The sequence below is a fragment of the Lacticaseibacillus styriensis genome (assembly GCF_030770295.1).
GTDB lineage: Bacteria > Bacillota > Bacilli > Lactobacillales > Lactobacillaceae > Lacticaseibacillus > Lacticaseibacillus casei.
This window is the reverse complement of sequence record NZ_CP132483.1, coordinates 1,841,934-1,899,604: the sequence shown is the minus strand read 5'-3', so window position 1 is coordinate 1,899,604 and position 57,671 is coordinate 1,841,934. Positions and strand designations below refer to the sequence as shown.

Annotated in this window: 40 protein-coding genes, 6 tRNA genes, 3 rRNA genes, 1 pseudogene and 1 riboswitch (1 of these 51 only partly in view); of the genes and pseudogenes, 38 read left to right on the top strand and 12 right to left on the bottom strand. The window is 48.2% G+C overall.

Annotated features, from left to right (window positions below; translation table 11 throughout):
* The 5 genes from citF to citG all read left to right on the top strand — a co-directional run.
* On the top strand, positions 1-489 hold the 3' end of the coding sequence (gene citF / locus LACSTY_RS09080) for a citrate lyase subunit alpha (RefSeq protein ID WP_087912397.1). The gene continues 1,044 nt to the left of window position 1, outside the view; 489 of the gene's 1,533 nt are visible here — the last part of the coding sequence; the start codon falls outside the window, past its left edge; the stop codon is at positions 487-489.
* Positions 482-1,030: a citrate lyase holo-[acyl-carrier protein] synthase gene (gene citX / locus LACSTY_RS09075; RefSeq protein ID WP_087912396.1), complete on the top strand. Its 549-nt coding sequence runs from the start codon at positions 482-484 to the stop codon at positions 1,028-1,030. Before citF ends, citX begins: the two co-directional genes overlap by 8 nt.
* A complete protein-coding gene (locus LACSTY_RS09070; protein ID WP_087912395.1) occupies positions 1,023-2,426 on the top strand; it encodes an oxaloacetate decarboxylase subunit alpha in 1,404 nt (467 codons plus the stop codon). The genes citX and LACSTY_RS09070 overlap by 8 nt, the downstream gene beginning before the upstream one ends.
* A gap of 127 nt (positions 2,427-2,553) precedes the next feature.
* A complete protein-coding gene (locus LACSTY_RS09065; RefSeq protein ID WP_010491343.1) occupies positions 2,554-3,249 on the top strand; it encodes a GntR family transcriptional regulator in 696 nt (231 codons plus the stop codon).
* Entirely contained in the window at positions 3,242-4,093 is an 852-nt protein-coding gene (gene citG / locus LACSTY_RS09060; RefSeq protein ID WP_087912394.1) for a triphosphoribosyl-dephospho-CoA synthase CitG, read from the top strand. The genes LACSTY_RS09065 and citG overlap by 8 nt, the downstream gene beginning before the upstream one ends.
* 72 nt (positions 4,094-4,165) lie before the next feature.
* Here the strand turns inward: citG and LACSTY_RS09055 are convergent, their stop codons facing one another.
* Positions 4,166-4,564: a phage infection protein gene (locus tag LACSTY_RS09055; RefSeq protein ID WP_087912393.1), complete on the bottom strand. Its 399-nt coding sequence runs from the start codon at positions 4,562-4,564 to the stop codon at positions 4,166-4,168.
* 219 nt (positions 4,565-4,783) lie between these two features.
* On the opposite strand from LACSTY_RS09055, the gene LACSTY_RS09050 reads away from it, so the two are divergent.
* On the top strand, positions 4,784-5,347 hold the full coding sequence (locus LACSTY_RS09050; RefSeq protein WP_087912392.1) for a hypothetical protein: 564 nt from the start codon (positions 4,784-4,786) through the stop codon (positions 5,345-5,347).
* A gap of 99 nt (positions 5,348-5,446) precedes the next feature.
* Here LACSTY_RS09050 and LACSTY_RS09045 read toward each other — a convergent pair whose 3' ends face one another.
* Complete coding sequence (locus LACSTY_RS09045) at positions 5,447-6,256, bottom strand: alpha/beta hydrolase (RefSeq protein ID WP_025013108.1); 810 nt, start codon at positions 6,254-6,256, stop codon at positions 5,447-5,449.
* Positions 6,257-6,392: 136 nt separating this feature from the next.
* Between LACSTY_RS09045 and LACSTY_RS09040 the strand changes: the two genes are divergently transcribed.
* Positions 6,393-7,253, top strand: coding sequence for an RluA family pseudouridine synthase (locus tag LACSTY_RS09040; RefSeq protein ID WP_087912391.1), 861 nt, complete (start codon positions 6,393-6,395; stop codon positions 7,251-7,253).
* Between the two features lie 91 nt (positions 7,254-7,344).
* Here the strand turns inward: LACSTY_RS09040 and rpmG are convergent, their stop codons facing one another.
* The 3 genes from rpmG to LACSTY_RS09025 form a co-directional block, all read right to left on the bottom strand.
* The gene (gene rpmG / locus LACSTY_RS09035) at positions 7,345-7,494 is read right to left on the bottom strand and encodes a 50S ribosomal protein L33 (RefSeq protein WP_003566154.1); all 150 of its coding nucleotides are present in this window, start codon (positions 7,492-7,494) and stop codon (positions 7,345-7,347) included.
* A gap of 62 nt (positions 7,495-7,556) precedes the next feature.
* Positions 7,557-8,132, bottom strand: coding sequence for a hypothetical protein (locus LACSTY_RS09030; protein ID WP_087912390.1), 576 nt, complete (start codon positions 8,130-8,132; stop codon positions 7,557-7,559).
* A gap of 442 nt (positions 8,133-8,574) precedes the next feature.
* On the bottom strand, positions 8,575-9,597 hold the full coding sequence (locus LACSTY_RS09025) for a DUF916 domain-containing protein (RefSeq protein WP_087912389.1): 1,023 nt from the start codon (positions 9,595-9,597) through the stop codon (positions 8,575-8,577).
* Between the two features lie 390 nt (positions 9,598-9,987).
* Here LACSTY_RS09025 and LACSTY_RS09020 point away from each other — a divergent pair, with 390 nt between their 5' ends.
* From LACSTY_RS09020 to LACSTY_RS09000, 5 genes are all read left to right on the top strand, one after another.
* Complete coding sequence (locus LACSTY_RS09020; RefSeq protein WP_087912388.1) at positions 9,988-10,512, top strand: GNAT family N-acetyltransferase; 525 nt, start codon at positions 9,988-9,990, stop codon at positions 10,510-10,512.
* A gap of 120 nt (positions 10,513-10,632) precedes the next feature.
* Entirely contained in the window at positions 10,633-11,187 is a 555-nt protein-coding gene (locus LACSTY_RS09015) for a hypothetical protein (RefSeq protein WP_010491332.1), read from the top strand.
* Positions 11,188-11,693: 506 nt separating this feature from the next.
* Positions 11,694-13,370: an acetolactate synthase AlsS gene (alsS, locus tag LACSTY_RS09010; RefSeq protein WP_049172611.1), complete on the top strand. Its 1,677-nt coding sequence runs from the start codon at positions 11,694-11,696 to the stop codon at positions 13,368-13,370.
* 66 nt (positions 13,371-13,436) lie between these two features.
* Entirely contained in the window at positions 13,437-14,147 is a 711-nt protein-coding gene (gene budA, locus LACSTY_RS09005; RefSeq protein WP_087912387.1) for an acetolactate decarboxylase, read from the top strand.
* A gap of 59 nt (positions 14,148-14,206) precedes the next feature.
* A riboswitch (Lysine riboswitch) is annotated at positions 14,207-14,381 on the top strand.
* A 145-nt stretch (positions 14,382-14,526) separates the two neighbouring features.
* Entirely contained in the window at positions 14,527-15,987 is a 1,461-nt protein-coding gene (locus tag LACSTY_RS09000) for an amino acid permease (protein ID WP_087912386.1), read from the top strand.
* A gap of 159 nt (positions 15,988-16,146) precedes the next feature.
* On the opposite strand, the gene LACSTY_RS08995 is transcribed toward LACSTY_RS09000, so the two are convergent.
* The gene (locus LACSTY_RS08995; RefSeq protein WP_087912385.1) at positions 16,147-17,676 is read right to left on the bottom strand and encodes a helix-turn-helix domain-containing protein; all 1,530 of its coding nucleotides are present in this window, start codon (positions 17,674-17,676) and stop codon (positions 16,147-16,149) included.
* Between the two features lie 245 nt (positions 17,677-17,921).
* Between LACSTY_RS08995 and LACSTY_RS08990 the strand changes: the two genes are divergently transcribed.
* The 9 genes from LACSTY_RS08990 (at position 17,922) to LACSTY_RS08950 (ending at position 27,763) form a co-directional block, all read left to right on the top strand.
* Positions 17,922-19,499 carry a helix-turn-helix domain-containing protein gene (locus tag LACSTY_RS08990; RefSeq protein ID WP_010491314.1) on the top strand — a complete coding sequence of 526 codons (1,578 nt, stop codon included), beginning with the start codon at positions 17,922-17,924 and terminating at the stop codon, positions 19,497-19,499.
* A 488-nt stretch (positions 19,500-19,987) separates the two neighbouring features.
* Complete coding sequence (gene serS / locus LACSTY_RS08985; protein ID WP_087912384.1) at positions 19,988-21,271, top strand: serine--tRNA ligase; 1,284 nt, start codon at positions 19,988-19,990, stop codon at positions 21,269-21,271.
* Between the two features lie 382 nt (positions 21,272-21,653).
* Positions 21,654-23,223: ribosomal RNA gene (locus LACSTY_RS08980) — 16S ribosomal RNA — on the top strand.
* A 90-nt stretch (positions 23,224-23,313) separates the two neighbouring features.
* Positions 23,314-23,387: transfer RNA gene (locus LACSTY_RS08975), tRNA-Ile, on the top strand.
* Positions 23,388-23,421: 34 nt separating this feature from the next.
* A tRNA-Ala gene (locus LACSTY_RS08970) sits at positions 23,422-23,494 on the top strand.
* A gap of 161 nt (positions 23,495-23,655) precedes the next feature.
* Positions 23,656-26,573: ribosomal RNA gene (locus LACSTY_RS08965) — 23S ribosomal RNA — on the top strand.
* Between the two features lie 199 nt (positions 26,574-26,772).
* Positions 26,773-26,889, top strand: a 5S ribosomal RNA gene (rrf, locus tag LACSTY_RS08960).
* Together the 16S, 23S and 5S rRNA genes with 3 tRNA genes alongside form the textbook arrangement of a ribosomal RNA operon.
* A 7-nt stretch (positions 26,890-26,896) precedes the next feature.
* Positions 26,897-26,969: transfer RNA gene (locus LACSTY_RS08955), tRNA-Asn, on the top strand.
* 272 nt (positions 26,970-27,241) lie between these two features.
* The gene (locus LACSTY_RS08950) at positions 27,242-27,763 is read left to right on the top strand and encodes a hypothetical protein (RefSeq protein WP_087912383.1); all 522 of its coding nucleotides are present in this window, start codon (positions 27,242-27,244) and stop codon (positions 27,761-27,763) included.
* Between the two features lie 65 nt (positions 27,764-27,828).
* Here the strand turns inward: LACSTY_RS08950 and LACSTY_RS08945 are convergent, their stop codons facing one another.
* Complete coding sequence (locus LACSTY_RS08945; protein WP_087912382.1) at positions 27,829-28,317, bottom strand: MucBP domain-containing protein; 489 nt, start codon at positions 28,315-28,317, stop codon at positions 27,829-27,831.
* A 37-nt stretch (positions 28,318-28,354) separates the two neighbouring features.
* Positions 28,355-28,993 (bottom strand): NAD(P)-dependent oxidoreductase, encoded by a 639-nt coding sequence (locus tag LACSTY_RS08940; protein WP_087912381.1) that lies wholly within the window; start codon positions 28,991-28,993, stop codon positions 28,355-28,357.
* A 197-nt stretch (positions 28,994-29,190) separates the two neighbouring features.
* Here LACSTY_RS08940 and LACSTY_RS08935 point away from each other — a divergent pair.
* Positions 29,191-29,262 (top strand) — tRNA-Glu (locus LACSTY_RS08935).
* 4 nt (positions 29,263-29,266) lie between these two features.
* Positions 29,267-29,339, top strand: a tRNA-Thr gene (locus LACSTY_RS08930).
* A 348-nt stretch (positions 29,340-29,687) separates the two neighbouring features.
* Here the strand turns inward: LACSTY_RS08930 and LACSTY_RS08925 are convergent.
* Positions 29,688-30,461 carry an ion channel gene (locus LACSTY_RS08925; RefSeq protein WP_087912380.1) on the bottom strand — a complete coding sequence of 258 codons (774 nt, stop codon included), beginning with the start codon at positions 30,459-30,461 and terminating at the stop codon, positions 29,688-29,690.
* A 251-nt stretch (positions 30,462-30,712) separates the two neighbouring features.
* On the opposite strand from LACSTY_RS08925, the gene LACSTY_RS08920 reads away from it, so the two are divergent.
* From LACSTY_RS08920 to LACSTY_RS08895, 6 genes are all read left to right on the top strand, one after another.
* Positions 30,713-31,471, top strand: coding sequence for an SGNH/GDSL hydrolase family protein (locus tag LACSTY_RS08920; protein WP_087912379.1), 759 nt, complete (start codon positions 30,713-30,715; stop codon positions 31,469-31,471).
* A 156-nt stretch (positions 31,472-31,627) separates the two neighbouring features.
* Positions 31,628-32,119, top strand: coding sequence for a FeoA family protein (locus tag LACSTY_RS08915; protein ID WP_087912378.1), 492 nt, complete (start codon positions 31,628-31,630; stop codon positions 32,117-32,119).
* Positions 32,106-34,223: a ferrous iron transport protein B gene (feoB, locus tag LACSTY_RS08910; protein ID WP_087912377.1), complete on the top strand. Its 2,118-nt coding sequence runs from the start codon at positions 32,106-32,108 to the stop codon at positions 34,221-34,223. Before LACSTY_RS08915 ends, feoB begins: the two co-directional genes overlap by 14 nt.
* Positions 34,224-34,241: 18 nt before the next feature.
* Complete coding sequence (locus LACSTY_RS08905; RefSeq protein ID WP_080978126.1) at positions 34,242-34,412, top strand: FeoB-associated Cys-rich membrane protein; 171 nt, start codon at positions 34,242-34,244, stop codon at positions 34,410-34,412.
* 248 nt (positions 34,413-34,660) lie between these two features.
* The gene (locus tag LACSTY_RS08900; RefSeq protein WP_087912376.1) at positions 34,661-36,319 is read left to right on the top strand and encodes a phosphoenolpyruvate carboxykinase (ATP); all 1,659 of its coding nucleotides are present in this window, start codon (positions 34,661-34,663) and stop codon (positions 36,317-36,319) included.
* Positions 36,320-36,463: 144 nt separating this feature from the next.
* Positions 36,464-36,781: a thioredoxin domain-containing protein gene (locus tag LACSTY_RS08895; protein ID WP_087912375.1), complete on the top strand. Its 318-nt coding sequence runs from the start codon at positions 36,464-36,466 to the stop codon at positions 36,779-36,781.
* Positions 36,782-36,930: 149 nt separating this feature from the next.
* Here LACSTY_RS08895 and LACSTY_RS08890 read toward each other — a convergent pair whose 3' ends face one another.
* Positions 36,931-38,361: an MFS transporter gene (locus LACSTY_RS08890; RefSeq protein WP_087912374.1), complete on the bottom strand. Its 1,431-nt coding sequence runs from the start codon at positions 38,359-38,361 to the stop codon at positions 36,931-36,933.
* 577 nt (positions 38,362-38,938) lie between these two features.
* Between LACSTY_RS08890 and LACSTY_RS08885 the strand changes: the two genes are divergently transcribed.
* From LACSTY_RS08885 to LACSTY_RS08865, 5 genes are all read left to right on the top strand, one after another.
* Entirely contained in the window at positions 38,939-39,361 is a 423-nt protein-coding gene (locus LACSTY_RS08885) for a hypothetical protein (protein ID WP_087912373.1), read from the top strand.
* 50 nt (positions 39,362-39,411) lie between these two features.
* A complete protein-coding gene (locus LACSTY_RS08880) occupies positions 39,412-39,786 on the top strand; it encodes a hypothetical protein (protein WP_151466864.1) in 375 nt (124 codons plus the stop codon).
* Between the two features lie 212 nt (positions 39,787-39,998).
* On the top strand, positions 39,999-42,317 hold the full coding sequence (locus LACSTY_RS08875) for an ABC transporter ATP-binding protein/permease (protein ID WP_070650549.1): 2,319 nt from the start codon (positions 39,999-40,001) through the stop codon (positions 42,315-42,317).
* Between the two features lie 236 nt (positions 42,318-42,553).
* The gene (locus tag LACSTY_RS08870; protein WP_087912372.1) at positions 42,554-44,020 is read left to right on the top strand and encodes a peptide MFS transporter; all 1,467 of its coding nucleotides are present in this window, start codon (positions 42,554-42,556) and stop codon (positions 44,018-44,020) included.
* Positions 44,021-44,067: 47 nt separating this feature from the next.
* On the top strand, positions 44,068-44,901 hold the full coding sequence (locus LACSTY_RS08865; protein ID WP_087912371.1) for a metallophosphoesterase: 834 nt from the start codon (positions 44,068-44,070) through the stop codon (positions 44,899-44,901).
* A 122-nt stretch (positions 44,902-45,023) separates the two neighbouring features.
* Here LACSTY_RS08865 and LACSTY_RS08860 read toward each other — a convergent pair whose 3' ends face one another.
* Positions 45,024-46,481, bottom strand: coding sequence for an ISNCY family transposase (locus tag LACSTY_RS08860; protein WP_087912370.1), 1,458 nt, complete (start codon positions 46,479-46,481; stop codon positions 45,024-45,026).
* Positions 46,482-46,658: 177 nt separating this feature from the next.
* Here LACSTY_RS08860 and LACSTY_RS08855 point away from each other — a divergent pair.
* Positions 46,659-46,739, top strand: a tRNA-Tyr gene (locus tag LACSTY_RS08855).
* A gap of 191 nt (positions 46,740-46,930) precedes the next feature.
* On the opposite strand, the gene LACSTY_RS08850 is transcribed toward LACSTY_RS08855, so the two are convergent.
* Positions 46,931-48,421: an AcpB/EbpR/MafR family transcriptional regulator gene (locus LACSTY_RS08850; RefSeq protein ID WP_087912369.1), complete on the bottom strand. Its 1,491-nt coding sequence runs from the start codon at positions 48,419-48,421 to the stop codon at positions 46,931-46,933.
* 275 nt (positions 48,422-48,696) lie between these two features.
* On the opposite strand from LACSTY_RS08850, the gene LACSTY_RS08845 reads away from it, so the two are divergent.
* The 3 genes and pseudogenes from LACSTY_RS08845 (at position 48,697) to proC (ending at position 57,642) form a co-directional block, all read left to right on the top strand.
* Positions 48,697-54,684, top strand: coding sequence for a DUF1542 domain-containing protein (locus LACSTY_RS08845; RefSeq protein WP_191981855.1), 5,988 nt, complete (start codon positions 48,697-48,699; stop codon positions 54,682-54,684).
* 175 nt (positions 54,685-54,859) lie between these two features.
* A pseudogene (locus LACSTY_RS08840) lies at positions 54,860-56,842 on the top strand (S9 family peptidase).
* Positions 56,843-56,844: 2 nt separating this feature from the next.
* Entirely contained in the window at positions 56,845-57,642 is a 798-nt protein-coding gene (proC, locus tag LACSTY_RS08835) for a pyrroline-5-carboxylate reductase (RefSeq protein ID WP_087912367.1), read from the top strand.
* Positions 57,643-57,671 lie beyond the last annotated feature (29 nt).

The following is a 57,671-nucleotide window of genomic DNA, read 5'->3' as shown; positions in this document are numbered from 1 at the left end:
GATGCCAATATGTATGCTTCGCCACTGAGCAAAGGTGCGGTGATTAATCAGCTTGATATCGCGATTTTATCAGCGCTGGAAATCGACACTGATTTTAATGTCAACGTCATTACCGGCTCTGACGGGATTATTCGCGGAGCATCAGGCGGTCATAGTGATACAAGTGCTGCCTGCAAAATGAGTATGGTCATTGCGCCATTGGTTCGGGGCCGGATTCCAACGATCGTCGAAAGTGTCAATACGGTGGTGACACCAGGCGCCAGCGTTGATGTCGTGGTCACCGAAGTCGGGGTGGCGATCAACCCAGATCGGCCAGACTTGATTGAAATGTTCAAGCAATTGAAAGTGCCACAATTTTCGATTGAAGCGCTTAAAGAAATGGCATACAAGATTACCGGAACGCCGGAACCGATTCAATATGGTGACAAGGTCGTTGCGTTGATCGAATATCGGGATGGTACCTTGATCGATGTGGTCCACAATGTTTAAGTTGTCAGTTTTAGACGGTCCACAAGTTGATCTCGGACAAATGCTCGCAGCTAAAGATGCCAGGATCGTCAAGGAACGTGAATGGTTGACCGCTCATCCCGAAACCGTTTTGTTGCATGTGACTTTGCGAATTCCAGGTCCGGTTAAGACTGGCCAGCGAGTGGTCGCAGTCTTTTCGGCAGCGATGCAAGCGCTAGAGGATCAACTGGGTGAAGCAGTGCAGGAAAGCCAAATCGAAACCTTGGCAACTGGCCCCGAAGCTTATTTAGCAGTTCAGCTGTCACCGATTACCTTGAAGCGACTGATGGTCGGTTTTGAGCAGCAACAGCGTTTTTGCGATCTGCTAGATTTGGACGTGGTGACGTTAAAAGACGGGCAACTGCATCAGATTTCGCGCGCTGATCTTGACGTGCCACCGCGCACCTGCTTGGTTTGCGGCGGGGATGCCAAGGTCTGTGCTCGATCACGGCGGCACGGCCTGCCGGAAGTTCAAAAAGTGGTCGAAACAATCATAAAGGAGGGTTGGACCACACATGGCTAAACAAAAAGTCCAATTTATGGAAACCGTCTTGCGTGACGGTCAGCAGAGTCTGATTGCCACGCGGATGCCGTTAAGCGACATTCTGCCAATTTTAGGCAAAATGGATGCTGCCGGCTATCATTCGTTAGAAATGTGGGGTGGGGCCACTTTTGATGCCTGCCTCCGTTACTTGAACGAAGACCCGTGGGAGCGTCTACGCAAGATTCGTCAAGCCGTGAAGCACACTAAGCTGCAGATGCTGTTGCGCGGTCAAAATTTACTTGGTTATAAAAATTACGCCGATGATGTTGTCACCGATTTTGTCACAAAATCGGTTGAAAACGGCATTGATATTATTCGGATCTTTGATGCCTTAAATGACACGCGTAACTTAAAGACCGCGCTTGAAGCCACCAAAAATGCGGGTGGCCACGCACAGCTGGCAATTAGTTATACCACCAGCGAGTTCCACACGGTTGATTACTTCATCAAATTAGCCAAGGAAATGGCAGATATGGGTGCCGATTCGATTGCGATCAAAGATATGGCAGGCATTTTGACGCCACAGAAAGCTTTTGATCTCGTGACCGGCATTAAGCAGGAGATCACCGTGCCGCTTGAGGTGCATACGCATGCAACCGCGGGCATGGCTGAAATGACGTATCTCGAATCCGTGCGCGCAGGAGCCGACATCATTGATACCGCCGTTTCCCCATTTGCCGGCGGTACCAGTCAGCCAGCGACTGAATCAATGCTGGTTGCTTTGCAGGATCTCGGTTATCCGACCGACGTCAAGCTGGATACAGTGAGTGACATTGCCAATTATTTTGCCCCGATTCGTGATCGATTCCGCGATTCCGGACAGCTAAATCCGCGGGTCAAGGATGTTGAACCGAAGTCATTGATTTATCAAGTGCCAGGCGGGATGTTGTCTAACTTGCTGGCTCAACTCAAGGATCAAGGGCAGGAATCCTTATACGGGGATGTTTTAAAAGAAGTGCCTCGCGTCCGCGCCGACTTAGGGTACCCACCGCTGGTAACGCCATTATCACAAATGGTCGGCACCCAGAGCTTGATGAATGTCATGAGCGGTGAGCGTTATAAGTTGATTCCAAAAGAAATCAAAGACTATGTACGCGGTTTATATGGCCGCCCGCCTGTACCGATTTCTCCGGAAATGACCAAGAAAATCATTGGTGATGCGTCGATCGTGACGACACGTCCGGCTGATTTAATCGAGCCGCAGATGCCGGGATTCCGTAAAGCGATCGCCAAATACGCTCATTCAGAAGAAGACGTTTTGAGCTATGCTTTGTTCCCTGATCAGGCGAAAGACTTTTTAGGTCGGCGTGAAGATCCATTCTACGATGTTCCGGTTCAAACAGTTGATTTGACGTTTGATCCTACCCATAACTGAGTTTCATGACCTGTGCCTTTTTGCGGATAAATCGATTTTCGCTGGAAGAAACATGGGTCAAGCCGTTAACCGACTAGTTAACGGCTTTTTTTGGTATAATGGCCCTCAGGACGAGGGGGAACGAACGATGAATGAAGTGGTGCCAGCCGTTAAGAAAAATTTGGATCTTTCACAGAACCGGCCGATTAAAGAAGCGGTTTACGAAGCGTTGCGCAAAACCATCTTGCTGGGTGAAATACCCAGCGGTGAACGGATTAACGAGAAGAATCTATCCGAAAATCTCAATATCAGTCGTACACCTATTCGTTATGCGCTCGAGCGTCTGGATGAAGAGGACCTGGTCGAACGCAAGACCGGTATTGGCGTTGTTGTGAAGGGTATTTCGATTAATGATGCTTACGAGATTTTTGACATTCGCAAGGAATTGGATGTTTTAGCGATTCGTAAGGCGATGCGGCTGATGACGCCTGATCAATTTAAGCAGATGCGGGCGCTTTTGGAGGAGACGGATCGTTTAAACGATGCGGGACGAGTGTCGGAAGTCATGGCGAAATTTACGGAATTTAACAACTTTATTTATGATGCGAGTCACATGTTGCGGTTGAAAATGATTGTCAATCAGCTGCAAAATTATTTGATTTATTTTCGCGATATTAGTATTAATGGTGATGATCGGCGTAATTTAGCGATTCAGGAGCATTGGCTGCTTTATCGCGGCATGTTAAATCGTGATGATGATCAGATCAAGCTCATCACTCGGGAACATCTCGAACACTCATTGCAATATATTCTAAAAGTCATGAAGGCCAAACACATTGAATGAACAACTTATCGCTCAAGCAGCGGTGAACAGTTTACATGCGGAAGTGCTGCTTGCGCCCAAGCCAGGTTTAGTCGATCCCGAGTCTAACGGGGCCCACCGGGATATGGATGTTACGACATTTGAGGCCAGTATTGATGCATTGGAGCCTTACTTCACACAATACTTGCGTGCTGGTCTGGCAGCTAAAACAGTGCCACAACTTTATCAGGAGTTGCGTACGATTGGCATGGACGCAGAAAGTGCCATGCTGACGGCAACGCACGGTGTCAATACGCATCGTGGTGCCAACTTTTCTTTTGGCTTTTTATTAGGGGCACTTGGCTGGTTGTTGCAGCAGAATTCCTTGCATGATTTGGTGGCGGCGGAATTTGCGCCGCTTTTTCCGGCAGTTGCGCAAATTGCACAAGGTGTCGCCGGCGATTTTCGCCATTTAGGTGACAAAGCGCAGCTAAGCCACGGCGAAGCTTTATATGTGAAACACGGCGTCACAGGAGTCCGTGGTGAGGCTTTGGCCGGTTATCCAACCATTCGTGAGCACATGTTGCCATATCTGCGACAGACGACGACACAGGGCGATTTGCGTTATCTGCGCTTAATGGTGCATTTGATGGCGCAAGTTGAAGATGCCAATCTTTTGCATCGCGGCGGTCCGGCCGGTTTGCGATTTGTTCAGGATGCGGCGAAGACGTTGTTGCATGTTTCCGATACGCAGTTACCCAATGCCTTGCGCACCTTGAACGCCGAAATGATCACCCTGAATCTGAGCCCGGGCGGTACGGCCGATTATCTGAGTCTGGCATACTTTTTTGACGCATTGACGCTCCTGGGAAGCCAGCCAGCGTGACCAGATTATTCAGTTTCCAAAATAAGAAGCTAAAGCATGGCACTCGTGGTAATTGCGGGCGCCGTTTTTGATTCAAACCGGAAAAGGAATCAAATCGATATGCCGAATCATGTCGATACTGATGTTTTGACCGTCAACATTGACCACATCGCTATCGCTTAATCCGGCCACTTTGCCGGTGATTGGCGGCAACATCTGGTCATTTGGTGTTTGCAAATCAAGCTGAAGGGTGACGGATTGGCCTTCAGCATACGCGCGCAACAAAATCATGCGAATATAAGGCTGCTCTTGTAAAGAAAGCGGCGGATAGGTGACACTTTCGGCCTTTGCCTGCTTTTTTAACGCTGCGGTATGGTCGGAGAGGTAATAGCCTTGCCACTTGCGCATGCCACGGTCGATATATCGATTGGCAAAAAAATCGTCGACCAACGCCGCAAACTTTTGCTCGCCGATTTTATCTTCATACGTCATTCAAATCACCTCAGAACAATATTACGAACATATGTTTGCTTTTGCAAGCTATTCGTACTATTTTTACTAAGTTACAAAAAGATGACATGCCAAAGCCTTGTAAATATTAAGATTTGTTTGCTTTGACATCTTTTTGTAACATTTAGAATGATCTGCATGCTAGACTAAAAATGTTGAAAGAAGCAAAATGCTGATCAGGTTTGAGTGGGAGTGGTTGACATGAAGAAATGGATGATGATAGCAGCAGCCTTGGTAACACTTGGCGGACTTTCCGGCGCCGCGTTTTATCAGCATCAAGTCAGTGCTAAAAGTGAGGTAAGAACGGCAGATACCGAGACGACGTCAACAAAAGCATCGACGCGTCAATCGCTGACAAGTCAGGCTAGTGTACAAGTGAGCACGCCAGCAAGTGAGAGTGAAACTAACGTGACGACCTCGGCCAAAACGGATGTGACCACTACGACCGCCAGCACCGCAACTGATGCTGTCAATTCATCTAGCGCCGCCGCGTCTTCAGCGACCAGTCAGCCCACGGTTAAAGCGCCGTTTTATATTGGCACATGGCACAATGAGCACGTGACACTGACGATTACCGGCGACCAGATGACCATTACCCAAGCAGGGGCAAACACGACTTCTGGTTACACGGCAGCACAACAGGGAAACGGCATGATTTTAACGCCGACCGATGTTGCCGCAGATCCCATTTATTTAGTGCCAGTAAACGGCGGTCTCCAGTGGGTTGCACCGGGAGCGACCACCCCACTGATACTTCGGCCATAACGCTTAAACATGAAGACATAAAAAAATCGGCTCTAGCGTCTGTGTGACGTCGGAGACGATTTTTTAATTTGGCAACTCGCCGATTTTACAAATAAAAACTTAATCTGTCGCCTTGTTGAGCGTTTTATCTTCAACGCTGGTAAAGAGATGATCATCAAGGAAGCCCTTGGTTTCAGGTAATGCGAAACTGGTGTAGTCGCGTGCATGACCGGTACCTGGCACCACATGCAATGAAATGTCGCGGCCAAACATAGCTGCCTGTTGCACGAAATGTAAGGCACTTGGCAGAGGCATTAGCTCATCTGCGGAGTTAAAGAGCAACGTTGGCCCGAGTTGGTCGGTCAAATGATTCGTTGGATTGACCGCTGTTAACAGCCGCGGATCCAGGCCGCCTAAATATGTTTGAATAAAGTACTTATAAAAAGCATCGTGGATTTCATGAATCTCAGTGAGGCCAAATTCACTTTTGGCATCAACCGAAGCTTTCACCATTTGATTTTTCTGAACCCAATTGGCAAAGTCGACAACCGGTGACCACGCAACCACGGGATAGCCGGAAGATAGGCTGTTTTGCAAAACCATGGTACCGCCTGAACTGGCACCTAACAGGCCCAGACGTTTGCGATCGAAGTCATAAGGGGAAGCAAGCAGCCAGTCGACAAAATGATCGAAATCGTTTTGCGCTGTCGGATACAAAAACTTCGGTGCTAGGCGAAAATTGGGAATCGCCACGAGATAACCGGCATTGGCAAAATATTCACCTAAATCATCTTCATTTTTTTTATCTCCACGGAACCAGCCGCCGCCGTGGGCATACACGATGGCCGCACCATTGGCATCCTCTGGCACATAAATATCAGCGGGTAAATTATGGGCCTCATCGTAAATCACATCTTTTTCTACTTGCATATTTGCCTGTTCCTCCTTATTCTTGTACATTAGTTATACTCTAACCATAGTCCCAAAAGCCGTTTGAATGCAAACTTTCCAAAAAATTCGTTCGGCTTTAAGGCGCAGAAATGCTGGTCATGACGAAGGGAAAACCATGCGATATACATTTGATTCAAAAGCGACAGCCACCACCACGGTTAAACGTCTGTTGGCCAAGCAAGGCGTCAGCCATCGCTTATTCAAAAAGATGCTGAGTGATCGGCTTCTGTGGGTGGATGGTCAGGCGGTCGGCAATATTGCGATTAACGCTGGGCAGGTCGTGCGCTTTGCGATTCCAACCACCAAAACGGTCACGCCGGAAAAGGTGCCGCTTCATGTGCTATACGAAGACGACAACTGGCTAATCGTAGCCAAGCCAGCCAACGTGACCAGTGTTCCCGGCCCGCATGCACCTAATCATAGCTTGTTAAATCGGATCGTGTGGTATTTGCAGCAACAGGGCATCACTGAACCGCAGCCAGCCATCATCACTCGGCTGGATCGCGATACTGTTGGACTTGTCCTGGCAGCCAAGCACCCTTACGCGCAAGGCCGCTTTGATCAGGCGCAACACGCAACGTTGGAAAAACAGTATGTCGCCGTTGTTAGTGGTCAGCTCACGAAATCAGAAGGCGAGATTGATGCTCCTATCGGCTTGGGGGCGGATGGGATTCACCGAATCATTACCGATGCTGGTCAACCGGCTCAAACTAGGTATAAAGTCCTGAAAATGGCAACCAACACCCTTGTTGATGTGCAATTGTTAACCGGCCGCACTCATCAAATACGCGTTCATTTTGCCAGTCTCGGTCACCCGCTCATTGGCGATCGACTTTATGGTCAACCAAGCACTTTGATTGACCATCAGGCGTTACAGGCCACGCGTTTAAGCTTTGTCGATCCATTTTCAAAAAAGCAAATTCACACAGCGCTGCCCATTCCGTCTTTGTTTGAGACGCTATTGAACGAAAAATGATGATAGGCGTGCCATTTGGCGTTTAAAAAAAGTACCTCCTTGCCGATAATTCCAGCAAAGAGGTACTTTTTGATTTTTGACGGCTTATAGCCTACTTAACTTCGGTAAAGACCACACGTTTGCGCAGCTTTGGTGAATACTTCTTGAGTTGCAGACGATCAGGCGTGTTCCGCTTGTTCTTAGAAGTTAAATAGATACGTTCGCCGGTTTCATTGTTACCTAAGATGATATTGTTCCGCATCTTTCAGCACCTCGCTTTTTCATGATTTAACTTGTCAAGCATACAGGATTGACAGGGCAAAATCAAGGCTGAACCGTAAAGGCGGCAAGCGGCGTCACGCCATGGGTTTTGGCAATTTCAGCCACACCATCGGGATCAGCAGCCGTTAACCCAGGTAAATCAATAGCGTCACTTTCACCGGTATCGGCTTGCACAACTTGGAAAAGCGGTTCGGCCGGATAAACCAGCAGCTGAGTGGCCGTTTTGACATCCTGTGTGTCTTGGTGCAATAACGGTACATTTTGCAATGAACTTAGCAATGCCTGGTTGGCTTCGAGAAAATCGGTGAGTGTATCCCAGCTGTCAAGAATCGCAATTGGCGGTTCCAGCGGCGTTAAATAAGCAGCAAACCGGCGCAAATCATCTTCCCATTTGCGAACGGAACTTTCAGCAAACGTGGTCTGATCCAATTGCTGAACCAAGAGCTGCGGAACCGACTCGGTCTTGACCGAATCCGGCATCGCCGTAATCCGCGCGGTCAGATCGCTAATGCAGCGGTAAGCCTGTTTGACATCCGCCAAAAACTTTAAAATATCCGTACCGCCCGCGTCTTCATAAGCGGTTTGAAATTCATTACCAAGTATGCGGTTATTTGACATGGGAAAATCCTCCTTCAAACATGGTGAGCGTGAGGTGAGCGTGAGCCGGCGCGGTTAGAAGCTGGAGTGTAAGTGGCCTTGAAGCCTAAATGGCTGGGCTTTGGCCATTTAGGCTTCAAGGTCCTTACACGCAAGCTTCTGCGCCGGGGAGCGCGTTATGGTGAACGTAAACTGTCCTGCTTCTGCGCCACCGAACGCGTTATGGTGAGCGCGAGCCAGCGCGGTTACCGAGCGCGTAACCAAAACCCGGACAGTTTTGCTAAATCTCCGGCAATAAACAGCACTGCGGACGCGTTCTTGGCGCTACCATGTTTCAATAATGCGGCAGTCAATACAACCGGTCTTAAGCAATCGCTAAAACCATGATGCCTTGAGGCCGGTGTCTGTGCGCTACCTTTATCATAAGCCAAAGAAGCTGTAACGGCACGCTTTTCTGCTGATTTTACTTGTGGCGAACAACAGTCCAGCGCCAAATACCCAGGATCATGATGAGCAATGCTATTGCGATGCCAGCAATAACCCAGGGGAGTGTTAGATTGTTTGGCGACGCGGCAGGAGTTTGCGGCTGCGAGGTGATGGTATTGCTTGGCAGGTGGCCGTTGTACCGAAAGTTAACCTGCTTGCTCCAAGTATACGAACCGGATTTCGCTGTCCACTTTAAGGTATAAGATCCAGCCTGTAATTGCTTGCCACTTAGTGGAATGCTTTGTGTGAAGCGGGAATGCGGCGCAACCGCCAAGCCGGCGAAATGTGCGGTCAATACGGTCTTGTTCCCGCCTGTTGGGAATAACGTATAATCAGTCGCGATTTCGCCAAACTGATTGCTTGAAGGATTATAAATGTTGGCGTTCACCACCGGATAATGATTGGCAGTCCCAATACTGGCTTTTGTGAGTTCCAACATCGGCGGATTAGGGGTTTTCAAATCCTGTCGTAAAATCAGCGGGATGCCAATTGCAAATTGATCCGTGAATCGGACGCCGCTAGTTGATGACGTTGCCGCTGTGCCGCCTTTTTGCAAAACATAAAAGCCACCAGAAATAATGCCGATAAAATGCGTGGATGGGGACTGCAAATGGTAAGTGACCACCTGATTGCTTCCCGCGGCAATCGTAGCCGAGGCCGGTCCCCTAATCAGCGTATTCAGGCGAATGGCATTTTGATCTAACAACGGCCGACTCTGATCGAAGGCGATCATGCCACTATTGGTGGTGTAAGCAGGGTTTGCAGCGAGCGTATACGTTTGGGTTTCATTAGTTTGATTGGCGATCCGCAATTGTAAGTCTTCTTGCTGACCGGGTTGAACCTCCAAGTCAAAATAGCCAGTAACTGTCTGACGTTGATTAGCCGGTAAAATCGGCGTGACGGTGAATTTTGGCGCAACTGCGGCGTTGACGATGCGGAGTGGCCAGATAAAAGCCATGAATATAAAAAGTAACAAAATGTTACGTACAAGCTTTTTCATGTGTCCTCACCTTTTGTCTGTAATATGTAGGTGGCAACAGGTGCCACCGAGTGCGATCACATTTATCGCTGCCTGTCAGACGCGGGTGAGGTTTGCTAGTAAATCGAGCATCGCCTTGTCTGATTGTTATATTGAATTATTTTCAGATAACAACTTTATTTTACCGATAAGTAACATTCATCCAGCATAAAATGCTTGTGCATGGTTGCGCGATCGCATGAGCCACAATGAGCGGGGCTTGTCATCGCGTCACGAATACTCGATAATATGAAAAGATAAATAGTTTGCCGCCGAAGAAAATGCGGGCTTTAATTCAAATGGGAAGGACGTTCATCTCAATAAATGGAAAAAATTTTCCACTAAATGAGACAAGCGTCAGGGGGAGGAACCATGTTACAAGGACCACGGGTGACAGTTCGCCCTTTTGTACTGGCAGATACGGATGATTATTTTGCTTATGCCAGACTGAAACAGGTGACCATGGCCGCGGGGATGGCACCGCTAATGACGCGCGAGGCGGCGGCCAATCATGTTCAACGCTTCGCCCGCGAGCAGCAGGATCTGGCGTTAGTTTACCAAATGCATGTGATTGGCAACATTGGGGTCTATCCTCGCGCCTTATCGCCGGAAACAGGGGATGACATGACGCGTGAGATCGGGTATATCCTTAATCCGGATTTTTGGCATCAAGGACTTATGCGCGAGGGCCTGCAGCTTGTCATCGCTGATCAATTTGCTCATGGCATCAAGGCCATCTGGGCAGGCGTTTTTCCTGGCAATCAGGCGTCCATTCATTTATTAAAAAGATTAGGCTTTGTTTTCCAGTTTGAGGTGCCATTACCACGAGGGTTAACCGAGCACCAGCCGCGCGATGAACAATACTTTCGACTTTTGCCGAAACAGTTTGAAAAATGAGGATTTTCTTTAATCAGTTTTTGAAAGCCGGGTGAATTCAACGCGGTTTTTTTCTTTTGTGTAGGCATCGGATTGAAAAATGCTATAATGAAAAACGAGTAATAGTCTGGAGGTTTCAAAATGACTGTGCAAACAGAGTACCAGCAGGCCTATAAGAAGCGGCTTGCAGCAATCGAAGCCGATCCGCAGTTCACCGTGTTGTCAAGCATGAATCAGCCACAGGATCCGGCGCAAAAGAAAGTGAGCCAATATATTGTGTTCACTGACTTTAAATCCGACGAACAAAAGCAAAAAACGAACTCGATTTACGTCTACACACCATTTGAAAATGTTGACAAGTATGGCCATTCGAAAGCGGATTATCAAGCACAGCTCCTGTTTGAAACCAATCGCTGGGATAATGTGATGCACATCACCGTCTTGGAGACACTGGGTTCTGAAAGTCGGCTGGCTTTTTACGATTTTGAGAATCTGGGTTTGGCACAGCTGGCGTTAAAAGCATTTCTTAACCTGGCAATGAAAGCCGACATCGGTTTAGTCGACGGCACGATCAGTTCGTTTGACAAAGTTAACTTAGCTAAGTTACGACACATTTTCACGAAATTCGGTTTTAATATGAAAATGACAGACCCCAAGACCGGCATCGGCAAAATCAGTCGTTCCATGCAGTCTTGAAAGCAGTCGTTATTTGGAAGTTGTATGATTGAGTTGGCATCGCCTATTGTGGCGGTGCTTTTTTGATGAGCGTGAACCGGCACGGTAAGAAGTCGGAGCATAAGTGGCCTCGAGCCAAAATGGCTGGTCTTTGGCCATTTTGGCTCGAGGCCCTTATGTGCAGGCTTCCGCGCCGTTGAGCGCGTTATAGAAACCAGAGTTTGGCCGTTAATTGCCCTAAAAGAGAACACCTGTAAGCAAACAAATAATCTGACCCGTCCCCCGCGGCACTTTGTGAGCAGTTTTTAAGCAAAGTTTATGCCGTTTCGTTTAAAATCAAGATGATGCTAAAAAACATCAGCTAAGTGACTCCCGACCGACTCGACCAATTTTATAATTGGTACAGATTGATGAAAAATATGTAACAGAACATTTCTGTTTAGTCAGTGTTTTTCAAAAAAACTGGGCTTGAAACGGAACACAAAAAGCGTATTATGAAACACATCAATAATTTAGGAAGTGGCGAAATGGCAGAAGAGAAGCGCTATGGCGCAGATTTAATTGTCGAAAGTTTGGCAAATCACGGGATTGATTATGTTTTCGGTATCCCCGGCGCCAAAATCGATCGGGTTTTTGAAACCTTGGAGCATCCCAAATCAGAAAAGAGTCCGCAATTAATCGTGGCCCGGCATGAACAGAACGCTGCGTTCATGGCTGCTGGGATCGGGCGTTTGACTGGCAAACCCGGCGTTGTCCTGACAACTTCCGGACCAGGTGCTTCAAACCTGGCAACTGGCCTAGTGACCGCAACCGCTGAAGGGGATCCGGTTTTGGCTTTGTCTGGTCAGGTAAAGCGGGCGGATCTGTTGCGTAGTTCCCACCAAAGCATGCGTAATGCCGATCTCTTTGCGCCGATTACCAAATATGCCGCTGAAGTGCAGGATCCGGACAATGTTAGTGAAATCATTGCCAATGCTTATCAAGCCGCGGAATCCGGCAAGCAAGGGGCAAGCTTCGTGTCGATTCCTCAAGACGTCACTGATTCACCGGTGAATTCGGAACCGATTAAGCCGCTGGTGGCGCCAAAGTTAGGGCCGGCGAGTCCTAGTGATATGACTTACCTGGCGCATGCCATTAAAGAGGCGTCGCTGCCTGTTTTGCTTTTGGGAATGCGTGCGTCATCAAGCGACGTAACCGAAGAAATTCGCGAGTTGTTGTCAGTTACCGAGTTGCCGGTTGTTGAAACCTTCCAAGGTGCAGGTATTATCTCTCACCGCCAAATCGACAATTTCTTTGGCCGGGTGGGTTTGTTCCGCAACCAACCGGGGGATATGTTATTGCAACACAGCGATCTTGTCATTGCGATCGGCTATGATCCGGTTGAATATGAACCACGTAACTGGAACGCGGATGGCAAGTCGCGCATCATTGTCATTGACGATGTGCCAGCGGAAATCGATCACAACTTCCAGCCAGAAACAGAGCTGATTGGTGATATTTCCCAGACGCTCGATATTTTAGTCCCGTTACTGCGGGGTTATCAGGTTGCGCCTGAAAGCAAGCAGTATCTCACAGAGTTACAGGCCAAATTACAGGAAAGTGATGTTCCGCCAGCCCTCTCAGATCAAAAAGTCTTACACCCGCTCAGTATTGTAGCCGCATTGCAAAAACGTGTGACTGACGACATGACAGTTGCTGTGGACGTCGGCAGTCACTATATCTGGATGGCCCGCCATTTTCGGAGTTACGAACCGCGCCACTTGCTGTTTTCCAATGGGATGCAGACGTTAGGGGTTGCTTTACCTTGGGCGATTGCGGCGACTTTGGTACGTCCGGGCAAAAAAGCAGTTTCAGTGTCAGGCGATGGCGGTTTTCTTTTCTCTGGCCAAGAGCTAGAAACAGCCGTTCGTTTGAAGGCTGATTTGGTTCACATTATTTGGAACGATGGCCATTATGATATGGTAAAATTCCAAGAAGAGATGAAATATGGTCGGGCAGCAGGTGTCGACTTTGGTCCGGTTGATTTTGTGAAGTATGCAGAAGCTTTTGGTGCCAAGGGTCTGCGGGTCAATAAACCGAGTGAACTTGGCAAGGTGCTTGATGAAGCGTTTGCGACTAAAGGGCCAGTGCTGGTTGACATTCCGGTCGATTATTCCGACAATGCGGAACTCGGCGCGGCAATGCTGCCTGACCAGATTTATTAATCGTTGGCGGCAGGTTGATTCTGGGCGGCTGCAGGCCCAACCCTGCGCAAAAGGAGGGACTTCTTTTTGGAAACGGATCGATTGTATCAACATGGGACACTGGCAATGTTAGTGCCTGGTTTGTTTGCCGGAACGCAGACAATTGAAGCGTTGTTGCAACATGGTGACACTGGTATTGGCACGTTGACCGGCCTTGATGGCGAGTTGATTATTCAAGCCGGCAAAGTTTATCAGGTTAACGCACAAGGTACCGTTCGCGAAGTTGCAGCGGATGAGAAAGTGCCGTTTGCGAATGTTCATTATCAAGCCGATGTTTCGGCCGGGAAGCTTCAGGGGTTGGATCTGACCGGATTTCAGAAAGCGGTTCTTGATCGGTTACAAACGAGCAATCTTTTTGCGGCAGTTCGGGTCGAAGGTACCTTCACGCAAATGCACACGCGCGCTGTGTTGCCGCAACAGCCTCCTTATCCGACGTTGACAGAGACGGCTTCAGGCCAAAAAGAATTCCATGCCGATAACGTCAAAGGCACGCTGATCGGTTACTTTTCACCGGATCTTTATGCCGGTGCGGTATCGCCGGGTTTCCATTTGCACTTTTTGTCGGCTGATCATCACATGGGCGGGCACATTCTCGGATTTGAGCTCGACAGTGGCGAATTATTTTTACAAAAGTTTAGCGACTTTCAGTTACACTTGCCAACCGATGACGAACCGTTCTTAAGGCAGCACTTTGACACGGCTAGTTTAGTCGATGACATCCGCAAAGCTGAAAATTGAGTTAAAACCGGGTGAGAGCCGGTTGCCGTTAGAAACAAGACATGATAACGTGAACCATAATCAAGATTAGAGGTCGCACCGATCATCAGTCGCAACTGCAATGGCCTGAACGCCAGATGCGCAGTTGTTAAAGGGAAAGGTGCCGAAATGCCGGCTTAGTTCAGTAAGGCGGTGTTGGGCCAGTGGATAACATCTGCTGGACTGTCGCGACTATCGCGGGGCGCTAACAAATCGGATCACGTTTATTCATGACGAGAAGTAGAATAAGCCGATGGGTTAGTTACTGACACCCACCGGTTTTTTTTAGTGCTTAAACGCCCTGTAACTGTAACAAACCCAACGTTTAACATCTCAACCCATTCAGCAAAGGAGTACATTTGTGGCACAGTCAGCAACGAATCAGGTAAAACGAGAACTCAAAACCCGGCATCTTTCAATGATTGCCCTCGGCGGCAGTATTGGCACCGGACTTTTTGTCGCCAGCGGCAGCGCGATTGCAACTGCCGGACCGGGCGGCGCAATCGCAGCTTATATTGGTATCGGGTTAATGGTGTTCTTTCTGATGACTAGTTTAGGCGAAATGGCCACCTATGTGCCGGTATCCGGTTCCTTTTCAGAGTACGCCAGCCGGTTTGTTGATCCGGCGTTTGGTTTTGCCTTAGGTTGGAACTACTGGTTTAACTGGGCGATCACCGTTGCCGTCGATGTTTCAACAACGGCCATTGTGATGCACTTCTGGTTGCCAGATGTGCCGGGCTGGCTGTTTTCGCTGGGCTTTTTGGCGCTCATTTTTACGATTAACATTATTTCCGTTAAGTCGTTTGGCGAAACCGAATACTGGCTGTCATTAATCAAAGTGATCACCGTCCTGGTTTTTCTGGTCGTAGGTTTGTTAACCATTCTGGGAATCATGGGCGGGCACGGTCCCATCGGCTTTAAAAATTATACGACCGGCGCGGCGCCGTTTGTTGGTGGGCTGCCGGCAACATTAGCGGTTTTCGTGGTCGCAGGGTTTTCTTTTCAAGGCACCGAGCTAATCGGGATTACCGCGGGCGAAAGTGCTACCCCGGAAACCAGCATTCCCAAGGCGATTAAGCAGGTGTTTTGGCGGATCTTATTGTTCTATATTTTGTCTATCGCTGTCATTGCCGCCATCATTCCTTATACCAGTCCGAACCTGTTAGGCGCCAGTGTTGATCAAGTGGCAATTTCGCCGTTTACGCTGGTTTTTGATCGAATTGGCCTCGCCGGAGCGGCCAGCGTGATGAACGCCGTGATTCTGACATCGGTTTTATCGTCTGCCAATTCCGGCATGTATGCTTCAACCCGAATGTTGTGGGCCATGGGCGGATCCGGGTTTGCGCCACGCGTTTTTCAAAAAACGAATACACGCGGCATTCCGATTGCAGCCTTACTACTGACGACGCTGGTCGGGGGTTTGACATTTTTAACCAGCATCATGGGACCCCATGTTTACCAACTGTTGGTCGCCGCATCCGGTCTGACCGGATTCCTGGCGTGGCTTGGGATTGCGGTGTCGCATTTTCGCTTCCGCCGTGCGTTTGTGAAGCAAGGGCATGATGTTCATGAGTTAAAATATCATGCAAAATGGTTCCCGGTTGGTCCGATTTTGGCGATTATCATGAGCTTAATTGTGATTGTGGGTCAGGATCTGCAAGCGGTGCAACATTTTGCCTGGGGACGCCTACTGATTTCCTACATGTCGATTCCACTGTTTATCGTTTTATTTGTCTGGTACAAGGTGAAGCATAAGACCAAACTGATTCCGCTAGAAAAAGTCGATCTTTCACCGCACCGCGAGCATCAGGCAAACAAGTAAGCGTGAGTAACGGGTTACCCGATTGGCTTTCTGGCTGCAACGTTTCTCGCGATAGTTATGAATTCTCTCCAAACTAAAACAGCTCTAAAACGCAAATTGCTGCGTTTTAGAGCCGTTTTTTGATGGTTAACTGTCAAAATTTATTCGAACGACGGGAGCCTACGAAGGGGGATCGACATTTTGGGCTGATAACGAGGCGTCGGTTTTCTTTAGGTACAAGCGGCGAATCAACAAATACAGTTGGAAGATGGCGTCATCGCTGTCTTCGGCTGTCCAACTAATGATGTGCCCGTGAAAACCGGCAGGCGCAGCGGCTTTGATGGCCTGCTCATTATCGACGCTGGTAATGACGAGGTCTGCTGTTTTAAAAACGGCACGTTCTGGCAATAAGTGAACCATTGGTAGATCGGATAGGAAGTTGACGAGGCGCCGGTTCAGCAAATTATGATCAAGATAGGCCAATCTGACCCGAACGGTAGGCGTCTCGGCGAAGTAGCGCAGATAAGGTGTCAACAAATAGTAAAGTGTCCGTAAGAATAGATGCTGCTGACCAAGAAAATGCTGATATGCAGGCGTATCAGGCAGGGTGGCAATAAATTCCTCGAGTCCTTGATAAAGATTGGTTTTGGTGTAATTCAACGCGCGGGGATTGAAAAAGTCGACTAAATGCATGAAGTCGCCACCCAAAATTTCGTTGTTCAAGGCGATTCGGGTTAAATTGAGGATTAAGCCTTGTTCATGCTGAAGGTCAAAGACGGTGTGATGCCGAATATGATCACCTAAGAAGGCCAAAAGTCGTTTCACGAAATCCGCCGTAATCGTTTTTTGCTTAAGAACATAATGAATAAAGTCTTGATCGGCCGGTGTATCAGGCAAAAAGGTAATCGTGCGATGTTGCTGAAAATAGAAAAAGTCATTTTCACCCTTCATGAATTGCTGATTAAACGCCGGGAACATTTCTCGCGTATAAACGGCATGCTGGAAGGGCGGATAATCGTTGAAAATCCGGTCAAACGGCTCGTTGCCGGTAACAAAATGGTTGCCACTGATCCGCACCCGACAGATTGCCCAAAAGAGGATCTCTTCAAGAATATCGACCGGATTGGTTTTGGCATTGGGCAAGGCCATGTATTCTTTGACAATTTGCTGCTCATCCAAAACTTTAAATGGCCAGTCCACGCCATGATAGCCCAGCCAGTAAAAATCAAACAGAAACAGCCGGATTCGGCTTTCTTCGCCGATAAAGCATAAGTCACTAAAAGACAGCTTAATTTGGAATCGTTCGAGCAATGCGCGCAAGGCGACGGTTTTCCGCACCAACGTCGAGCGACTAATGAAATGGGCGCGACAAAATTGCTCGGTAGAAGGATGATTTGCCTGAACAATGTAGTCGACAAATTGAAACGCGATCGCATGTTTTAGCAAATAAAGGTGATAATCATCAACCGTCACGTCAATTTCCATGAGAAGGTTGATTTGTTTACGTTTAAGATTTTCCGGGTGGGCAGTTAATTCAGTTAGATCGCGGAAGAGTTCCTGCAAGATGTTGTAACCTTGCTGATAAGAAAGGTCTAGGTGCCGACTGAGGGTATTAATGGTGTAAGTTTGGACATTACTATCCTTGATAGCTGAAAACATTTGGTACTTTTGTAAATCAGCGCGGTCAAGAAAGGTTTGTTCGTAAAGCATCGTGATCCCCCAATCTGAAGACAGTTTAGTTCGCTTCAATATCAATTATAACAAAGAATGAAAAGTATGACGTTTTATTAGTGAACTATTGAACTTTAAACATGCGTAAAACCATCTGTTAAGATAGGAAACTGCTATAAAAATGGTATAGACAAGCTTTGTGCCGAGCTTGAAACCTGACGCTGTATGTTCGATGAAGTATAATCATGGGAAATGGGGTAAATTATCTGAAGTAGGGAGATTTTATGAAAGACAATCATGATATTTTTTTGTCAATGTCTGACGCTGAGAAACTGGGGTTGTTTCGTACCATTATCGAGGTACGGGAAGCGCAGACACCAGTTACGGCAAAATTAGCGGCTTATCGTGGTCATCGGCCCTTGGTAAGTGAGGTTAATCTCAAACAGATAGCAGCGCTTACGAACCGCAATTATGGCAGCGTCTATAATACTTATAACGGCCTGATCAGTTCACTACAGGCAATGCTCGGCCGTCACCACAGTTCGGTGAAAACTTTATTTGCGGTACCACCCGATGAATTTCGCTATCATCTCGTCGCACAATCACATCCATACAAATTTTTAGACGCTGTCTTATATCAACGTTATGAGAATCTTGACGATTTTTTGAAAGCGTGCGATAGCTCTAAAGCTACGGTTTTGCGCCATCTAAAAGCGATTCGAGGCTATGCGCGGCAAAGCGGGGTGCAGTTCTCGTATGAAACACTATCATTTACCGGCCCGGAATTAAACATCCGGCTGTTTATGACAATTGCTTATTGGCTGGCAACCAATGGCGTGGCGTGGCCTTTTGAAAATTTAACGCACCAGCAAGCTGGCCAGATTCTAGATGGCTTACTGGTCGTTTTCGATGGCGGCAAGGTCAATACCATCACGCGTGAGTTACTAATGTATTATGTGGCGATTTCCCATCAGCGCATTTTAAGCGGCCACATTTTGGTGCACGATGCGCAATCGGAGGTGCTGCATTACCCAGTTCCCAATTTGTTCAGCGACGCGGCCTCGCGACTACTGGATAAATCAAAACAATTTGAGCATTTGACCACCCAGCAGCAGCAGAGCGAAAGTGACGCGCTTTATTTTCTATTTAATTTTGCACCGCTATATATTATCACGGATGAGCAAGTTGAAAAGCGGATGATCGAGCGCTACAACAACTATAATCCCGAGATTTATCAACTGATCAGTGGATTTTTCGAGCATTTTCCATACAGCTTCAAGCGTGATATTCACCTACCTGATGATACTTACCGTTTGCTATTCGTCAATATGCTAAGTGTGACGGTGAGTGTGCTGGCGTTTAATAAGGATTTTACGACCAGTTTGTTAGCCGAGTTCAGTTCAAACATTCAGCAAACCAAGGATGATCCGGCATTTTACCAACAGGTTAAGGTCACGCTTGACGAAGTGATTGGGCGCAAGAAGCTGTCATCGTTTCGAAATTGCCGAGAAGTTTTGACCGAGGCATTTTATCGCAGCCTGCATCAACTTGTAGTTCAATTTCAGCCACGCAAAAAAGTGTTGGTTGCTCCGATTATCGAACAAACAATGACTGGATATATCGATCTCTTGGCGTTTTTGCATGCAGTCCCGTTCGTTGAGTTAGCGTCGCCTGATGCTAATCTCAAGGATGTTGATCTGGTCATCACGACTTCGGTAGGGCTCATTCAAGACAATGTCGGTAAGACGCAGATTTTCCCGTGGCACATCAATGTCACCAATGACCACTACGGCCAGCTTTATAGTTTGCTACGTGAACTTTGGGATGAAAAGATGCTCAAAGAAGCCCGGTTTATCTACTAGAACGCGATGCAATCCGTTCAATTAACTGGAGTAGGGTACGTCTTCATCCTAAAAATCCGAAAATTTCTTGTATCCTATGTCGAGATGCGGTATTTTAGCAATGTATAGTTAACACGTCTGAAGCGCCTAAGTGGATGTTTTAGAGAGTCAGCGGTTGGTGCAAGCTGACAATCATCCTTATTCCAGCGCATGAGTGGGCAGTGATGAGCTGCACGGAAGCCGACCGTTATCGGCTAAGAGGGTGGCGTTCTACGCCAAACTTGGGTGGTACCGCGGAAAGAAGCCTTTCGTCCCATTGGAGATGAAGGGCTTTTTGTGTTGAGCGCGAACCGGCGCGGTTAGAAACCGGAGTGTAAGTGGCCTCGGTCGTGATGGCTTGTCCTTGGCCTTTACGACCGAGGTCCTTACATGCAGGCTTCTGCGCCGGCAAACGCGGCAAGGCAAACTTTGACGTGTCAGATACATCAAAATGATGAGGGAGGAAAAGTATGTTAGATCTGAAATTGATTCGGCAAAAGCCTGAATGGGCGAAGAAAAAATTAGCCGCCCGGGCGATTAAGGGTGAAGAAATCGACGAGCTACTGGCTCTAGATGAAAAACGCAGAAAAGTGACAGTGCAAACCGAGGAACTAAAAGCTCAGCGTAATGAAGTTTCCGGGAAGATTGCCGTCATGAAGCGCAACAAAGAAAATGCGGATGACCAAATTGCAGCGATGCGTGAAGTCGGCCAGAAGATCAGTGCTTTAGACAAAGAACTGGCGACACTTAATGAAAAAGTGACTTATATTCTTGTGCGTTTACCGAATTTTCCGGCAGATGACGTGCCAATGTCGCTTAATGAAGATGACTCCCGGGAAGAATACAAATGGGGTAAGATCCCAAGTTTTGACTTTAAGCCGAAGCATCACTGGGATATCGGGGAGAGTCTGGGTATTTTGGACTTTGAACGAGCCGCAAAAGTTTCAGGCAGCCGTTTTGTTTACTATAAAGGGGCAGGAGCCCGTTTAGAACGTGCCGTTTACAATTTCTTTTTAGATGAACATCAAAAAGAAGGCTACGAGGAAATCATCCCTCCTTACTTGGTTAACAATGACTCCATGTTTGGGACTGGCCAGTTTCCTAAGTTTACCGATGCTACTTACACCATTACAAATGACGGCGAGCCATTAACCATGATTCCGACAGCCGAAGTGCCATTGGTGAACTATTATCGTGGTGACATTATTGATGCTGATAAACTGCCAATTAATTTTACGGCTTTAACGCCAGCGTTTCGTTCCGAAGCCGGAAGTGCCGGCCGCGACACCCGCGGCCTGATCCGCATGCACCAATTTAATAAAGTTGAAATGGTGAAGTTTTGTAAACCGGAAGATTCATGGAAAGAATTAGCCAATCTGATTCATGACGCCGAGGATCTGTTGCGTAAACTCGGATTGCCTTACCATGTCATCACGTTAGCCAGCAACGACGCCAGCTTTACCAGTGCAAAGACGAATGACCTTGAAGTCTGGTTGCCAGCGCAAGACCGATACCGAGAAATCTCGAGCTGCAGCAATTGCACAGACTTTCAAGCGCGCCGTGCGCAGATCCGTTATCGCGACGACGAAGGCAAGTTGCAGTTTGTCCACACACTCAACGGTTCAGGACTGGCAGTTGGCCGAACGGTAGCAGCCATTCTTGAAAATTACCAACAAGAAGACGGCACCGTTAAGATTCCGGATGTCTTAGTTCCTTACATGCATGGCCAAACTGTCATCAAACAAGAAGACTAATTGAAAAAATGCATGTTTATGCAGCGAATTGTTAATAATTCGCTGCATTTTTGATTGAATGTTCGGCCTTCAATTTCTTAGTAAAACCTCATTTAAAAAGTATTGACGGCGTTCAACAAAGTTGCTATCATATTCTTCGTTGTCAAATTGATAGCACATCAGGACATTCAACAAATGCATGTTTATTCAAAAAGTTGTTGACATGATTTGCTCATCATGATAATCTATCAAAGTTGTCTTTTGACTAGGTCGTCCTTTGAAAACTGAACAAAGTTTCGTTTAAATGTGCAGGGTCCTTGATACTTCGGTATCGAGGCAAAAAGTAACATTTGCGAAGTCAATTCGCTAGAACAACAAATCGAGCTATTCGAACAGCTCATATTTATATGAGAGTTTGATCCTGGCTCAGGATGAACGCTGGCGGCGTGCCTAATACATGCAAGTCGAACGAGTTTTGGTCGATGAACGGTGCTTGCACTGTGATTCAACTTAAAACGAGTGGCGGACGGGTGAGTAACACGTGGGTAACCTGCCCTTAAGTGGGGGATAACATTTGGAAACAGATGCTAATACCGCATAAATCCAAGAACCGCATGGTTCTTGGCTGAAAGATGGCGTAAGCTATCGCTTTTGGATGGACCCGCGGCGTATTAGCTAGTTGGTGAGGTAACGGCTCACCAAGGCCATGATACGTAGCCGAACTGAGAGGTTGATCGGCCACATTGGGACTGAGACACGGCCCAAACTCCTACGGGAGGCAGCAGTAGGGAATCTTCCACAATGGACGCAAGTCTGATGGAGCAACGCCGCGTGAGTGAAGAAGGCTTTCGGGTCGTAAAACTCTGTTGTTGGAGAAGAATGGTCGGCAGAGTAACTGTTGTCGGCGTGACGGTATCCAACCAGAAAGCCACGGCTAACTACGTGCCAGCAGCCGCGGTAATACGTAGGTGGCAAGCGTTATCCGGATTTATTGGGCGTAAAGCGAGCGCAGGCGGTTTTTTAAGTCTGATGTGAAAGCCCTCGGCTTAACCGAGGAAGCGCATCGGAAACTGGGAAACTTGAGTGCAGAAGAGGACAGTGGAACTCCATGTGTAGCGGTGAAATGCGTAGATATATGGAAGAACACCAGTGGCGAAGGCGGCTGTCTGGTCTGTAACTGACGCTGAGGCTCGAAAGCATGGGTAGCGAACAGGATTAGATACCCTGGTAGTCCATGCCGTAAACGATGAATGCTAGGTGTTGGAGGGCTTCCGCCCTTCAGTGCCGCAGCTAACGCATTAAGCATTCCGCCTGGGGAGTACGACCGCAAGGTTGAAACTCAAAGGAATTGACGGGGGCCCGCACAAGCGGTGGAGCATGTGGTTTAATTCGAAGCAACGCGAAGAACCTTACCAGGTCTTGACATCTTTTGATCACCTGAGAGATCAGGTTTCCCCTTCGGGGGCAAAATGACAGGTGGTGCATGGTTGTCGTCAGCTCGTGTCGTGAGATGTTGGGTTAAGTCCCGCAACGAGCGCAACCCTTATGACTAGTTGCCAGCATTGAGTTGGGCACTCTAGTAAGACTGCCGGTGACAAACCGGAGGAAGGTGGGGATGACGTCAAATCATCATGCCCCTTATGACCTGGGCTACACACGTGCTACAATGGATGGTACAACGAGTTGCGAGACCGTGAGGTCAAGCTAATCTCTTAAAGCCATTCTCAGTTCGGACTGTAGGCTGCAACTCGCCTACACGAAGTCGGAATCGCTAGTAATCGCGGATCAGCACGCCGCGGTGAATACGTTCCCGGGCCTTGTACACACCGCCCGTCACACCATGAGAGTTTGTAACACCCGAAGCCGGTGGCGTAACCCTTTTAGGGAGCGAGCCGTCTAAGGTGGGACAAATGATTAGGGTGAAGTCGTAACAAGGTAGCCGTAGGAGAACCTGCGGCTGGATCACCTCCTTTCTAAGGAAACAGACATTAAGTCTGACGGAAACCTGCACACACGAAACTTTGTTTAGTTTTGAGGGGACGACCTCTCTTTTTACGCCTATCGGGCCTATAGCTCAGTTGGTTAGAGCGCACGCTTGATAAGCGTGAGGTCGATGGTTCAAGTCCATCTAGGCCCATCAAGCGTTCGCTTGTTAATTGAACAACCCTTATGGGGGATTAGCTCAGCTGGGAGAGCGCCTGCTTTGCAAGCAGGAGGTCATCGGTTCGATCCCGTTATCCTCCATTGGCCGTCAGGCCAATTCACCGACGTAAGTCGGCGACTTTGTTCTTTGAAAACTGGATATCATTGTTGTAAATGTTTTAAATTGCCGAGAACACAGCGTATTTGTATGAGTTTCTAATATAGAAATTCGCATCGCATAACCGCTGACGCAAGTCAGTACAGGTTAAGTTACAAAGGGCGCACGGTGGATGCCTTGGCACTAGGAGCCGATGAAGGACGGAACTAATACCGATATGCTTCGGGGAGCTATAAGTAAGCTTTGATCCGGAGATTTCCGAATGGGGGAACCCAGTACACAGCAGTGTATTGCCTGCAAGTGAATTCATAGCTTGTTGGCGGCAGACGCGGGGAACTGAAACATCTCAGTACCCGCAGGAAGAGAAAGAAAACTCGATTCCCATAGTAGCGGCGAGCGAAGTGGGAAGAGCCCAAACCGAGAAGCTTGCTTCTCGGGGTTGTAGGACTGGACATTGGAGTTACCAAAGTTCGACGTAGTCGAAGTCAGCTGGAAAGCTGCGCCATAGAAGGTGAAAGCCCTGTAAGCGAAACGGCGGACCCTCCGTCCAGGATCCTGAGTACGGCGGAACACGTGAAATTCCGTCGGAATCCGGGAGGACCATCTCCCAAGGCTAAATACTCCCTAGTGACCGATAGTGAACCAGTACCGTGAGGGAAAGGTGAAAAGCACCCCGGAAGGGGAGTGAAACAGTTCCTGAAACCGTGTGCCTACAATTAGTCAAAGCCCGTTAAGGGGTGATGGCGTGCCTTTTGTAGAATGAACCGGCGAGTTACGTTTGCCTGCGAGGTTAAGATGAAAAGTCGGAGCCGGAGCGAAAGCGAGTCTGAACAGGGCGAATGAGTAGGCAGATGTAGACCCGAAACCAAGTGACCTACCCATGACCAGGTTGAAGGTGTGGTGAAACACACTGGAGGACCGAACCCATGTATGTTGAAAAATGCTGGGATGAGTTGTGGGTAGCGGTGAAATTCCAAACGAACTTGGAGATAGCTGGTTCTCTCCGAAATAGCTTTAGGGTTAGCCTCGGAGGATGGATCATGGAGGTAGAGCACTGTTTGAACTAGGGGCCCATCAAGGGTTACTGAATTCAGATAAACTCCGAATACCATCGATCTTACTCCGGGAGTCAGACAGTGAGCGATAAGGTCCATTGTCGAAAGGGGAACAGCCCAGATCACCAGTTAAGGTCCCTAAATTTATGCTAAGTGGAAAAGGATGTGGCGTTGCACAGACAACTAGGATGTTGGCTCAGAAGCAGCCACCATTTAAAGAGTGCGTAATAGCTCACTAGTCGAGTGGCACTGCGCCGAAAATATACCGGGGCTAAGCATAATACCGAAACTGTGGGTGCACCCGTCAGGGTGCGCGGTAGGAGAGCGTTCTAAGGGCGTTGAAGGTCGATCGTGAGGACGGCTGGAGCGCTTAGAAGTGAGAATGCCGGCATGAGTAGCGAAAGATCAGTGAGAATCTGATCCACCGTATGACTAAGGTTTCCTGGGGAAGGCTCGTCCTCCCAGGGTTAGTCGGGATCTAAGGCGAGGCCGCAAGGCGTAGTCGATGACAAGCAGGTTGAGATTCCTGCACTAGTTTATTTTGTTTAAGCGATGGAGGGACGCAGGAGGCTAAGGAAAGCGCACGGCTGGAAAAGTGCGTCCAAGCCGCAAGTCTGGTGGCGAGTGAAATGCTTGCGACCATAAGGACAAGCGGTGATGGGGAGCGAAATTAAAGTAGCGAAGTTCCTGATGTCACACTGCCAAGAAAAGCTTCTAGTGAGAAATAAACTACCCGTACCGCAAACCGACACAGGTAGTCGAGGAGAGTATCCTCAGGTGAGCGAGCGAACTCTCGTTAAGGAACTCGGCAAAATGACCCCGTAACTTCGGAAGAAGGGGTGCTGACCGCAAGGTCAGCCGCAGTGAATAGGCCCAAACAACTGTTTATCAAAAACACAGGTCTCTGCTAAATCGAAAGATGATGTATAGGGGCTGACGCCTGCCCGGTGCTGGAAGGTTAAGAGGATGAGTTAGCGCAAGCGAAGCCCAGAATTGAAGCCCCAGTAAACGGCGGCCGTAACTATAACGGTCCTAAGGTAGCGAAATTCCTTGTCGGGTAAGTTCCGACCCGCACGAAAGGCGTAATGATTTGGGCACTGTCTCAACGAGAGACTCGGTGAAATTATAGTACCCGTGAAGATGCGGGTTACCCGCGACAGGACGGAAAGACCCCATGGAGCTTTACTGTAGCTTGATATTGAGTGTTGGTACCGCTTGTACAGGATAGGTAGGAGCCGTAGAGATCGGAACGCTAGTTTCGATGGAGGCGTTGGTGGGATACTACCCTAGCTGTATGAACACTCTAACCCGCGCCACTGATCGTGGCGGGAGACAGTGTCAGGTAGGCAGTTTGACTGGGGCGGTCGCCTCCTAAAATGTAACGGAGGCGCCCAAAGGTTCCCTCAGAATGGTTGGAAATCATTCGCAGAGTGTAAAGGTAGAAGGGAGCTTGACTGCGAGACTGACAAGTCGAGCAGGGACGAAAGTCGGGCTTAGTGATCCGGTGGTTCCGTATGGAAGGGCCATCGCTCAACGGATAAAAGCTACCCTGGGGATAACAGGCTTATCTCCCCCAAGAGTCCACATCGACGGGGAGGTTTGGCACCTCGATGTCGGCTCATCGCATCCTGGGGCTGTAGTCGGTCCCAAGGGTTGGGCTGTTCGCCCATTAAAGCGGTACGCGAGCTGGGTTCAGAACGTCGTGAGACAGTTCGGTCCCTATCCGTCGCGGGCGCAGGAAATTTGAGAGGAGCTGTCCTTAGTACGAGAGGACCGGGATGGACGTTCCGCTGGTGTACCAGTTGTGCCGCCAGGCGCATCGCTGGGTAGCTATGAACGGAAGGGATAAACGCTGAAAGCATCTAAGTGTGAAGCCCCCCTCGAGATGAGATTTCCCATTCCTATATGGAAGTAAGACCCCTGAGAGATGATCAGGTAGATAGGCTGGAAGTGGAAGTGCAGCGATGCATGGAGCGGACCAGTACTAATCGGTCGAGGACTTAACCAAGTAGAGCGTGAGCAGGAGCGCTTAGAAACCAGAGCATAAGCGGGCCTGAGTTCGTTGGCCGGGTTTTGGCCAATGGACTCAGGGTCCTTATGTGGAGGTTTCTGCGACTGCGAACGCGTTTCGATGAAATACGCCGATTCTCAGCAAAGCAAACCAGCAACAATGATAGCCAGTTTTGAGAGCGCAAAGTTCTCATAAGTGTGGTGGCGATAGCAAGAAGGATACACCTGTTCCCATGCCGAACACAGAAGTTAAGCTTCTTCACGCCGAGAGTAGTTGGTGGGAAACTGCCTGCGAGGGTAGGAAGCTGCCACGCTGTTTATTCCGGTTTAGCTCAGTTGGTAGAGCACCTGACTGTTAATCAGGTTGTCGTCAGTTCGAGCCTGACAACCGGAGCTCATGAAACACTCGTCGTTGACGGGTGTTTTTTTCTACAAAAGATTGATGTAAGTGATCATTAATGACATGATGAAATAAGGAGTGACACAGTGTCACCACGTATTGAAATTGATCTGTCATTTGAATACACGAAAAGATGCTTAAAAACGTAGTAGCTTAGCGGACACGTGTCATTGCCAATGACGTAATGGTCAAACTTGACCAGGCTTGGCAATATCCGCATAATGTTGATACAGAGTTTTGTCAGTGAAAATGAAAGAGGTATCGTGATGAATAATCGGATTCAACTTCGCCAGCAGAAAAAGCCTCGTCATCGGGGACTTAAAATTTTTGCAATTGTTGCAGGCGTCTTGGTTTTGTTGATCGTCGCTTGCGTTTTCTTTTTTCCGCAAATCAATAATACGATTCGCAATGTGACGGGCAATGATACGCCAGCAGATGCCGCAGTTAAATCTCGTTTGGTGTCGGAAATTACTGCGCAGAAGACGGGCAATGCAACGACTGATGCGGCACTCCAACGCGCAGCTGATACATTGAAAGAGACCAAAATGAGTACGATCATGAAAGCCGCGCAAGATCAGGATCAGGCAGCGGTTCTACTGCAAAAGGCAACTGGTGCCAATCAGGCGCAAGCTAAGCTAGCTGCAGCATTGTTGTTCCAAGAGAAATCGATCACTCCGGTTCGCCAAGCAATCGCTTCAGGTGACTACTATCGAGCGTATCAGGATGTCAAATCGTTGCAACAACAAGGTAACACTAGTACGTTACAGAATTTATTGACCGGTCAGTAAAAACAAAACAGCTCCCGCATGGCAATGAAGCCATAACGGAAGCTGTTTTTGATTGAAACAACAATTTACTTAGGTTCATACATAAATGTCAGTTCATTATGTGGCTGGATAAGGCGACCAGAAACGGTTTTGTCGGACATGATCATGCCGCCGGGTAACATAGCGTGGTGATACCGAAAATTAGGGAAGTCCGGTGCCGTCAGTTCATATTGGTGACCGGTTTTGGTATGCAGCACCTGGGCGTCACGCAATGGCCGTTTGTGATTATCAAAGTACTGAATAACCAATGTTGCCGGAACCGGGTGATGAACCAGTGATGACGCCGTTGTGTAAATAAAGGTTAGCTGCGGGTCATCACCCGTCATGGTACCGGTGACAGTTGGATCACCGACATGCTGGCCGTCGGGGAGAACGGCTTTTTGAAAGTCATAACCGATTAAGGTCGGAGCAGTGAGTCGAAAATGATGTTCTGGCGTATTCATTAAGTGATTGTCTGGGCCTAATGTCTTGCCGTTTTCATCGACATAATGAATGGTTAAAGTGACTTGTGCCAAATAATTTCACATCCTTTTCGATGATTTAAAAATAAAGCTATGCATTACGGGCAGTGAAGCGCGCCTGTTTAATGGACGGCTTTTCCAATTCATCTAGCAAGGCAACCGCCAATGTGCCGCTGTTGAGCACGGATTTACCGCTGTCGTCTTTTAGTAGTGTGTTGTCGCCGCGAACGTATTCAGTTGCCGGGCCGTGTTCAAAGTTCATGCTTGGCGAAATACCGATCCAGTTGACATTGTCGGTCCACTGTAACAGTTGATACTCTCTGAGCTGGTTCTTAGGCGTATTGATAAATGCCGGTGCATGCGGGTCATTTTTAAGTAAATCATACAGGAGCTTGCCGTCAGTTTCCAGGCTGCCTGCGCCAAGGATAAAGACTAGCCGCGGGGAGGTGGTCTCCCGTAACTCGTGAATCAGGTGATCGGCTAAATCAATATGGAGATAGGCTTGTTCAACGGTTGTCGCGAAGGCATCAACAACCGCATCGTAGCCTAGCAGCTGATCGCGGGTGAGGGTGAAGGCGTCTTGTTGCACTAATTCGGCATCAGGCGGAAGAACGCCGATACCTTTGTCTGGATGACGAACGTAACCGGTAACTTCGTGGCCTCGCTTAAGCGCTTCTTTGTAGATCGCCGATCCTGCATTGCCAGTCGCACCAATAATTGCAATCTTCATCTATAACAACATCCTTTCATAACGAGTCGGTTCAAGGTTTATGATACACTTACTAAAAGTAGATAGACAATTAAATTGGCCCAAAATTAAATCTTCCACTGTCTTTTCAACGTACTTTTCGGAATCCAAATTGTGTGAGAAAAAAGGCTTTACAGTGCTATATTGCTCCTGTATAATCTTACTTGTTGTTCAGCAATGGCCCGTTGGTCAAGTGGTTAAGACACCGCCCTTTCACGGCGGTAACATGGGTTCAAATCCCGTACGGGTCAGTATGCCGGCTTAGCTCAGTTGGTAGAGCATCGGTATCGTAAACCGAGGGTCACAGGTTCAAGTCCTGCAGCCGGCAGAAATAAGTTTTCCTAGCTTTCCTGAAATGCAGAAACCTTGATATTATAAGGCTTCTGCATTTTTTGTTTTCCCGAATTTCCCTAGCTTTCGAAACTTTGGTGCAAATTTGGTGCACGTTGCTGATATTTTTTGTGCACCAACACGATTTGGTGCACATTTACATTAACTTCTTGTTGGCGTTAGGCTTCGTTGATGCCGTGAGATCATCAAGTACACCGAGAGCCTTTTCATTTTGTTGTTCGTCTAGCTCGTTAATAATATGCGAATAGACGTTAAGGGTAGTGCTGATGTTACTATGGCCAAGCCTCTTGGAAATTCGCGTAGACGAAATATGGGAACATCGATTTTATCCATCCGTGTCATGTTGACTTGCGTTTGCCAAAATATGATGCTTCAACTGCGCATACTCGTCCTGGCTTAGCCCTCCGGAATCAAGCAGCTTTTTAAGTTTCACCAGATCGTCAATTTGCGTTGAAACAGTGTTGCTGTCATCAGCTAAATAAGCAGTAATAGAGCTTGTGAGGGCGCCGATGAGACCGATGCCATTGAACATGAGTAGAACAGCGGCAATTCTTCCTAGAAGCGTGTGAGGTGAAATGTCGCCGTAGCCAACGGTGGTGGCGGTGACGATTGCCCACCAGATTGAATCACTGTATGAAGCACCCTCGGCTAACGAATAGATGGCAGCCGCAATGATGACTAGGATGACCGATAACCATAGATAATAAATGAGACCGCCTTTGTGGAGAAACTTCCTGGTTCGTCCCTGTAAAATGCTGATGATGCCGGCAAGTCGGGTGATGTGAAATGCGCGGCTGAGTCGGACAATACGAAAGGCCCGGGCGAACCGGAAAAACGAGAAGATGGCATTGAATGGAATGATTGCCAACAGATCCAGCAAATGAGTTTTAAAGAACTGAAACTTGTTGTCTGCAGTTAAGAGACGCGCGAAGTAATCGACGGTAAAGATAGCGAGTATCGCATTGTCTACCACATCGTAGGGAAAGGCTGTCAGGCTAATGACTGATGAATAGTCCAAAATAACCATCACAATAGAAATGACCGCCAGTAGTGCAATCACAACATTGTAGTAACGAATAAAACGTGAATCTGATTTCAAAATGCCATCCCCAATTACATAGTTGCCCCATACCCAACGCGAACGAAATAACCCAGCGTCTTTAACGATGATTTAATTCTATCTTTAGGATCACAAGAGTTCAATCATTTATAGAGCGAGCTTATGGAATCCCAAGAAAAGCAAAAAATTAGAATCTTCTCCGAAATCCCTATCCCAAGCAACTTATCGCCCTTTTTTAAGCGCTTGTATGCTATGATCGTACGGTAAGTGATTGGTTGAAGGGGTGCAGTATGCATAGACAGAAAACAAGTTCAAAAGCGGGATTGATTTGGACGATTGTGATTTTAGCGGTTATTTTAGTGGCGGGTGGCTTGTGGTTTGGCCTTAATCGGCAGGCGCAGGCAAGAGCTCAAGAAGCTTCATCCGTGTCGCGTTCCAAGGCACGTTCGGTTGCCCAGTCACGTTCGGCTGCCAAGGCCAGTCAGGCGGTTGAAGCTTCGCAAAAGGCGGCGGACCCAGTGTATAAAGACTTTGCTGCTGACGGACTCAGCTACCATCAAGTTCAAGCCGCCAAGAAATTATCCGTGACGGCGGTCGGTGATTCCGTCATGCTCGGCAGTGAGTATTTGTATAAAGAGTTGTTCCCGAAGATCTATTTTGATGCGACGGTTAGCCGCCAAATCTATCAGGTTCCGGCTTTGTTTAAGTCGCTGGCTGCTTCCGACAAATTGGCTAGTACCGTGATCATCGGTTTGGGCACCAATGGTACGTTTACGAATGAAGCATTTCAGTCCATTATGACAAGTATTGGTGATCAGCGTCAGGTTTATTGGATTAATGTCCGTTCTGATGCGAAATGGACGGATGAGGTCAATCGCGATCTGGGCAAAATGGCCAAGCGTTACAAGAATCTGCATATTGTTGATTGGCATGGTGCTTCTGCCGGACATGATGATTGGCTGACAGCCGACAAAACCCATCCGTCAACTGATGGTCAGACGCATTATGTTGCGACGGTTGCAAAAGCCGTTTTGGCAAAAGCACAATGACCTTTTTCGACGCCTGATCGGGTGCTGGGCGGTTGATGGTTAGTAACCAAGCGGAAAAATGACAACAGATGTTCTCATGACAGTATTTTAAATACCGGTGAGATCGAGACAGATTAATGATCGTCTATCGCTGGCGATCATCGTGGAGGTGAGCAGATGCAGGCATTGCTTGATACCCAACAACCGGGAGCTTATTTGTTAATGAGTGTCGGAGGCAGTGCTGCATTGCGCCGGCATTTGGCTGAGATGGGACTGGTTGCCGGCAAGAAGTTGACCGTGGTGCAACCTGCGAGCAAAGTGACCGGTCTGGTGATTTTCTTTCAGGGGCAGCGACTGGCTATCAGTGACGAGATTGCTGCTTTGCTGGTGGTGCGACCGTTTGCCGCAGATGCTGAGAGGCCGGCGATACCGTTAGCTCACTTGCCACTCAAGCGAACTGGGTTGGTGCAGAAGATTCAAGGAGATCCGCCGCTGCGACACCGCCTGATGGACATGGGTTTAACCAAGGGAACATTGGTGAAAATTCACCAGATTGCCCCGCTTGGTGATCCCATCGAGCTAGCGGTACGTGGTTATAAGTTGAGTATTCGTAAGCAAGACGCGGCGCATGTGCTGGTAACGGAGGTGACCGCTGATGACCATGGATGAGACCTTAGCGCTTGTCGGCAACCCTAATAGTGGCAAAACAACTTTGTTTAATGCACTGACCGGTGCCAAACAACATATTGGCAATTGGCCGGGCGTCACAGTTGAACGAAAATCCAGTCGGCTTAAAGCCAATCCGGCGGTGGTCATCGAAGACCTGCCGGGAACCTATTCACTGTCGCCTTATAGCAGTGAAGAAATTGTGACGCGGAATTTTTTGCTTGAAAAGCAACCGGATTTAGTCATCAACGTCGTCGATGCCACGAATCTCGAACGCAATCTATATTTAACATTACAAGTGATGGAAACCGGGCGGCCATTAATCGTGGCGCTCAACATGATGGATGTCCTTGAAAAGTCCCGCCGCCGCACGATCAATTTGAAAAAGTTGAGTTATGCCCTGCAGGTACCAGTCATCGGCACCACTGCCACTAAACCAGCAGCTTTAAAGGAACTTGTTCAGGCCATCCAAGCGCCGTTACCTAAACCATATGCTTTTCCGGAATATGATCCCCGGCTCGAATCCGCTTTAAGCATGCTTGAGGAAGTCATCGGCGAACGGGTGTCCGCCGATCGTTTGCGATGGTATGCCATCAAGCTTTTTGAAAAAGATCCGCAAATCGCGCAGCAGCTGGCTTTTACAACAGCTGAACAGCAACAGGTCGCGGAAATTTTACATACGGCTGAGCATCTTTTTGATGATGCGAGCGATAGCATCATCGTGAATGCAAGATATGATTTCATCGCCCGCGTCATGGCGATGTGTGTCGTTGATAAAGAAGATTTTGTCATGTCGGTCAGCGATCGGATTGACCGCATCGTGACGGATCGCTATCTGGCCTTGCCGATTTTTGTACTGGTGATGTGGGTGGTTTATTACCTTTCGATCCAGACAGTCGGAACCATCGGCAGTGACTACCTCAATGATACGGTCTTTGGCGGCTGGTTGCCGGCGGTGGTCGGCGGGGCGTTGAAGAGCTGGGCGGTTGCGCCGTGGTTGTCAGGCCTGATTGTGAACGGCTTGATCGGTGGGATTGGCTCCGTGTTGGGGTTCTTGCCGCAGATCATGATGCTGTTTCTATGTCTGGGTATTCTTGAAGACTGCGGGTATATGGCACGGATCGCGTTTGTGATGGATCGCCTGTTTCACCGGTTTAATCTCAGCGGCAAAAGCTTCATACCCATTCTAATCGCTACCGGCTGCGGGGTTCCTGGTATTATGGCCACACGAACCATCGAAAGCGAAAAAGATCGACGAATGAGCATTATGCTGACAACCTTTATGCCGTGTTCCGCTAAATTGACTGTTATTGCGCTGGTTAGCGGAACCTTCTTTCCGAATAACAGCTGGGTTGCGCCGTCAGCTTATTTCATGGGCATTATTGCCGTTGTCTGCTCCGGCATTTTTCTGAAAAAGACCGCTTTGTTTGCCGGACCACCAGCCCCATTTGTCATGGAGTTACCAGCGTACCATTTGCCGCGCGTCACCAACCTTTATCGCAGTGTCATGTCGCGGGCACGAGCCTTTGTGCATAAAGCGGGGACGATTATTTTCTTGTCATGTGTTTTGTTATGGTTCCTTTCGAACTTTGACTTTACGTTACACATGGTCCAGCAAAATAAGAGTATGTTACGAGGAATTGGTGGGGTCATTGCCCCGATTTTTGCGCCGCTGGGGTTTGGCGACTGGCACACCACAGTGGCTACTTTAGCCGGTTTGATCGCCAAGGAAAACTGTGTCAGCACGCTGCACATTAGCTTCGGTGGGACTGGCGGCTTTGGTCAGGCATTGCGGGCGACTTATCCGGCGATGGCAGGGTATGCGTTTTTGATGTTCAATCTTTTATGTGCCCCGTGCTTTGCGGCCATTGGCACCATGTACAAGGAGTTTGGCAATGCGCGCTGGACCTGGCGTGCCGTTGGTTATCAAACAGGCGTGGCGTATTTGCTGACGATGTTGATTTATCAAGGCAGTCTCATTGTGAGTGGTCAGGCCAATGTGCTTAGTTTCGGACTGGTCGCACTGGCAGTGACACTCATTATTTACGGCCTGTGGCTCAAACGCCCGCATCCCGTGGTTGCGTCGGGTTATAGCACGGATATTTAAAGAAGGAGATCTTTTATCATGGCAACGTGGCTAATTGGCAGTGTCGTCGTTTTGGCGATCGTTTTCGTCTTATATCGCACCTTTTTTCGAAAAAACAAAGCAGGCGGTTGCAGCCAATGTGAAGATGTTGGCTGTCCGTTGATTGATCAGGCCAAAATGGTTCAGGCCAACAAACGGCGTAAAGCATAACGAGATTCAATACCGCTTGATTGGTAAGTGAATGTGGTTTGTGATTGAAATAGCCTTTGTGATCCGGTGAATTTTTAAAACTCGCGTTGCTAAAGTGAACTATGTATAATTGAGTTGTGAAAGCCTTTACAAAAAACGACTGAACGTACATTGTTTGCGCTCCGGCGACCGTTGCACAAAACGGAGGAGATAGTGGCGCAGGGGTAAGTACCATTGCGGTGTACCGGATGTACAAGGGGGATGCAACCATGACAACAAAACAACAATTTCCGATCCGTGATGTGACCACAGCGAGTGGCTATTTTTCACCACTCAAAGCGACCGTCGAGACGGCATTTTATGGCACGAATGTCCGGCCGGTGACCACATTGACAGAAGCATACGAATTGGCCAAAGCCGCGCCAGGTGTCATTATCACGGATTTGCCGATTCAGCATGCCAGTGATCTCGGGCTGCCAGAAGACGCCCGCATCTTGGTTGCAAATGACGGTCTGGTTGTCGGCCGAACCGCTGCGGCTCGCCGGATTATCGGGCAGCCCGGTGTTGACGCAAACACAATGGTAAAGGTTGCGCGTGAAGCGGTCTTTCAAGGCGGTCGCAAGCGATTCTTGAGTGGCCGGGTTGCGGTTGGTCTGTCGCCCGATTTTTCTGTTGAAGCGCATATGATGTTGCCTGAAGCATATGCGAATAACCTTTACAGCTATTTATTGAACTTTCAAATCATGACGGCTGAAGCAGAAAAACACTACGCCCGGTCGCGCCCGCTTCCAGAAGATGACCTTTATCTTTATGCCGATCCTGATTGGCACGATCCGGCGTATCCGGATGGCCTGGCGATTTTTGATCCGCTACACAATGCGGCAATCATCTTAGGCTTACGCTACTTTGGCGAATTGAAAAAGGGCACCTTGACGTTGGCGTGGGCGACGGCACATCGAAATGGCTTTGTTGCCTGTCATGGCGGGATGAAACAGTATCAGCGGCAAGACGGCACGTTTACCATGGCAGCGTTTGGCTTGTCTGGCTCGGGTAAATCAACGATCACACTGACGAGTCACGGCGATCGCTACCCAGTGAAAGTGCTGCACGATGACGCATTCGTGATTGATCGGCAAACCGGTGCCACGACTGCGCTGGAACCCGCGTATTTTGACAAAACCCAGGATTATCCGTTAAGCGATCCAGGAATTCGGTATTTTCTGACAGTGCAAAATGTGGGCGTTACTTTGGATGATCATGACCGGAAAACACTGGTCACCGAGGACATTCGTAATGGGAACGGGCGAACGGTTAAGTCGCGGTTCGTGACGCCTAATCGTGTCGATCATTTGACCCAGAGTATTGATGCCGTTTTTTGGATCATGAAAGACGACACGTTGCCACCGGTGGTTCGGATCGAGAATCCTGATTTGGCGGCGGCATTTGGGGCAACGTTAGCAACTAAGCGATCAACTGCCGAAAACGTCGGGGCTCATGTGGATCGCGATCAGTTGGTCATTGAACCGTTTGCCAATCCGTTTCGTTGTTATCCGCTAGCCGAAGACTACCAGGATTTTTATGAACTCTTTCAGGAACGTGGCACGACTTGCTACATTCTTAATACCGGTTTTTACCGCGGCCAAAAAGTGAAACCGGCTGACACGTTGGATGCGATTGCGGCGATTGTAGATGGCACCGCACAATTTCAACCATTTGGGCCGTTACCAGATATGAGTTATCTGGTATTACCAACTTTTAAAGTAGACTTTACGACACCTGATTATCGGGCTTTGTTGCGTAAGCGTTTGGAAGCTCGCTTGGCATTTTTGACCACCAAAGAGACAGCCGATGGTGGCTATGATAAGTTGCCGGAAGCTGCCACTCACGCACTGGAAAAGGTTCTTACCGCGCTTTCGGAGTCGAACTGAATTTCAGGTGCGACATCACAAAGGGCCAACTCAATTTCCATCATTGCACGCTCGCTTAAAATAGGGGATAGTATAAACGACAGGACATACGCCTCGTATCAAATGCATGACAGCGGCACTAGGCCATTTATGGAGGATATGCGTATGGCAATTCATTTTGTAGTTTACGAAAAGCCCCATTGCGAATCTTGTCGGTTGACGCGGCGGTGGTTGTTGACGCATCATCAGCGTTTTCGCACGACCAATCGCCGTGGTGAAACGAATTTGGTGGATCCCAATTCGGACGATCCACTCAAGCGTGCTTGGAGTGCGCAAAAAGTTGTGAAGTTTCGGCAGGATGGTTATGATCGCTTTCCGATTGTGCGGGTGCGCGATGATGAAACCGGGGATGTTTTGGCCACCTGGAATGGCTTTCATCCCGAAGCACTTGCCAGCTGGGCAGCGATTAATCGGCTGGGATAATCACCGCGTCGTTTATGCATGCAGGCGACTAATGCGGAAAGTTTATCCGCAAATACAGCAAAGACGCTAGCGACAAATCCACTTGATCGCTAGCGTCTTTTTGATTGAGTTTTAAAATACAGCCGATAACCGCTCGAAACAGCTTTGGCTCAAGACTGATCGGCTTGCTTTTGCGCGGCAGCAGTTTTGGCAGCGAGTTCGGCGTACATTTTGGTACGGGCTTCGCCTTGCAGCGGATATTGCTTGGTCAACAGATAGGCGACAAACGAGAAAATGGCCGGCAAGCCAAATAAAACGACGCCTAAACTCTGAAGCAGACTATCAGGTACCTGCGCCGCTTTTTCAAGGGTTTGCGCGTTGTACCCGACGAGTAAGAGTGCTGCGCCGACGCCAATTGTAGCCAGTCCGGACTGAAGTTTCTGTAAGAACATGTTGACCGCGTTGATGGTAGCTTCCATCCCTGAATTCAGCTTGAGGCGATTGTAATCCATTGTCTCCATGATGATCAGGTTAGCCGGAACAAATTGCGCGCCGGCAAGCGTCATGACAATCCCAATCAGGATGTAGAACAGCCAAGGATTGTGGATCACCTGAAACTCATTGATGGCGAACATTAAGAGCAGGAACGGTGCCATGCCTAAATAGCAAAGCTGAATGCCGCGAAGTGCCGACATATATTTCATGGCTTTTTGCGAGATGAACGTCCCACCAACCAACGTGACCAAAGTTAACAAGCCAAAATACATAGACTGAATCCCTAAATTAGCCACGCCAAACGCGTATTTGATGTAGTACAGGGATGTCGCGGTGAGCAAGGCCCAGACAAAGCCGCCGACAAAGGTAAAGTACAGGTTGACCCGAAAAGGCTTGTTGATCTTCACCATCCGGCCGATATCGCGAAGCTTGGGCGGTTTGGTGCCTTCAGCAACCGGCCCTTCTTTGACCATTAAGCCGCCGATCAGGGCAATAATCAAAAATGGAATGACAATCACGTCCACCGTCAGCGGGATATTGGGACTCTTCTTAGTTCCAAGAAAGGTGGCGATGGCCATAAAGAAGGCAAACACGACACCGACAACATTACTGGTAATGCGGGGCCATGAAATAAGTTTGGAGCGAATTTCCTGGTCTGCTGACATCGTACTGGTCAACGGCACTGTGACGATGATCGTATAAGCAAGCATAAATAGAAAGTAGACAATATAAAGGTAAACTTCCTTGCCAAAATCACTGATGCCTTGAGGAATGTGAAACAGCATCATACCCAAGATGCCCGCAAAAAAAGTGCCTGCCAGTACATAGGGCTTGAACTTGCCCCAGCGGGTTCGAGGTGAAATATCGATGACATAACCTGTCCACAGGTCATTCACCGCATCCCAAAGCCGACCCACAAATAATAAGGTCGTTGCAACAGCTGCCGCTTTACCGGGTACTCCTGTATAAATCCCGGAATAATCGGTAATAAACATCATTAAGACAGCCGTATAAAGATAGTACGCCGTTGTGCTGATGAGCCCCATGGTATTGATCCCAAAAAAAGTACGCGGATCAAGGGGGTAATTCTTCGGATAGTCTTTCAATGTTTGCACCCTCCAAAAAGGAATGACGTTCATGCCGCATCACAATCACGGGTTGCACTTCACCCAACCGATGAAGCGTTTAACCTCAAGCGGTGCACGCGTCATGCTCTTGCTTTGATTATAGGTGATGTCCTGAGAACTTGCTATTAACTCCCTCCGCTAAAATAAAATAAGTTATAACCGCGTAGAAATAAGAATCTTTATAGGCGGTATTTGCACGATTGTTGAGAAATATTGAAATATAAGTTCAAAATATCTAAAAAATATTTTCGTTATCTTATTTTTGATGGAAGCGCTTAGCAAATAAAATACGTGTCAAAAACGAGATGTCAAGACAGGGGACGCAGGCGTTGATAAGTTCAGTTTTCACAAAAAGATACATTGCGTACAATTCCAAAGAAAACGGTTTTCACAGACTGGTGTAATGTATGTAAATCCCACTAATAATGGCCTTTAAACGGGTTATATAACGTTAGGTATTTAAATATTAGTCAATAATTATATTGATTATAAGCCATTAACACGTATAATTAAGTGTGTAAGTTGATGAACGCACAAGATTAGGAGGGACTTTTAAATGTACGCGACGAGCAATGCACCTAGTTATGTTGAAGTAATTAATCAGAATCTGGAACGGCTACTTGTTTTTGAGACGGTTTTCAAAGAATACGTCCACACATGCAAGAACATCGAGAAGGGCAATTGCTATGCCAGCGAAAGTCTCGATCGGTTGCGTGTGTACTTCACCAAAAATGTGATTAAGTTCTGCAGTTTTGTAGACAGTGTTGATGCCGAAGCCGCACCTTGCAATTACGCGGCCTTTCATCGCGTGTTGGTCAGCGGCCTGCGCGGCATTCGCAGTGGCGTGTTAGACATTCTTCAGGCGATTGGCCCGGATCAAATCGATCACGAACGCTTCGATGCAGGTTTGGCTGAACAGCAAGCAGCTCGGGCGCAGATTGATTCGGCTTTCTCCAAAATTCTTGATCCGATTTTTTAGTCCGCTTCCCTGCTTCAATGTGGCATAATTGAAGCAGAGGGGGTGAGTGCTTGGCAGTTTGGCGCATGATGTTTGCCCGCCCGCAGTTTAAACATCGCCAGATTAAGCAAATGGTCGATGAACTCAACCAAGAAGGCAACTTCGGGGGGATGCCGATTCACCATATCAGGCTGACGCGGCAAACCAAAGAACTTATTTATGTGGATCTGGATTTTGAGCTAACATCTGGTTTGACGCAACCGTTGTTTGAACAAATGGCCAAGTATATTCTCGTTTCTGTTGCGGGATTGGCTCACGCACCGCAACGGATCTATTTAATGGCAATGGCGAATCCTTTTTCCAAATTGAACATTACTTATTACATTTATCCGGATCATAGTTTGGACTTGATTTATTGGCGACCGTTGCTCAGTGTGCCATCCTAAATTGATCGGCACGGATCTATCGGAGGACCTCCTTTTTTAAGGCAGGTTCTTTTTATTTACGCAGGCGCCGCATTCTAAAAGCTGACTTTTTTGATAAATCGGCAACGTCTTAGGCTTTAGACCGATTATCAAGTAGCCGCTAAGTATGCTAAGATATGGCAAGTTATTTCATTTCAACGCCTTGCCATAGACAGCAAGAGGAGGAGCGAACGTTGCTAGAGCTAAAGCACATTAAAAAATATTACCAAACCGGTGACTACACCACGAAGGCCCTCGATGATGTTTCGGTTCAGTTTCGTGAACAGGAATTCGTAGCCATTCTTGGCCCCAGCGGCTCCGGGAAAACAACGCTGCTGAACGTGATTGGCGGCCTTGATCGCTACGATTCAGGCGATCTATTATTGCATGGTCGGTCCACCCAAAACTTCAAGGAATCTGATTGGGATGCTTATCGGAATAATTCTGTCGGGTTTATTTTTCAGAGTTATAACCTGATCATGCACCTGAGCATTTTGGAAAACGTCGAACTCGGCTTAACGTTGAGCGGCGTTTCTGCCAAGGAGCGGCGCAAAAAGGCGGAGGCCGCGCTGGTTAAAGTTGGCCTAAAAGAGCACATGAGCAAGCAGCCTAATCAGCTTTCCGGTGGGCAGATGCAGCGGGTGGCCATTGCTCGGGCGATTGTCTCGGAACCGTCGATTTTGTTGGCGGATGAGCCGACTGGTGCCTTGGACACCGAAACCAGTCAGGAAATCATGAAGTTGATTGCCGACTTGTCGCGGGAGCGTTTGGTCATCATGGTGACGCACAATCCGCAACTGGCGCACGATTATGCCCAGCGGATTATCGAGTTCAAGGACGGTAAAATTCTGTCCGATTCGCGTCCGTATGATGCGGAGGAACAGGGCAGTCATTTTGATCTGCGCCGGACGAAAATGAGCTATTTGACGGCGCTGAAGCTGTCCTTTACGAACATTATGACCAAAAAAGGCCGCACTTTTCTAACGGCGTTTGCCTCCAGCATCGGGATCATTGGCATTGCGGTCGTCCTGGCGCTTTCATCCGGGTTTCAAAAGCAAATTGATAATACCCAAGCAGAAACATTGGCCCAGTTTCCCATCACAATTTCAACGAACGCGACCAATCTAACGGCCGGGGCACAAGATAATACCAAGACGTCAACGTTTAAGACGACCAAAACGGTGCTGGCAAAGCAAAGTGCCAGTGACAAAGCGCAGCACACGAACAAATTAAATCAAAAGTATATTGATTATGTGAATGGCATCAGTAAACGCCTGACCGACAACATTGGCTATACGTATGGCACCGGTATGAACTTACTGCGCGACGTCAACGGGAAGGTGAAGCCAGTACAATTTTCAACAGCCAAACCGACAAATAACCAATCACAACGCGGCTTTTCCAGTGTCAGTTCATCGGTTTATCCCGTCGATCGCGAAGGCGGCACCAGTTATCTGAAGAAAAATTATGAAGTCGTTGCCGGAAGTTATCCCAAGAAAGACAGCGATGTCATTTTGATTGTTGATCGGGACAATTCAACGAATATTAACGCGTTGAAGAATCTTGGCTTTTCAGTTAAAAATGGTCAGAAGCTTAAGTTCAGCGATATTGTAGGGACAAAACTAAAGGCCATTGCCAATGATCACTACTATCAAAATGTTGGTGGCAGTGTTTATGTGCCGACCAAGAACTATGCGGATGCGTACCAACAAAGTGGCAATCGGGAGTTAACCGTGACAGGGGTATTGCGGACGCGTTCCAAGACCAGTGACGGACTTTTGAGCCAAGGATTTGCTTACTCTGATCGGTTAACCAAAGATCTGGTCGCGATGAATAAAGATTCTGCAGTTGTCAAAGCACAACGCAATAGTGATGTGAATATTTTCACCAATCAGGAAATTGACGATGCAACTAAAGATCAGCTGATCACCAGTTTAGGCGGCTCAGAAACGCCAACGCAAATCACGATTTATCCGACGAGTTTCAAAGATAAGGATAAGATTCTCAGCTACCTGGATAAATTCAACCACGGCAAGAAAAAAGCCGATCAAGTCATTTACACGGATTTGGCGGGTACGATTTCGAGTATGACCGGCGGGATTATGTCGGCGATCACCATTGTCTTGGTTGCTTTTGCGGGAATCTCATTGGTAACTTCGATGATCATGATTGCGATTCTGACGTATACGTCGGTTCTGGAACGAACCAAGGAAATCGGGGTGCTCAAGGCGTTGGGTGCGCGGCGCAAGGATGTGACTCGGGTCTTTGATGCCGAGACCATCATTCTCGGCGTGAGTTCCGGGGTGCTGGGGATTATCATTGCCTGGCTCCTGACCTTCCCGATCAACGTCATCTTATATAACATGACCCAGTTGCCGAATGTGGCGCAGCTGAATCCGATTCACGCGGTGATTCTGATCTTAATCAGTACGATTCTAACGGTTCTTGGCGGCCATATTCCAGCGCGCATGGCGGCGAACAAGGATGCAGCGATCGCGTTACGTGCTGATTAATCTGTGCATCATCTAAGACTTCAATGTCAAAGCAAACAAACATGGGTGCGTTTGCTTTTTATTTTCCAATTGGGCCTATGTCCGGAAAGCTGACATTTGCACAAGACGTAAAGTTGCATAAATTTGTTTTGGGCGGGCGTAACTATTATAATGAAGATTCATTGATTGGCATTTTGAGGGAAGTGTCATGAGAGCAGCTAGGAGGATTATTTTTCTAGCGAGAGGATGTATTTCAATTGAATAATTCAGAGGGCCGCACGTTTATGGGTCATCCCCGCGGACTATTAACGCTGTCGATGACCGAATTCTGGGAGCGGTTCAGTTACTATGGCATGCGGGCGATCCTGATCTACTACATGTACTATTCAGTGGAAAAGGGCGGCTTAGGTTTTGATCAACCGACTGCCTTGTCAATTATGTCGATTTACGGGTCATTGGTTTATTTGAGTTCCACAATTGGTGGCTTCATCAGTGACCGGTTGCTCGGCTCCCGGCGTACCGTCTTTTGGGGCGGTGTGCTGATTATGCTGGGGCACATCGTCTTGTCCATCCCGATTGGTTCGATTGGGCTTTTTGGCTCGATTGTTTTGATTGTTTTGGGCACGGGGTTGCTTAAGCCCAACGTCTCCGAGATGGTCGGTAGCCTCTATCCTGAAGAGGACTTACGGCGCGATTCCGGGTTCAGCATTTTCGTTATGGGGATTAACTTTGGCTCGTTGATTGCGCCGATTTTTGTCCCATGGATGGCTGATAAAGTCAATTTCCACGCTGGCTTCTCGTTGGCTGCTATCGGGATGTTCATCGGCTTGATCTTTTACGTGGTTGACGGCCGCAAGTATATCAATCCGGCTGACAATACGGCGCCGGATCCATTAAAGCCGGAAGATGTCCGCCCGCTGGTCACGCGGATTGTCGGCGCGGTCGTTGTGGTTGGCGTCATCTTGGCCATTATGGCAGCCTTCAAGGCGTTGACGATTGCCAATGTCATCAGTCTGATTACGGTCATTGCGATCGGCTTGCCGGTTTGGTACTTTATTTTGATGATTCGCAGCAAAAAGGTGACCAAAACCGAACGCTCACGGGTCATTGCCTATATCCCGCTATTTTTGGCGGCGATGATTTTCTGGGCCATCGAGGAACAGGGATCGGTTGTGTTGGCACTGTTTGCAGCGCAACAAACTAAATTGGATTTTGGGTTCTTTAAAATCCTTCCAGGGAATTTTCAGACGCTGAATCCATTGTTCATTTTGCTTTACGGTCCGTTGTTTGCCTGGTTGTGGATGAAGCTTGGCAAACGCCAACCGACATCACCGAAGAAGTTTTATTTAGGTTTGATTTTTGCCGGAGCCTCTTATCTGTGGATGGTTATCCCGGTCATGCTTTTTGGCAGTAGTGCGAAGGTATCACCTTTGTGGCTAGTGATGAGTTGGGCCATTGTCGAAATCGGCGAAATGTTGATTTCCCCGGTCGGACTGTCGGTGACGACCAAGCTGGCACCAAAAGCCTATTCATCCCAAATGATGAGTATGTGGTTCTTGGCTGATGCGTCAGCGCAGGCGGTCAATGCGCAAATTGTGCGCTTCTACACGCCGAGTCACGAAGTAGCTTACTTCGCGATTGTCGGGCTGGTTTCAGTGGCATTTGCGATCATCTTAGCTTTTTACACGCCACGCATCGAGAAGCTCATGCAAGGGGTCAATTAATGGCGGCTGACTCACTTTTGCGTTAGTCGCTAACAGGAAGTGTCCTCATGATAAAAGTTGCAATCAGCGTCGATAATCATTTTGATGTGAATCATGTCGATGGCTTTGAAATGCTAAAATACCAGGCAGACTATCTGGTAGAAAACGGTTATCAAATTTATGTCAACGCCGGTGATACGTACAATGATTTCACCAAAACGCTGGCCTACTACCGGGCATTGCAACAGGAAGTGGGTCAACAGGTCATGGTACGCTTTTTGGCCGGCAATCACGACATGGTCAAGGGTGCTACCTATGATGAAATTCAGTCAGATGTTGATCCGCTATATTTGCACGAAAAGGTATTGCCGATTCCGTCCACCAATGCCGTGATCATTGGCAACAATGGTTGGTATGATTATTCGCTTGGCCAGTTGGGAAAGACTAAAACGGATGCAGCTTATGCACAGTGGAAACGCGCTTTTTGGATCGATAGTGCGATTGATTCACCGCTGAGTGACGCTGAGCGAATGCAGCGGGTTTTACAGACGACCCAAGCAGCAATTGATGCCAACCAAGGGCGGCAAATGATTTATGTGACCCATTTCGTGCCGATTCGCGGTGCCATGGTCTATGCGGTGGATCGGCCATCGTGGCAAATGGCGACGGCGCTCATGGGATCAGCGAAACTTGGCGCACTGTTGACAGGCCAGGTTGACGCGGTGGCATTTGGCCATGAACATTTTCGTGATGCGCCTAAACTACTCGGTAAAACGGTCTATTACCACCAGCCGCTGGGATATGGCCTGAAGCGCTTATTTGAATGGGAAAGTCATGATTGGTTGACGGAGTGGCGGAACACGCTGGTCACGTTGCATGTACCGTCATTGGCTAAATCCTGAATTCGTCAATGACATGCAAAACGGGTTATAAAAACTGCCTGAAAATGTGTCAAGCGATTTTCGACTTTGACAGTAAATTCCATAAAACATGCGTCCGAAAACTGGACGCGAGATGATCCTAATTAGACTTGAATCGCTTGTGAATTCTTGTATGGATATCGTTCGGCGACCAACTGTTTAACCCTTGTCCTGTTAATGCCAAGAGAATCAAGGTAATCGCGATAGTTGGCGCGGCGCCACGGATGCGTAATTGCCGGGATTTTCTTGGTTCGTTTAGGAGTTGGTGCCGCAGCTGGCGTAAGATCGAATTTGGCTGACATGAACTGTTCTTTTGGCACACAGAAAAGATCGTACACCTGGTCATCATCAGTGGTCATATAAAGTCTACCCGTGAAGCTTTTGATGACTAAGACCTTTGTATGCGGTGGTAAGTAAACCAATTCGCCATTCCGGTGTGGCAGATAGCGTTTGTTATCAAAGCGAACACAATGTCCGTGGCCGATGCTGCGTTCATTGGCAATGATCAAAATATTGTCAATTTCCTTGGGTGTTAGTTGCTTATCAAACACCGACATGCTACTTTTGATGGTAGATGCGAAGCGGTCATTGTAACGCTTGATAAAGCCGACCAAAAACCGATTGGCATCTGCGATTGTGGTGATGTTATGCAACCGCAGTTCACTTGTGAGCCGATCTTGAAAAGTCTCCAGAAGACGTTCTATACGGCCTTTGGCTTGCGGAATACTGGTGACCGAAAGTTCTGTTCCAAGTGTCTGGCAGGCATAACCGAAACGTGTAAGAGGGTTCTCGGTCGAAGGTGAGCCCTCTTTTTTGTTGCTGTTAAACACGGTGCGCCGATCCGTTAGGAATTCTGCTGGAGCGCCATAATCGCGAAGGACTTGGGCAAACACATGATAATAGCCGCTGAGTGTTTCTTGTTTGGCAAAGTAGCCGCCGACAACGTTTCCGGACTGATCATCAATGGCTGCGTGTAAGGTGGTTTTTTGAGTACCAAACCAATACTCCCAGGAAGCATCCATTTGTACCTGTTCACCAGAATAATGTTTTCGAGGACGTTCTGGATGGGCTTTGATGTTTTCAACGACTTCGATGGCTGACAAGGTGGCTTCATCACGTTTGGATAGGAGCTTGGCCTTCTTTTCTTTTTCTTTTAACTCACGCTTGACTCGGCGCTTGGTGGCTTTATGGGCTTTGGGTGACAGAATGTGGTGGTGTCTGAATAAGAGCCGGAGTGAGGATTCGGAGATGGCGATTTGTTCGGCAGTGGTTAAGAACTCGTGGAAATGGGCGATGTTAAAGCCGGCGTACTTGTTCGTGTACAGATGAATGATCTGGCGTTCGAGTTGTGCGTTGCGTTTGTTGGCGGGCTCACGACCGGCATTGCCGTGAATAAAGCCATCTTTGCCTTGTTGCTTGTAAAGCTTGATCAGTCGGTAGATGGTTCGTTCGGAGCGCTTGAGCTTAACGGCTGCGCGTTGCACGGAGGTCTTACCATTGACCACTGCTTTAATGACTCGGTAACGTTCTTCTTCTTTCATTGTTAAGACAACCTTCTTCATGTGATTCCTCCTAGATGTATCTTCTAAGAGGTTACAGTTTTTGTGACACTTTGGCTAACTGCTTACTTAAGACAATATCGCTTGCGGTCGACAACGGGTTATAAAAACTGCCTGAAAATGGTTGCTTTTTATAACCTGTTTTTGTACACTATTTGAGTTGGCTACTTGCAAACGTATGGAGGAGTAGCGAAGAGGCTAAACGCGGCGGACTGTAAATCCGCTCCTTCGGGTTCATAGGTTCGAATCCTATCTCCTCCATTTTTTAATGGCAGTGTGTAGTTGCGCTGCCGACACGACAAAAATCCGCTTAACGCGATCATTGCGTTAGGCGGATTTTTTATGCGATTGTAGGCACTTATACCTTAATATTTGTGGTTAAAAATACAGAAGCATTTCAGCTTTTAAAAAAGAATGATGCCTGATTGAACTGACATTGATTTGCTTGCTTTTTAAGAGGCCGGCATTTTAACCGTTTTTGCGCTAATAATCTTGTTGTAAACAGCTAGAATATTGTCAAAGTCTTCAGGTGTGGGATGAGGCTGAATGGAGACGATGTGGCATTTCGGCAGGTTCAGGAGCGGCAAATTGGTGATAATCATATCAAAATGAGGGGCGGCGGCTTTTAATTTGGCAAGCGTATTGACGTGCATCAATTCGGGCTTCAAGCTTGACCGCATGTGATAGCTTAATTCCTGCAATAAAAATTGGCTGTGCTCAAAACTTGTGTTGAAGAAGAGGCCGGTTCTGACTTTTGGCGCTCTTTCTTCTAATTGAAGGGTCAGGTTTTCCCAAGAAGTGACCAAGATGAAAAGCAGGCGGGTGATCAACGCCTCGTCAATTTGCTTCCAGATTTTTTCGGCGCGCAAAATGGCGATTAACGTTTCTTTGGTTTGTTTAATGAACGTCTGCTCAAATTTGTTCATGTTCATGAAGAACGCCTCATCCGGATTATACAGAATCTTGGTCGGTCCCCAAGTGTACTCAATGGCATTATACAGACGCAGCAGCACCAAATCACGATTAGCTAGTTTCAGTTTTTGCGATGCCGCCGTCACATCAAGAAAGTGTGACAGTGCTTGATAAATCGAATGAATCACCGGATTATGGCGGGCTTTAACCAGGAGATCCTGGTAAGTCAGGGCGTTGCGTGAGTTAAAGAAGAGATAAAACAAATGTGAAAAGACAAACGAGGAACAATTAATCCTATAAATTCGAGTAATCTTTTGCCGTAACTCAGGCGAAAACGTGTCATTTTCCTTCACCAAACTTGCATCTTTGAAAGTGTGGCCGCGACTATTGCGGGTGAGACAGATAAAGACGGTCGTTCGCAGTTTGTTTAAAAACGAAAACGACTGATATCTCGGCGATTTCAAAACCGGAAAATGGGCTGAAAAATCAGCAATGATCTCATCAATGAGCTGTAATTCATCTTGAGACAAAAAGGCGTCAATGAACCAGTATCTTTCCAGAAAATAGCAGTAATAGAAAAAATGAATTTTCTTTTCGTTGCCGACAATATCCAGAGTTTGCGTATCAATTCTAAAGCCTTCATGTTCCAACACTTGATTAATCGCCAGTATGTGCCGTTTTAAGGTTGACTCACTGATGAAGAGTTCTTCGGCTAATTGGGTCATCGATGAAAAGCGGTGTAGAAAAAGTTCTTCAAGAATCAAGAAGCGGGTCGATTGGCGATAAATAGCCGCATAAATGTAAAGCGGATTGTGTGACGCATCGTAAGTGAGTCGAATACCGAAACGTTGACTGCTTTCGATTTTGGCTGGGGCAATGTATTGATTAATATTCCCGATATCTTGTCTGATGGTCCGCGCAGGAATTTTGATTTCTTGGGCTAAACGGTCAATGGTCGTCCAGTCTTTGTTCAACAAAAAACTAATAATGTAATAGTGCTTCAGCAAACTATTCTCTAGCAGTTCCTCCATAACCCTTACCCCCTTGATGTTTGTTAATTTCTCAAATGTTGCCTAACGTTAGGCAACATTTGACCTGATACCACCCAACGATTTACTTATACTAATTTGCGTGTTGCATTAACGACATTTAAATCGTTATGAATTATAGCAACACGGAGAGATTTATTTCAACAGTAACGCATTGACAATTGAAAGGTGATAAATAATATTAATATTTTAATAATGAGCAACCATTTTAAATGCGTGCTGTTTTGGGGGTTAGCAAGAGGGGGAGCGACAATAAATTGAAAAAAGGAACATTAACATTCTTTTTGGCAACTGGCATTGTCACAATTGGCCTTTGGGATTCCACAATTGTGGTGCAAGCGGCCGTAAAGCCACAAGCTGGCAATGTTTTTATCGGTGGTGACAGTATTGCGTATAAAAGAGTTGTTGATAGCATTACGTTTAGCTATAGCAACGATACCATCACGTACGATCAAAAAACGGACACCTTTAAGATCCCGATTCGTTTTGGGTCGGCGAACATTGCCGGTGGACTGGATCGTTATCTGAAATTTTCGTATTCCTTTAATGATGAACTGGAGGGCAAGGTTAAGCGGGTGGTGATCTCGCCCGACGGTTTAGATACTGCAGTTATTAACCACATGGATCCCACGACCCACCAGTTTACTCACCAATGGGATGTTAGCACTCGAGTCGGCGGGACTGCGGATGCCGTGATTTATATGCAGGCGCATAAAATCACGCCTAATGACTGGATTGCCGTCCAAATGGAAAGTAGTCGATTGAAGAATTTAACGCCGATTCGGCCTGCCTGGAATTCAGCTAGGGTTCTCGAATACAAAGACTTCGGTCCAGCACTCAACGCCAAGCTGCTCGAAGCGATGAAGAAAAAAGCTGTCGCCGACGTGGCCACTGACTCCAAGGCCGTTCAAGCCGAGGCTAAGAAAAAGATCGATCAAGTCAAAGTTGACGATGATTTTGCCAAGGTTTTACCGCAAGTGGTGACAGGTGCGCACAAGGAACAGGCAAAAGACGATCTTGACGGCGAGGCTGCTACCGTTAATGCCAAGATTGACAGTGATCCGACATTAACTGCCAGCGAAAAGACTAAGCAAAAGGATGCCGTGACCGCAGAAACAGCCAAAGCCAAAACGGTAGTTGACCAAGCACAAGACGATGCCGGCGTTAAACAAGCAAAGGCTGCCGGGATTGCGACCATTGACGCGCAACACAAGCCAGGTACCGCCTTGGATGTGCGCAGAAGCGACGCAAAAAAGGACATTGATGCCGAGGCTGCGAAAGTCACTGCCGCCATTGACCAGGATCATACTTTGACGGCCGCGGAAAAAACCGCGCAAAAGCAAGCAACGGCCGATGAAGTAACGAAAGCCAAAGCCGCGATTGATCAGGTACAAACTATTGAAGCCATTAATCAGGCTAAAACGGATGGTATCAAGGCTATCGACGTTCAACATCAATCAGGCGCTGATTTTGATAAACAAAAAGAGCAGGCTAAGCAGGCACTTGATGCTGAAGCTAAGAAAGTCACCGCTACCATTGATCAGGATGCCACGTTGACGGCTGCGGAAAAGCAAAACCAAAAACAAGCAGTTGCGAAGGCAGCAGACAGTGCCAAAGCTGCCGTTGACAAAGTGCAGGATATGGATCATCTGAATCAGGCTAAAGCGGATGGAATTAAGGCAATCGACGACCAGCACCAAGCTGGCGTTGCACTTCCGACTAGGCAAGACACCGCCAAAAAGGCACTTGATGCCGAAGCAGCCAAAATCACCACTGCGATTGACCAGGATTCGACACTAACAGCAGCTGAAAAGAAGACCCAGAAACAGGCAGTCGTTGATGCGACTGCCAAAGCCAAAACTGCCATTGACCAAGCGCAAAATGCCGATGAGGTGGACCAGAAACAGGCTGAGGGGATCAAAGCTATTGACGGCCAGCATCAATTAGGGGTGGCGTTAAGCAAGCAAAAAGCAACCGCGAAACAGGCCATCGATGATGAGGCTGCTAAAGTGACCGGTGATATTGACCAAGATGTTACCCTGACGGCCGCAGACAAACAGGCGCAAAAACAAGCAGTTGCCGATGAAGCTGCCAAGGTCAAGGCGGCGATTGACGCGGCTCAAAATGCTGACAGTGTGATTAAGACGCAAACTGATGGCATTCGAGCCGTTGATGACCAGCACCAAGCCGGTACGGATTTGGCTGTTCGCAAGGCGGAAGCTCAAAAAGCCATTGATGCTGAAGCGGTGCTAGAAGCAGATGCGATTGATCAAGATGTTACTCTGACCACCAGCGAAAAAGCTGTTCAAAAGCAGGCTATAACTGACAAAGCAGCGGCAGCCAAAGACACGATTCTCAAAGCGCAGGATGTCGATGGCGTCAATCAAGCTGAAGCAGCTGGCATCAAAGGCGTTGATGACGTTCATCAATCCGGTACACTTTTGGACACGCGCAAAGCCGAAGCGAAAAAGGCGATTGATGCTGAAGTGACCCAAGTTCAGCAGGCGATTGACCAAGATGTCACATTAATCGCTGCGGAAAAAGCAACGCAAAAACAAGCTGCTGTCGATGAAGCAACGAAGGCTAAGGCTGCCATCGATACGGCTAATGACGCCGATGCGGTTGACCAAGCTAAGGCTGATGGGGTTAAAGCAGTCGCTGCGGCTCACCAGTCGGGCGCACTTTTGGATACCCGTAAAGCAGATGCCAAGCAGGCAATGGACACCGAAGCCGCGAAAGTGACGGCTGCGATTGATCAAGATGCCACGTTGACCAACGCTGAAAAGGCAAAGCAAAAACAGGCAGTTACCGATGAAGTCACCAAGGCCAAGGCAGTTATTGACGTGGCTAAGGACGCTGATGCGGTTGATCAGAGCCAAAACGACGGCATTCAGCACATTAACGCACAATATCAACCGGGAATCGCCTTAGACGCCCGTAAAACCGATGCCAAGCAAGCCATTGATGCGCAAGCCGTCAAAATCGCAGATGAAATTGATCAAGATGCAACGTTGACAGCCGCCGCAAAGAAAACGCAAAAACAGGCGGCTACTGACGAAGCAGCTAAAGCCAAGGCAGCAATTGACGCCGCACAAAGCGCTGATGCAGTTGATCAGGCGAAGACAGACGGTTTGAAAAACATCGCGGATCAGCATCAACCAGGCAAGGCGCTTACCAATCGCCGCGATGATGCAAAACAAGCGATTGCTAAGGAAGTTGCTAAAACCGTGACTGCGATTGACCAAGATGTCACTTTGACAAAAGCTGAAAAAGGCAACCAGAAACAAGCCGTCACTGCAGCGGCAGATAAGGCTAAACAGGCCATTGATGGTGCGCAAAGTGCCGATGCGGTTGACCAGGCGATTGCAGACGGAAACAAAGCCATCGCCGGACAGCATCAAGCCGGTACTGCACTCGCAACGCGCAAGGATGATGCCAAGCAGGCCATTGATACCGAAGCTGCTAAAGTTGCCGGCGATATTGATCAAGACAACACTTTGACTGCCGCCGAAAAACAAGCGCAAAAACAAGGTGTTGCTGATGAGGCTGCTAAAGCCAAGGCGATCGTTGATGGCACTCAAGACGCCGACGAGGTTGAGCAAGCCCAAGTCGACGGTATCCGCACAGTTGATGATCAGCATCAGTCCGGTACCGATTTAGCAACCCGCCAAACCGAAGCCCAAAAGGCCATTGATGCTGAAGCTGCTTTGGAAACGGATGCGATTGATCAAGATGTGACGTTAACTAGCGGCGAAAAAGCAAAGCAAAAACAAGCCGTGGCTGATAAAGCCGTTGCGGCCAAAGCTGCGATCGCCCAGGCGCAAGATATTGATGGTGTCAACCAAGCGACATTCGATGGTGTGAAGGCTATCGATGCCGTTCACCAATCCGGAACCCTTTTGGACACCCGGAAGGACGCTGCTAAACAAGCCATTGATGCTGAAGCTGGCAAGGTTGAGCAGGCCATTGACCAGGATGTCACCTTGACGACTGACCAAAAGGCGACACAAAAACAAGCAGTTGTGGATGAAGCAGCCAAGGCGAAAAACAATATCGACAGCGCCTTAAATGCGGATGCGGTTGATCAGGCAGAAGTCGACGGAATCAAGGCCATTGATGACCAGCACCACGCCGGTACCGATTTGGCCACACGCAAAACCGCCGCCGAAAAAGCGATTGATGCCGAAGCAATTAAAGTTATCAACGCGATTGAGCGCGATGTGACTCTTACTAGCACTAAAAAGGCGATGCAAAAACGCGCTGTTAAAGACAAGGAGGCAAAAGAGAAGAAGGCGATTGGCGCCGCAACCGATGCGGATAAGGTCAATAATGCCAAAACCCACGGCATTAAGCACATTGATGAACAACATCAAGCTGACGCGACGCTAAAGGCACACAAGCAAGTTGCCGAAAAGGCGATTGATGCGGAAGCTGCAAAGGTCATCCAAACCATCGATCAGGATGTGACGTTAACTGGCGCGGAAAAAGCTTCACAAAAACAGTCCGTTGCTGAAGAGGTCATTACGGCCAAGAAGAAGATTCAGCAAGCCAAGGATGTTGATCAGATCAATCAAGCGATTGCTCAAGGTATTAAAGCAATTGATGACCAGCACCGCTCCGGAAAGGATTTAACGACCCGCAAAGAAGCGCACAAAACCGCCATTGATGCGGCGGCTGCCAAGGTGACGGCAAGCATTGATCAAGACGCAACGCTGACTGGTGCCCAAAAAGCTGTTCAGAGACAGGCGGTGGCGGCCGAAGCAGCCAAGGCCAAGCAAAACATCGACGCCGCAACTGACGCCGATGCGGCCGATCAAGCCAAAACAGACGGGATTCAAGCAATCGATGGTCAACATCAACCAGGAACAGCGGTTGCAACGCGCAAAGATGAAGCGAAAAAGACGATTGATGACCATGTTGCACAAATCATTGGCAGCATTAATCGTGATGTGACACTCACCGCTGCCGAAAAAGCTAAGCAAAGACAGGCGGCGACTGATGCGGCTGCTAAAGTTAAAGCGGTGGTCGATCAGGCGCAGGATGCCGATGGTGTCGATCAAACGGTAAACCAGAACCTCAAGACGATCGATGCGACTCATCAAGCTGGCAACGCGTTGGCAACCCGCAAAGATGACGCTAAAGCAGTCGTCGATGCTGAAGCTGTCAAAGTGACGCAAGCAATTGATCAGGATGTGACATTAACTATTGCTGAAAAAACGGCGCAGCGGCAAGCAGTTGCGGATGAAACAACCAAAGCTAAAGCTGCCATTGACGCGGCGCAGGATGCCGACAGCGTCGATCAGACGAAGGATGCCGGTGTTCAGGCAATTGGTGCGCAACATGTATCCGGTCAGGCAATGGATCGTAGCAAAGCAGATCACAAAAAAGCGATCGATGCCGAAGTCGTGAAAGTTCAGCATGAAATTGATCAAGATGCAACGTTGACTGCAGCTGCCAAAAAGCAACAGAAGGCAGCGGCTGTTGCTGAAGCGGTCAAGGCTAAACAGGCGATTGACGATGCCCTAAACATCGAAGCTGTTACAAACGCCAAAATTGAAGGTATCAAGACCATTGATGCGCAACACCAGTCAGGTGCAACGATCATGGTTCGCAAGGCCGAGGCTAAAAAAGCAATTGATGTGGAGGCTGCGAATGTCACTACAGCTATCGATCAGGATGCCACACTGACGGGTGCGCAAAAGACTGCCCAGAAACAAGCGGTCGCAGCGGAAGCAGTCAAAGCTAAGCAGGCGATCGATGCTGCTGGGGATGCCGATGGCGTTGATCAAGCCAAGATTGCCGGCATCAAAGCGATTGATGCACAACATCAGTCAGGCACAGCCATCGCGACCCGCCAAACTGAAGCCAAGCAAGTAATTGATGCTGAAGCCGCTAAAGTGATGGCTCAGATTGATCGCGATAACTTGTTGAGCGATGCCCAAAAAACCGCGCAAAAACAGGCTGTCACAACGCAAGCAACGAAAGCCAAACAGGCGATTGATGCTGCCGGCAGTGCAGATCTCGTTGAGCAGGCGAAAGACAATGGTATTAAAGCCATTGATGCACAATATCAAGCCGGTAAAGCTGCACCTACCGTTAAAGCCAAATCCAAGGCTAAACCTGCCACCAGTCAGGATCATTTCCCTAAAACTGGTGAGCAGCAGTCGCTGTTGATGGTGATCTTAGGTGGCTTGTTAAGCTTAGGATCCAGTTTGTTCTTTACCCGGAAGAAGCGTTCGCACTAAACGTTTAGGCCAACTAAGCAGGTGTCGTGTGATGTCTAACGATTACCAGTTTTTATCACTCGCAGCCGAGATGCCAACACATCTCGGCTGTTTTTTTGATTTCACCGGTCCAGTAGTTTGACACGGTATAGCCCAACCGCTACGCTTAAAGCAAGACAATGAAGGGTGTGATTGCATGGCAATAAAAGCGACGGATCTTTTCAAATTGGTATCGTTATCGTATCCAATTGCGACAAATCGGGGCTATTTTTTTCAAGAAAACCGGATTTCGGAGGCGGACAATACCTATTACCAGCGGCTTTGTTTCGTGAATCCGCGTGGCCAGATGACCGTTTATGGGACTGACCAAAAACACGACCGGCATCCTAAACTAAGCCCGGATCAGCAATGGTTGGCGTTCCTGAGCCAAGCTGCAGACAAAACAACGCAGGTCTTCCTGCAAGCAGTTGACGGCGGCGTGGCCCACCAGTTGACGGCTGAAAAAGAGGACGTGACGGATTTCGCTTGGCGACCTGATAGCAAGGCTGTTTTTCTTCAAACAACGATTGGTGCCAAAAAGAAGCTATCACCGGAAGATGCCAAAAAACCGCAGCCGGTGACGGTCACGCGCGCGCAGTACAAGCTCAATGGTGTCGGCTTGTTACCAGAAAACGTGACTTACGAATTGCGGGTGCAGCAAAGACGCCAAAAAACTAGCCATATTGTGATGCAGCGCCAACATGACTTCCAAATTGGTGCAATCGCGCCGGATGGTCAAAAAATTGCGTTTGCGGCGGAACGGTTACCGGATGATCCCAACGACTTTAGCCAAGCTGCTTATTTGCTCGATTTAACCACGCAGCAGGTGACGATGGTGAATGAGCATTTGCCGCAAGCAGAGTTGACGCCAGCAGCCTTTTCAGCGGATTCGCAACAATTGTTGTTGTATGGCTCTGACAATCATTTGCCTAATGTGTCGCAAGGCCACTTGTAGCATTACGATCTAAAGAGCCAGAAACTGCAGGACGTTGCCGATGACGTGGATTTTGATATTCCGGGTTATGTCAATGGTGACTTTCAGCAGGACTTATCAGGCAAAGTGGCCGATTTTGTCACAGCCGATTATTATCTGACGATTGGTTTTGACCACGGGAAGACGAGCCTATACGCTGGCGGACCGGATGAGCGCTTGACGCCGTTGATTGATGGTCGACGGCATGTGACGGATTTTGCCTTGACACCTGATCACCGTGGCGTTGTGTTCACTGAAAGCACGATGACCATTCCGAGTCGATTAGTGTACTTTGATCTGGCCTCCGAAGAAGAAACGGTTTTATATGACCCAAATCGGCGGGTTACGCGCACGCTTGGGTTGGTTACGCCACTGACTTTTAATTTCAATCGTGCTGGTTTTGAAATTGAGGGTTGGTATTTCCCACCGCAAAAAGCAGCCGCATCGCATCCGGCCATTTTATATGTGCATGGCGGCCCAGCAGTTGGTTATGGGTATACCTTTTTTCATGAAATGCAATATCTGGCTGCCAAGGGATATGGTGTTATCTGTCCCAACCCGCGGGGCGGATTAGGTTATGGTGAAGCGTTCACGGCAGCGGTTATTAAACATTACGGCCAGGATGACTATCAAGATTGCCTAGCTGCGGTTGATGAGGCCTTGAAATTGGATACGACCATTGATCCTGAGCACTTATTTGTTGCCGGCGGTTCTTATGGCGGCTTCATGACGAATTGGATCGTGACCCACACACATCGCTTTAAAGCGGCCGTTACCCAGCGCTCGATTGCCAACTGGTTAAGTATGTATGGCACCAGCGACATCGGGTATTACTTCACGCCTTGGGAGCTGGAAGGCAAGTGGAGCGGCGATTTGTCAGACGTGCAAGGTCTTTGGGACTTCTCCCCCTTGGCACATATCGATTTTGCCAAAACACCGACGCTGGTGATGCATAGCGAAGACGATCAACGGTGTCCGATCGGCCAGGGTGAAGAATTTTATATCGGGTTGAAACTACATGGGGTTGAAACCAAATTCATGCGGTTCCCGAAATCAAATCATGACTTGTCTCGCAGTGGCTTACCCAACTTGCGGATCGCACGTCTAACCGCGATTACGGACTGGTTTGATGCCCACCAATCAAAACAAGAAGCTAAAGGAGAATAAGGATGACAATTGGATTTATCGGTGCTGGTAACATGGCCCAGGCGATCATTAGCGGATTACTAGCCAAAAAGGCCATTGACCCGGCGGACATCGTTGTTCACGGTGGCCATCCGCTGCATTATGAACCATACGCAGCCAAAGTCGGTATCAAAGCTGTCGACAGCAATCAGGCTGTTGCCGAGGTTTCAGACGTTGTTTTTCTGGCGGTCGCGCCGAAACTGGGTGCACCGATTTTAAGTGCCATCGGGGCAACCTTGAAGAAACGGCATGTACCCGTGATTTCAATGTTAACCGGCGTTTCGCTGGCGGCGTTAGAAGAAGCATTGAACGATCATGACCAACCGATTTTACGGATCATGCCGAACGTGAATGTCGCGATTAATGCCGGCATGATTGCTTACGCCGCTAATGATGCGGTGGCCGGTCAACTGGATGGCCTTTTGGATTTACTGAACGTTCTGGGCAAAACCATGTCGTTACCGGAAGACCAATTTTCAACGTTTGTGGCACTGGCAGGTTCCTCTCCGGCGTTTGTGTATTTGTTCATCGACAGTCTTGCCCGCGCCGGTGTCAAGTACGGCCTAGAAAAAAGTGAAGCAACTGCCATTGCTGCCCAAGCCGTCATGGGCAGTGCTAAAAATGTTCTGGCAAGTACCCAATCACCGTTTGACTTGATCGATCAGGTATCCAGCCCGGGCGGTACCACTGTTGCCGGATTGTTGGCCATGGAAGAAGCCGGGCTGATGTCCGCTGTGGTCAAAGGTGTCGATGCGACGATTGCCAAAGATCGACAGGAATGAAAAATAATTAAACTTCCTGTAAATACGAG

What these genes read in the sequence shown, in the direction of transcription:
- LACSTY_RS09020 (WP_087912388.1), top strand. Translation starts at nt 9,988, where the DNA reads ATGTTACAAGGACCACGGGTGACAGTTCGCCCTTTTGTACTGGCAGAT.
- LACSTY_RS08950 (WP_087912383.1), top strand. Translation starts at nt 27,242, where the DNA reads ATGAATAATCGGATTCAACTTCGCCAGCAGAAAAAGCCTCGTCATCGG.
- LACSTY_RS08850 (WP_087912369.1), bottom strand. Translation starts at nt 48,421, where the DNA reads ATGGAGGAACTGCTAGAGAATAGTTTGCTGAAGCACTATTACATTATT.
- LACSTY_RS09065 (WP_010491343.1), top strand. Translation starts at nt 2,554, where the DNA reads ATGAATGAAGTGGTGCCAGCCGTTAAGAAAAATTTGGATCTTTCACAG.
- LACSTY_RS08920 (WP_087912379.1), top strand. Translation starts at nt 30,713, where the DNA reads ATGCATAGACAGAAAACAAGTTCAAAAGCGGGATTGATTTGGACGATT.
- LACSTY_RS09055 (WP_087912393.1), bottom strand. Translation starts at nt 4,564, where the DNA reads ATGACGTATGAAGATAAAATCGGCGAGCAAAAGTTTGCGGCGTTGGTC.
- LACSTY_RS09030 (WP_087912390.1), bottom strand. Translation starts at nt 8,132, where the DNA reads ATGTCAAATAACCGCATACTTGGTAATGAATTTCAAACCGCTTATGAA.
- alsS (WP_049172611.1), top strand. Translation starts at nt 11,694, where the DNA reads ATGGCAGAAGAGAAGCGCTATGGCGCAGATTTAATTGTCGAAAGTTTG.
- LACSTY_RS09045 (WP_025013108.1), bottom strand. Translation starts at nt 6,256, where the DNA reads ATGCAAGTAGAAAAAGATGTGATTTACGATGAGGCCCATAATTTACCC.
- citX (WP_087912396.1), top strand. Translation starts at nt 482, where the DNA reads ATGTTTAAGTTGTCAGTTTTAGACGGTCCACAAGTTGATCTCGGACAA.
- LACSTY_RS08885 (WP_087912373.1), top strand. Translation starts at nt 38,939, where the DNA reads ATGTACGCGACGAGCAATGCACCTAGTTATGTTGAAGTAATTAATCAG.
- LACSTY_RS08990 (WP_010491314.1), top strand. Translation starts at nt 17,922, where the DNA reads ATGAAAGACAATCATGATATTTTTTTGTCAATGTCTGACGCTGAGAAA.
- LACSTY_RS08940 (WP_087912381.1), bottom strand. Translation starts at nt 28,993, where the DNA reads ATGAAGATTGCAATTATTGGTGCGACTGGCAATGCAGGATCGGCGATC.
- serS (WP_087912384.1), top strand. Translation starts at nt 19,988, where the DNA reads ATGTTAGATCTGAAATTGATTCGGCAAAAGCCTGAATGGGCGAAGAAA.
- LACSTY_RS09050 (WP_087912392.1), top strand. Translation starts at nt 4,784, where the DNA reads ATGAAGAAATGGATGATGATAGCAGCAGCCTTGGTAACACTTGGCGGA.
- LACSTY_RS09070 (WP_087912395.1), top strand. Translation starts at nt 1,023, where the DNA reads ATGGCTAAACAAAAAGTCCAATTTATGGAAACCGTCTTGCGTGACGGT.
- feoB (WP_087912377.1), top strand. Translation starts at nt 32,106, where the DNA reads ATGACCATGGATGAGACCTTAGCGCTTGTCGGCAACCCTAATAGTGGC.
- LACSTY_RS08905 (WP_080978126.1), top strand. Translation starts at nt 34,242, where the DNA reads ATGGCAACGTGGCTAATTGGCAGTGTCGTCGTTTTGGCGATCGTTTTC.
- LACSTY_RS08900 (WP_087912376.1), top strand. Translation starts at nt 34,661, where the DNA reads ATGACAACAAAACAACAATTTCCGATCCGTGATGTGACCACAGCGAGT.
- rpmG (WP_003566154.1), bottom strand. Translation starts at nt 7,494, where the DNA reads ATGCGGAACAATATCATCTTAGGTAACAATGAAACCGGCGAACGTATC.
- LACSTY_RS08995 (WP_087912385.1), bottom strand. Translation starts at nt 17,676, where the DNA reads ATGCTTTACGAACAAACCTTTCTTGACCGCGCTGATTTACAAAAGTAC.
- LACSTY_RS09015 (WP_010491332.1), top strand. Translation starts at nt 10,633, where the DNA reads ATGACTGTGCAAACAGAGTACCAGCAGGCCTATAAGAAGCGGCTTGCA.
- LACSTY_RS08915 (WP_087912378.1), top strand. Translation starts at nt 31,628, where the DNA reads ATGCAGGCATTGCTTGATACCCAACAACCGGGAGCTTATTTGTTAATG.
- LACSTY_RS09025 (WP_087912389.1), bottom strand. Translation starts at nt 9,597, where the DNA reads ATGAAAAAGCTTGTACGTAACATTTTGTTACTTTTTATATTCATGGCT.
- LACSTY_RS08860 (WP_087912370.1), bottom strand. Translation starts at nt 46,481, where the DNA reads ATGAAGAAGGTTGTCTTAACAATGAAAGAAGAAGAACGTTACCGAGTC.
- proC (WP_087912367.1), top strand. Translation starts at nt 56,845, where the DNA reads ATGACAATTGGATTTATCGGTGCTGGTAACATGGCCCAGGCGATCATT.
- LACSTY_RS09040 (WP_087912391.1), top strand. Translation starts at nt 6,393, where the DNA reads ATGCGATATACATTTGATTCAAAAGCGACAGCCACCACCACGGTTAAA.
- LACSTY_RS08865 (WP_087912371.1), top strand. Translation starts at nt 44,068, where the DNA reads ATGATAAAAGTTGCAATCAGCGTCGATAATCATTTTGATGTGAATCAT.
- LACSTY_RS08895 (WP_087912375.1), top strand. Translation starts at nt 36,464, where the DNA reads ATGGCAATTCATTTTGTAGTTTACGAAAAGCCCCATTGCGAATCTTGT.